This window comes from Microbispora rosea (assembly GCF_900156315.1).
GTDB lineage: Bacteria > Actinomycetota > Actinomycetes > Streptosporangiales > Streptosporangiaceae > Microbispora > Microbispora rosea.
In genome coordinates this window covers 1-55,133 of record NZ_FTNI01000031.1, presented here as the reverse complement: position 1 = coordinate 55,133, position 55,133 = coordinate 1, and the positions used below count along the sequence as shown (strand labels likewise).

55 protein-coding genes (1 of these 55 running past the window's edge) are annotated in these 55,133 nt (G+C 71.5%); 32 read left to right on the top strand and 23 right to left on the bottom strand.

Annotated features, from left to right (window positions below; all coding sequences use genetic code 11):
- On the top strand, positions 1-269 hold the 3' portion of the coding sequence (locus BXA11_RS45530) for a ClpX C4-type zinc finger protein (RefSeq protein WP_076440961.1). It extends 97 nt beyond the left edge of the window; only the last 269 of its 366 coding nucleotides appear in the window; the start codon falls outside the window, past its left edge; it ends in the stop codon at positions 267-269.
- A complete protein-coding gene (locus BXA11_RS45525; RefSeq protein WP_275409693.1) occupies positions 266-400 on the top strand; it encodes a hypothetical protein in 135 nt (44 codons plus the stop codon). Before BXA11_RS45530 ends, BXA11_RS45525 begins: the two co-directional genes overlap by 4 nt.
- Before the next feature lie 312 nt (positions 401-712).
- On the opposite strand, the gene BXA11_RS33290 is transcribed toward BXA11_RS45525, so the two are convergent.
- On the bottom strand, positions 713-1,687 hold the full coding sequence (locus BXA11_RS33290; protein ID WP_076440959.1) for a quinone oxidoreductase family protein: 975 nt from the start codon (positions 1,685-1,687) through the stop codon (positions 713-715).
- Between the two features lie 70 nt (positions 1,688-1,757).
- Here BXA11_RS33290 and BXA11_RS33285 point away from each other — a divergent pair, with 70 nt between their 5' ends.
- Positions 1,758-2,390 (top strand): TetR/AcrR family transcriptional regulator, encoded by a 633-nt coding sequence (locus tag BXA11_RS33285; RefSeq protein WP_239104945.1) that lies wholly within the window; start codon positions 1,758-1,760, stop codon positions 2,388-2,390.
- A 53-nt stretch (positions 2,391-2,443) separates the two neighbouring features.
- On the opposite strand, the gene BXA11_RS33280 is transcribed toward BXA11_RS33285, so the two are convergent.
- Positions 2,444-2,878, bottom strand: a complete 435-nt coding sequence (locus BXA11_RS33280; RefSeq protein ID WP_076441073.1) for an ester cyclase — start codon at positions 2,876-2,878, stop codon at positions 2,444-2,446.
- Positions 2,879-3,054: 176 nt separating this feature from the next.
- On the opposite strand from BXA11_RS33280, the gene BXA11_RS33275 reads away from it, so the two are divergent.
- On the top strand, positions 3,055-4,029 hold the full coding sequence (locus tag BXA11_RS33275) for a GlxA family transcriptional regulator (protein ID WP_076441071.1): 975 nt from the start codon (positions 3,055-3,057) through the stop codon (positions 4,027-4,029).
- Positions 4,026-4,649 carry a DJ-1/PfpI family protein gene (locus BXA11_RS33270; RefSeq protein ID WP_076440955.1) on the top strand — a complete coding sequence of 208 codons (624 nt, stop codon included), beginning with the start codon at positions 4,026-4,028 and terminating at the stop codon, positions 4,647-4,649. The genes BXA11_RS33275 and BXA11_RS33270 overlap by 4 nt, the downstream gene beginning before the upstream one ends.
- Here BXA11_RS33270 and BXA11_RS33265 read toward each other — a convergent pair.
- The 6 genes from BXA11_RS33265 to BXA11_RS33240 all read right to left on the bottom strand — a co-directional run bounded on the left by BXA11_RS33265 (position 4,639) and on the right by BXA11_RS33240 (position 8,407).
- The gene (locus BXA11_RS33265; RefSeq protein ID WP_076440953.1) at positions 4,639-5,289 is read right to left on the bottom strand and encodes a DUF2306 domain-containing protein; all 651 of its coding nucleotides are present in this window, start codon (positions 5,287-5,289) and stop codon (positions 4,639-4,641) included. The genes BXA11_RS33270 and BXA11_RS33265 overlap by 11 nt on opposite strands.
- A gap of 182 nt (positions 5,290-5,471) precedes the next feature.
- Positions 5,472-5,954 (bottom strand): hypothetical protein, encoded by a 483-nt coding sequence (locus tag BXA11_RS43470; RefSeq protein ID WP_159454887.1) that lies wholly within the window; start codon positions 5,952-5,954, stop codon positions 5,472-5,474.
- Between the two features lie 104 nt (positions 5,955-6,058).
- Positions 6,059-6,226, bottom strand: coding sequence for an RlpA-like double-psi beta-barrel domain-containing protein (locus tag BXA11_RS33255; protein ID WP_159454886.1), 168 nt, complete (start codon positions 6,224-6,226; stop codon positions 6,059-6,061).
- Between the two features lie 139 nt (positions 6,227-6,365).
- A complete protein-coding gene (locus BXA11_RS33250; RefSeq protein ID WP_076440951.1) occupies positions 6,366-6,845 on the bottom strand; it encodes a GntR family transcriptional regulator in 480 nt (159 codons plus the stop codon).
- 94 nt (positions 6,846-6,939) lie between these two features.
- Entirely contained in the window at positions 6,940-7,617 is a 678-nt protein-coding gene (locus tag BXA11_RS33245; protein WP_030510689.1) for a JAB domain-containing protein, read from the bottom strand.
- A gap of 52 nt (positions 7,618-7,669) precedes the next feature.
- Entirely contained in the window at positions 7,670-8,407 is a 738-nt protein-coding gene (locus tag BXA11_RS33240) for a GntR family transcriptional regulator (RefSeq protein ID WP_030510688.1), read from the bottom strand.
- Between the two features lie 221 nt (positions 8,408-8,628).
- On the opposite strand from BXA11_RS33240, the gene BXA11_RS33235 reads away from it, so the two are divergent.
- The 4 genes from BXA11_RS33235 to BXA11_RS33220 all read left to right on the top strand — a co-directional run bounded on the left by BXA11_RS33235 (position 8,629) and on the right by BXA11_RS33220 (position 12,361).
- Positions 8,629-8,841, top strand: coding sequence for a hypothetical protein (locus BXA11_RS33235; protein ID WP_231514081.1), 213 nt, complete (start codon positions 8,629-8,631; stop codon positions 8,839-8,841).
- Positions 8,842-9,112: 271 nt separating this feature from the next.
- Positions 9,113-10,027 carry a 4-hydroxy-tetrahydrodipicolinate synthase gene (gene dapA / locus BXA11_RS33230; protein ID WP_030510686.1) on the top strand — a complete coding sequence of 305 codons (915 nt, stop codon included), beginning with the start codon at positions 9,113-9,115 and terminating at the stop codon, positions 10,025-10,027.
- A 101-nt stretch (positions 10,028-10,128) separates the two neighbouring features.
- The gene (locus tag BXA11_RS33225) at positions 10,129-11,814 is read left to right on the top strand and encodes a ribonuclease J (protein WP_076440947.1); all 1,686 of its coding nucleotides are present in this window, start codon (positions 10,129-10,131) and stop codon (positions 11,812-11,814) included.
- A gap of 49 nt (positions 11,815-11,863) precedes the next feature.
- The gene (locus BXA11_RS33220; protein WP_204053604.1) at positions 11,864-12,361 is read left to right on the top strand and encodes a DUF402 domain-containing protein; all 498 of its coding nucleotides are present in this window, start codon (positions 11,864-11,866) and stop codon (positions 12,359-12,361) included.
- Positions 12,362-12,405: 44 nt separating this feature from the next.
- Here the strand turns inward: BXA11_RS33220 and BXA11_RS33215 are convergent, their stop codons facing one another.
- From BXA11_RS33215 to BXA11_RS33195, 5 genes are all read right to left on the bottom strand, one after another.
- Entirely contained in the window at positions 12,406-13,983 is a 1,578-nt protein-coding gene (locus BXA11_RS33215; RefSeq protein WP_076440945.1) for a DHA2 family efflux MFS transporter permease subunit, read from the bottom strand.
- 31 nt (positions 13,984-14,014) lie between these two features.
- Complete coding sequence (locus BXA11_RS33210; RefSeq protein WP_076441065.1) at positions 14,015-17,302, bottom strand: ATP-binding protein; 3,288 nt, start codon at positions 17,300-17,302, stop codon at positions 14,015-14,017.
- A gap of 90 nt (positions 17,303-17,392) precedes the next feature.
- On the bottom strand, positions 17,393-18,514 hold the full coding sequence (locus BXA11_RS33205; RefSeq protein ID WP_076440943.1) for a hypothetical protein: 1,122 nt from the start codon (positions 18,512-18,514) through the stop codon (positions 17,393-17,395).
- The gene (locus BXA11_RS33200) at positions 18,511-19,785 is read right to left on the bottom strand and encodes a glucarate dehydratase family protein (RefSeq protein ID WP_076440942.1); all 1,275 of its coding nucleotides are present in this window, start codon (positions 19,783-19,785) and stop codon (positions 18,511-18,513) included. Before BXA11_RS33200 ends, BXA11_RS33205 begins: the two co-directional genes overlap by 4 nt.
- Entirely contained in the window at positions 19,782-20,684 is a 903-nt protein-coding gene (locus BXA11_RS33195; protein ID WP_076440940.1) for a 5-dehydro-4-deoxyglucarate dehydratase, read from the bottom strand. The genes BXA11_RS33200 and BXA11_RS33195 overlap by 4 nt, the downstream gene beginning before the upstream one ends.
- A 454-nt stretch (positions 20,685-21,138) precedes the next feature.
- Here BXA11_RS33195 and BXA11_RS33190 point away from each other — a divergent pair, with 454 nt between their 5' ends.
- The 3 genes from BXA11_RS33190 (at position 21,139) to BXA11_RS33180 (ending at position 23,977) form a co-directional block, all read left to right on the top strand.
- Positions 21,139-21,942: an NAD-dependent epimerase/dehydratase family protein gene (locus BXA11_RS33190; protein ID WP_076440938.1), complete on the top strand. Its 804-nt coding sequence runs from the start codon at positions 21,139-21,141 to the stop codon at positions 21,940-21,942.
- Between the two features lie 13 nt (positions 21,943-21,955).
- Positions 21,956-23,359, top strand: a complete 1,404-nt coding sequence (locus BXA11_RS33185) for an aldehyde dehydrogenase (NADP(+)) (RefSeq protein ID WP_076441064.1) — start codon at positions 21,956-21,958, stop codon at positions 23,357-23,359.
- Positions 23,360-23,548: 189 nt separating this feature from the next.
- Positions 23,549-23,977, top strand: a complete 429-nt coding sequence (locus BXA11_RS33180) for an ester cyclase (RefSeq protein WP_159454885.1) — start codon at positions 23,549-23,551, stop codon at positions 23,975-23,977.
- A gap of 59 nt (positions 23,978-24,036) precedes the next feature.
- Here BXA11_RS33180 and BXA11_RS33175 read toward each other — a convergent pair whose 3' ends face one another.
- Together BXA11_RS33175 and BXA11_RS33170 are read right to left on the bottom strand one after the other, a co-directional pair.
- Positions 24,037-25,338 (bottom strand): pectate lyase family protein, encoded by a 1,302-nt coding sequence (locus BXA11_RS33175; RefSeq protein WP_076440934.1) that lies wholly within the window; start codon positions 25,336-25,338, stop codon positions 24,037-24,039.
- A 48-nt stretch (positions 25,339-25,386) separates the two neighbouring features.
- Positions 25,387-26,304, bottom strand: a complete 918-nt coding sequence (locus BXA11_RS33170; protein WP_076440932.1) for a 5-dehydro-4-deoxyglucarate dehydratase — start codon at positions 26,302-26,304, stop codon at positions 25,387-25,389.
- 247 nt (positions 26,305-26,551) lie between these two features.
- Here BXA11_RS33170 and BXA11_RS33165 point away from each other — a divergent pair, with 247 nt between their 5' ends.
- The 9 genes from BXA11_RS33165 to BXA11_RS33130 all read left to right on the top strand — a co-directional run bounded on the left by BXA11_RS33165 (position 26,552) and on the right by BXA11_RS33130 (position 35,143).
- The gene (locus BXA11_RS33165; RefSeq protein ID WP_030510673.1) at positions 26,552-27,409 is read left to right on the top strand and encodes a carbohydrate ABC transporter permease; all 858 of its coding nucleotides are present in this window, start codon (positions 26,552-26,554) and stop codon (positions 27,407-27,409) included.
- A 19-nt stretch (positions 27,410-27,428) separates the two neighbouring features.
- On the top strand, positions 27,429-28,307 hold the full coding sequence (locus BXA11_RS33160; RefSeq protein WP_076440930.1) for a carbohydrate ABC transporter permease: 879 nt from the start codon (positions 27,429-27,431) through the stop codon (positions 28,305-28,307).
- Between the two features lie 49 nt (positions 28,308-28,356).
- Entirely contained in the window at positions 28,357-29,646 is a 1,290-nt protein-coding gene (locus BXA11_RS33155) for an ABC transporter substrate-binding protein (protein ID WP_076440928.1), read from the top strand.
- Positions 29,647-29,737: 91 nt separating this feature from the next.
- Positions 29,738-30,901, top strand: coding sequence for an enolase C-terminal domain-like protein (locus BXA11_RS33150; protein WP_076440926.1), 1,164 nt, complete (start codon positions 29,738-29,740; stop codon positions 30,899-30,901).
- Positions 30,902-30,931: 30 nt separating this feature from the next.
- Complete coding sequence (locus BXA11_RS33145) at positions 30,932-31,705, top strand: IclR family transcriptional regulator (protein WP_030510669.1); 774 nt, start codon at positions 30,932-30,934, stop codon at positions 31,703-31,705.
- A gap of 72 nt (positions 31,706-31,777) precedes the next feature.
- Positions 31,778-33,046 carry a HesA/MoeB/ThiF family protein gene (locus BXA11_RS33140; RefSeq protein WP_204053605.1) on the top strand — a complete coding sequence of 423 codons (1,269 nt, stop codon included), beginning with the start codon at positions 31,778-31,780 and terminating at the stop codon, positions 33,044-33,046.
- 48 nt (positions 33,047-33,094) lie between these two features.
- Positions 33,095-33,220, top strand: coding sequence for a hypothetical protein (locus BXA11_RS45520; RefSeq protein ID WP_260617399.1), 126 nt, complete (start codon positions 33,095-33,097; stop codon positions 33,218-33,220).
- A gap of 76 nt (positions 33,221-33,296) precedes the next feature.
- Complete coding sequence (locus BXA11_RS33135; RefSeq protein WP_076440924.1) at positions 33,297-33,908, top strand: DUF6879 family protein; 612 nt, start codon at positions 33,297-33,299, stop codon at positions 33,906-33,908.
- Positions 33,905-35,143, top strand: a complete 1,239-nt coding sequence (locus BXA11_RS33130) for a hypothetical protein (RefSeq protein ID WP_076440922.1) — start codon at positions 33,905-33,907, stop codon at positions 35,141-35,143. Before BXA11_RS33135 ends, BXA11_RS33130 begins: the two co-directional genes overlap by 4 nt.
- 57 nt (positions 35,144-35,200) lie before the next feature.
- On the opposite strand, the gene BXA11_RS33125 is transcribed toward BXA11_RS33130, so the two are convergent.
- Together BXA11_RS33125 and BXA11_RS33120 are read right to left on the bottom strand one after the other, a co-directional pair.
- Entirely contained in the window at positions 35,201-35,701 is a 501-nt protein-coding gene (locus tag BXA11_RS33125; protein ID WP_030510665.1) for a cupin domain-containing protein, read from the bottom strand.
- Positions 35,702-35,712: 11 nt separating this feature from the next.
- Positions 35,713-36,588 carry an NmrA/HSCARG family protein gene (locus tag BXA11_RS33120; RefSeq protein WP_076440920.1) on the bottom strand — a complete coding sequence of 292 codons (876 nt, stop codon included), beginning with the start codon at positions 36,586-36,588 and terminating at the stop codon, positions 35,713-35,715.
- A 29-nt stretch (positions 36,589-36,617) separates the two neighbouring features.
- Here BXA11_RS33120 and BXA11_RS33115 point away from each other — a divergent pair, with 29 nt between their 5' ends.
- Both BXA11_RS33115 and BXA11_RS33110 read left to right on the top strand, forming a co-directional pair.
- On the top strand, positions 36,618-37,556 hold the full coding sequence (locus BXA11_RS33115) for a helix-turn-helix transcriptional regulator (protein ID WP_083744760.1): 939 nt from the start codon (positions 36,618-36,620) through the stop codon (positions 37,554-37,556).
- Positions 37,557-37,629: 73 nt separating this feature from the next.
- Positions 37,630-40,167 (top strand): DNA translocase FtsK, encoded by a 2,538-nt coding sequence (locus BXA11_RS33110; protein WP_076440918.1) that lies wholly within the window; start codon positions 37,630-37,632, stop codon positions 40,165-40,167.
- An 88-nt stretch (positions 40,168-40,255) separates the two neighbouring features.
- Here BXA11_RS33110 and BXA11_RS33105 read toward each other — a convergent pair whose 3' ends face one another.
- The gene (locus BXA11_RS33105; protein WP_076440916.1) at positions 40,256-41,761 is read right to left on the bottom strand and encodes a PucR family transcriptional regulator; all 1,506 of its coding nucleotides are present in this window, start codon (positions 41,759-41,761) and stop codon (positions 40,256-40,258) included.
- Between the two features lie 94 nt (positions 41,762-41,855).
- Between BXA11_RS33105 and BXA11_RS33100 the strand changes: the two genes are divergently transcribed.
- From BXA11_RS33100 to BXA11_RS33065, 8 genes are all read left to right on the top strand, one after another.
- Positions 41,856-42,305 (top strand): nucleoside deaminase, encoded by a 450-nt coding sequence (locus BXA11_RS33100; protein ID WP_030510660.1) that lies wholly within the window; start codon positions 41,856-41,858, stop codon positions 42,303-42,305.
- Positions 42,302-43,258 (top strand): isopenicillin N synthase family dioxygenase, encoded by a 957-nt coding sequence (locus tag BXA11_RS33095; RefSeq protein WP_076440914.1) that lies wholly within the window; start codon positions 42,302-42,304, stop codon positions 43,256-43,258. The genes BXA11_RS33100 and BXA11_RS33095 overlap by 4 nt, the downstream gene beginning before the upstream one ends.
- Positions 43,255-44,643, top strand: a complete 1,389-nt coding sequence (locus BXA11_RS33090) for a purine-cytosine permease family protein (RefSeq protein ID WP_030510658.1) — start codon at positions 43,255-43,257, stop codon at positions 44,641-44,643. Before BXA11_RS33095 ends, BXA11_RS33090 begins: the two co-directional genes overlap by 4 nt.
- Positions 44,644-44,801: 158 nt before the next feature.
- Entirely contained in the window at positions 44,802-45,521 is a 720-nt protein-coding gene (locus tag BXA11_RS33085) for a helix-turn-helix domain-containing protein (protein WP_159454884.1), read from the top strand.
- Between the two features lie 30 nt (positions 45,522-45,551).
- Positions 45,552-46,964: a 30S ribosomal protein S12 methylthiotransferase RimO gene (gene rimO / locus BXA11_RS33080; RefSeq protein ID WP_030510656.1), complete on the top strand. Its 1,413-nt coding sequence runs from the start codon at positions 45,552-45,554 to the stop codon at positions 46,962-46,964.
- A complete protein-coding gene (gene pgsA, locus BXA11_RS33075) occupies positions 46,961-47,791 on the top strand; it encodes a CDP-diacylglycerol--glycerol-3-phosphate 3-phosphatidyltransferase (RefSeq protein WP_083744759.1) in 831 nt (276 codons plus the stop codon). The genes rimO and pgsA overlap by 4 nt, the downstream gene beginning before the upstream one ends.
- Complete coding sequence (locus BXA11_RS33070) at positions 47,791-48,285, top strand: CinA family protein (protein ID WP_030510654.1); 495 nt, start codon at positions 47,791-47,793, stop codon at positions 48,283-48,285. Before pgsA ends, BXA11_RS33070 begins: the two co-directional genes overlap by 1 nt.
- Before the next feature lie 253 nt (positions 48,286-48,538).
- Positions 48,539-48,895 (top strand): helix-turn-helix domain-containing protein, encoded by a 357-nt coding sequence (locus BXA11_RS33065; RefSeq protein ID WP_030510653.1) that lies wholly within the window; start codon positions 48,539-48,541, stop codon positions 48,893-48,895.
- Positions 48,896-49,389: 494 nt separating this feature from the next.
- On the opposite strand, the gene BXA11_RS33060 is transcribed toward BXA11_RS33065, so the two are convergent.
- The 4 genes from BXA11_RS33060 to BXA11_RS33045 all read right to left on the bottom strand — a co-directional run bounded on the left by BXA11_RS33060 (position 49,390) and on the right by BXA11_RS33045 (position 53,090).
- Positions 49,390-49,677, bottom strand: coding sequence for a VOC family protein (locus BXA11_RS33060; protein ID WP_204053610.1), 288 nt, complete (start codon positions 49,675-49,677; stop codon positions 49,390-49,392).
- A 65-nt stretch (positions 49,678-49,742) separates the two neighbouring features.
- On the bottom strand, positions 49,743-50,528 hold the full coding sequence (locus BXA11_RS33055; protein ID WP_076440908.1) for a DNA-formamidopyrimidine glycosylase family protein: 786 nt from the start codon (positions 50,526-50,528) through the stop codon (positions 49,743-49,745).
- Positions 50,529-50,562: 34 nt separating this feature from the next.
- The gene (locus BXA11_RS33050) at positions 50,563-51,027 is read right to left on the bottom strand and encodes an RrF2 family transcriptional regulator (protein WP_030510650.1); all 465 of its coding nucleotides are present in this window, start codon (positions 51,025-51,027) and stop codon (positions 50,563-50,565) included.
- A gap of 86 nt (positions 51,028-51,113) precedes the next feature.
- Positions 51,114-53,090, bottom strand: coding sequence for an endonuclease/exonuclease/phosphatase family protein (locus BXA11_RS33045; RefSeq protein WP_083744758.1), 1,977 nt, complete (start codon positions 53,088-53,090; stop codon positions 51,114-51,116).
- 231 nt (positions 53,091-53,321) lie between these two features.
- Here BXA11_RS33045 and BXA11_RS33040 point away from each other — a divergent pair, with 231 nt between their 5' ends.
- Entirely contained in the window at positions 53,322-54,500 is a 1,179-nt protein-coding gene (locus tag BXA11_RS33040; RefSeq protein WP_076440906.1) for an ROK family transcriptional regulator, read from the top strand.
- A 49-nt stretch (positions 54,501-54,549) separates the two neighbouring features.
- On the opposite strand, the gene BXA11_RS33035 is transcribed toward BXA11_RS33040, so the two are convergent.
- Positions 54,550-55,133, bottom strand: a 584-nt coding sequence (locus BXA11_RS33035) for a multicopper oxidase domain-containing protein (RefSeq protein WP_159454883.1), incomplete at its 5' end; no start/stop codon positions are given.

Here is a 55,133-nt window from a genome sequence, read left to right as displayed (position 1 = left end):
ACATCTGCAACGAGTGCGTCGGACTCTGCACCGAGATCCTGGCGGCCCAGTCCGTCGAGACGCCGGAGATCTCGTACACCGAGAGCATGACCGACGAGCAGATCCTGGAGCTCCTTCCCCGGATCGCCGAGGTCGGCGCGCAGGTCGAGGACAACCTGCGGGTCTGGGTCCAGCGGGCCCGCGACCGGGGCGTGACCTGGGCCAGGATCGGCGGCGCTCTCGGCATGACCCGGCAGTCCGCCTGGGAGCGGTTCTCCGGCGAGGAGTGAGGCGGGACCTCGTGCTGGCCGCCGGAGGGGAAGGCGAACGCCAGGTGCCGGCCGGGGGGTTGATCCGCGAACCGGTGATGGTGACGGCGATGGACGTGCTCATGCCGCCCGGCCAGGACGTGGAGGTGTAGTTCACGTGGCAGGAGGGCGGGATGGGCGGCGCCGACGGGGACGGCGAGATGGGCAGCACGTCGTTGTAGACCGTCACCGTGACCGGCTCCGACAAGGGGTCCGGGACGCCCTTGGCGTCGACGGCCCTCACGTAGAGGGTGTGCTTCTCGGATGCGACCCCGCACGGGGGGAACGGCAGGGTGACGGTCCACCTCGGTTGCCAGGGGGAACTAAAAGGTGGCCCGCAGTTTGAGCAGGCCGTCGACCTCCTCCATGACCTCCTAGCAGGCGATGCCGTCCCGCCCAGCGCGGCGGTTGCGTCGGACTCCCGGTCAGGGCACGAGCACGATCTTGCCCATGGCGGCCCTGTCCTCCATGCGCCGGTGTGCCTTCGCGGCGTCCGCGAGTGGGAGCAAGGTGTCGACCTGCGGGAGGAGACGGCCCTCGGCGACCATGCCCAGCACGTCCGCGCGGGCGGCCAGCACCTCCTGAGCCCAGGCGTCCATGCCGCCGCAGCCCACGAGGGTCAGCCCGCGCTGCAGGAGGTCCATGGGAGCGATGCCGGGCGCGCCGTTGAGGACGCCGTAGAACATGATCCGGCCGCTGCCGGGCGTGAGCGCGTCGAGCAGTCGCCCGGCGGAGGCGCCGCCGAGGGATTCGAAGACCACGTCCACGGTCTCGCCGTCGAGAGTGTCGCGCACCCGGCCGGGCCAGTCCGGGTCCGAGTGGTCGAGCACCTGGTCGGCGCCCAAGGACAGTGCCCTGCGCCGCTTGGCCTCGCTGCCGGCCGTCCCGATCACCCGGCCGGCGCCCGACTCCCTGGCGAGCAGGGTCAGGTAGCCGCCGGTGCCGCCTCCCGCCGCTTCGATCAGCACGTTCTCTGTTCCGTTCAGGTGCGCCGCCCGTAGCAGGGCCAGCGCCAACGCCCCCTGCACGGCCACGGCGACGGCGTCCGTCGCCGTCACCTCGTCGGGAATGAGGGTGAGAGCACGCGCGTCCGCCGCCACGTACTCGGCGTACGCGCCGCCCGCGGCGTTCAGGTTCATGACGTGTACGCGGGCGCCGGACAGGGACGGGTCCACCCCCTTCCCGACCTCGGTGACCGTCCCGGCGGCCTCGAAGCCGAACACCGCCGGAAGCGGCGAGGGGAAGGGGAACGCGCCCCCGCGCAGCAGGGTGTCGGCGTAGCCGACGCCCACCGCCTCCGTCCGTACGAGCACCTGCCCGGGACCCGCGGTGGGTGTGGGGACCTCTTCCAGCCGCAGGACCTCCGGTCCGCCGCTCTCGTGCAGCACGATCGCACGCATGTGTTTCCCCTCTTGTTTGTAGTTAACTGGACCAGAGGTCAAGTTGATGTGGGCGCTACTATATGGACCGTTGGTCAAGTTGTCTATCGAGAGGGCAGGAGTGGGCGAACAGCGGCGCGAGCGCGCTGACGCGGCGCGAAACCGGCGCGCGATCCTGGAGGCGGCGGAGGAACTGCTGCGGCGGCACCGGCCCGACGAGGTGTCGGTCGAGCAGGTCGCCACGGCCGCCGGCGTGGGCAAGGGCACGGTGTTCCACCGTTTCGGCAGCCGGGCCGGGCTGATGCTCGCCCTGATGGAGGAACGTGCACAGGAGCTGAGCGAGGCCATCGCCGCCGGCCCCCCTCCGCTGGGGCCGGGGGCGCCGCCGCACGAGAGGGTCCTGGCCTTCCTCGACGCCATGGTGGCTCTCGCCTCGCGAAACGTCGGCCTGATCACGGCCCACGAACACGCCGTGGCCACGCAGAGGAATGCGGCCGGCCCCCGGGAGGCCAACCCGGTCTACCGGCGGTGGCATGATCACGTCTCGGAGCTGATCGCGCAGGCGCGTCCGGATCTGGACGCCACGCTCGTCGCCCACCTCCTCATCGGCTCGCTGCACAACGAACCGGTGGCGCGGCTGCTGCTCGACGGTGAGTCCGGGCGGCTCGCCGCCGGACTGCGGTCGCTCGCGACGTCCCTGCTCAGCCCGGGTACGGCCCGGTAGTGGAGATCAACGGAGCGGGCCCGGTGCGAGGTCGTAGCCGAGCAGGCCAGGGGTCAGGAGTGTGGCGGCGGTTCGAGGTTGATGCCGAGCTGGGAGTAGAGCTCCAGCTGGTCGTAGTAGTCCCGATCCGTGATGATCTTTCCGTGCTCGACCGCGCAGGCACAACTGCCCCGCACCGTTATGCGACGGCCCGTCGGGGCCGCCACCCGGCCGCCCGGAAGCAGGAGCGGGCCCCTGTGCGTGCCGGTCATCGTGTACTCGGTGAAGGCGGGGTCCACACAGGGGGCCTTGTACCAGGGGGTGTAGCAGATGTCGGGGAAGACCTTGCAGAGGCCCTCATAGATCCAGGCGATCTGCTCACGGCCTTCCGCGACGCCCGCGGGGCTGACGTACACGGCGTCGGGCGCGTAGCAGTCCAGCACGTCGTAGAGGTCGTGGTGGTTGATCGCCGTGAAGAGTCTGTCCTTGAGTTCTCGAGCGCTCGGCATCGTCCAGGCCATCTCCTCGACGCTTCGGCATCAGGCGGGCGCCGGGGGGCTACCACCCAATCTAACAAGGGCTTCGTTACCGGGTCTTTCGGCTGCGTTGACGCTCGCGCTGATGGCGTAATCCGCAATGTCTGTGTCATTGACGCCACGAAGCCCTGGTCGCAAGCATGGAGGGCATGCAGCGGCGCGTGGTCATCGTCATCTTCGACGGCTTCCAGATGTTCGACCTCGCCGGACCGGCCGACGTCTTCAGCACGGCGAACCTGCTCGTGCCCGAGGCCGGCTACCGGCTTGAGGTGACGGCCGTGCGCGCCGGAGCCGTACCGGCGCACAACGGGATCGCGACCCTCGCGGAGACCGCGCTGGGCGAGGTCGAGGGGCCGATCGACACGCTGCTCGTCGTGGGCGGGCTGTCGGTGCCGGAGCACCTGCGCGATCGTGAGCTGGTCGCGGGCATCACCCGGCTGGCCGACGGGGCCCGGCGCGTCGCCTCCGTCTGCAACGGGAGCTTCCTCCTCGCCGAGGCCGGGCTGCTCGACGGCAGGCGCGCGACCACCCACTGGCTGGTCGCGGGCGAACTCGCCGACCGCTACCCGGACGTCGAGGTGGACGCCGATCCCATCTACATCCGCGACGGGAACGTCTGGACCTCGGCCGGAGTCAGCTCGGGAGTGGATCTCGCCCTGGCGCTCGTGGCCGACGACCACGGCCACACGGTCGCCCGGAACGTCGCCCGCGGGCTCGTGGTGTACCTGCACCGGCCGGGCGGGCAGAGCCAGTTCAGCGCCCCCATGCGGGCCGCCGTCCCGCGCGCCGAGCCGCTGCGCGAGATCCAGGCGTTCATCGACGCCAACCCGGCCGAGGACCTGAGCGTGCCCGCGCTCGCCCGGCGGGCCGGGATGAGCGAGCGGCACTTCTCCCGCGTCTTCACCGAGCAGACCGGGGTCTCACCCGGCAGGTATGTCGAACGCAGCAGGGCCGACGCCGCCCGGCGGCTGCTGGAGACCACCGGCCATCCCCTGGACCGGGTGGCCAGGGAGTCGGGGCTCGGCGTTCCCGAGACCCTCTATCGGGTCTTCCGCCGCCATTGGCGTGTCTCACCAGGCGACTACCGCCGCCGGTTCCGATCGAAGGAAGGCAGCAGATCATGAACATCGCGATCCCCCTCTATCCCCGGTTCACCGCGCTCGACGCCGTCGGGCCTTACACAGTGCTCGCCTTCGCGCCGGGCTGCACGGTCACGTTCGTCGCGGCCGAGCCCGGGCCCGTGCTCGACGACCGGGGGAGCCTGAGTCTCGCGGCCACCGCGTCGTACGGCGACCTGCCCGCGCCGGACGTGGTCGTCGTGCCGGGAGGACCCGGGACGATCGAGGCGCTGTCCGACACGGAGCTGCTCGGCTGGATCGCGCGGGCCCACGAGGGCACCCGGTGGACGACCTCGGTGTGCAGCGGCTCGTTCCTGCTGGGTGCGGCTGGGCTGCTGAAGGGCCGCAGGGCGACGACCCACTGGGGATGGCTCGACCGGCTCGCCGGATTCGGCGCCGAGCCGGTCAGCGAACGCGTGGTGATCGACGGCAAGGTCGTGACGGCGGCGGGTGTGTCCTCCGGCATCGATATGGCCCTGACCCTGCTGGCCGAGATGCGCGACGAGGAGACGGCGCAGGCCGTGCAGCTCGCGATCGAGTACGACCCGCGGCCGCCCTTCGCCGCCGGCAACCCGAAGACCGCTCCGGCGGGCCTGAGCGACAAGGCGATGGCCCTCATCGGCTGAGCCGTTCCATCCGGCGGGCTTCGGACAGGCGCCTCCTGATGATGGTCTCGACCACGACCAGGTTGACGATCCAGCCCAGCGTCTGGCCGATCGGGATCACCGAGGTCGCGAGCTCTCCCATCGATCCCGGGTCGGCTCCGCGGAAGGGGATCTGGACCAGCAGGAGCAGGGGCACGAGGACGCGCGCGGTGACGGCGAGGAACGTCAGGGCGTAGTTGCGCATCATCCAGTCGCGGTGGCTGTCGAAGTCGCGCCGGCGGGCGGCCCGATACGCGAGGCCACCGGTGATCAGCCACAGGACGGCCGCGGTCGTGAGGCCGATCTGCGTCATGAGTCGGCCCGACCACAGCGCGACCGGGATCGTGGCCGCCGCGGACGGCAGTACCCCGGCGAGGAGATAGACCCGGCCGAGGGTCCGGTGGATCCGCCCGCGCGCCCGCACCGCGGGCATGAACTGCAGGGAGCCGAGCACGAGCGCGACCGCGGCGGTCCCGATATGACCGACCAGAACGTAGTAGTGCAGGCTGTCACGCACATCGAGGCGGCTGTCGTCTGCGTTAAGGCTCAGGTAGGGATAGACGAGCACCGAGGTGGCGACAACCGCCACGATCAACAGCAGCCAAGCCGTACGTCTCCGCATGACCGCAGCCTGGCAATCACCGGCTGCTCCGGCATCCGCCCCCGGATGGCCGCTCGCGTACGAAAGTCGGCGTACGGGCTGCGTCGTTGAAAGGTGCCACCGTGTGATGGGCCTCGTCAGGCGACTCCCCTCATGCCCGAGGAAGCGCGGAGGGGGATTGGGGAGTCGCCCGACGTGCGTGGCTACGCGTCGAGGCCCTCGCTCTTGGCGATCACACGAGCGACCTTGTCGGAGAACTCCTCCCGCCAGGCCTTCTGCTGCCGGACCTCGTCGAGTACGACGGAGAAAGCGGAGCGGAACTCCTCCAACGTCTCGCGCATCTCCTCCTGTCCCTTCCGCAGCTCTTCCTGTCCGGCCCGGAGGTCGGCTGTGGTGGCGCGGAGCTCTTCCTGCCCGGCCCGGAGGTCGGCTGTGGTGGCGCGGAGCTCTTCCTGCCCCGCGCGGAGGTCGGCTGTGGTGGCGCGGAGCTCTTCCTGCCCCGCGCGCAGGTCGGTCGTGATGGTGAGGAGCTCTTCCTGCCCCTTCCGCAGCTCGTGCTGACCCGTGCGCAGATCGCTCATCTGCTCACCGCACTTGATCAGCATGGCGTTCTGCAGTCGGACATCGCTCCTGATGCCGGTGATTTCCCGCTCTATGGCGTCGATGCGTTCCTCGGTCTGTGGCATGCCCGACAGGATAGGGACGTCGGAGCGATCACGAACAGTGAAATCGCGATCTCTCTGTGTCCGAATCTTGCGGCTGTCCTTCCGATCGGTACGCGCCAGGACGTTCAGACGGATGTGAACTGCCATGAGACGGCGGTCGGGCGCGGTGCGGCATCCGGGTTCGCGAACTGCGCGAAGGCGGGACGGCTCAGGTCGAGGTGGTTGGCCGCGCGGCCCGGACAGAGGTCTCTGATCGGCACCTGGATGCTCTTGCCGCCGTAAGTGATCAGCACTCCCTGCTTACAGAGCGCCAGACACGCGCGCGGAGGACCTGAGCATCATCTATCGCTGCGACGGCGTCGGGGTAGCACGAGCTCACGGTAGACATCGCGGCGGTTCCGCGTTCGCCTCGGCGAGCAAGCTGTGGACAGGTCAGCTTCCCGGCCAGTCCTCTTGGGGGGATACATAAGTGCCGCGATGCGGGACGGTGAACACCCATCCCTGCTTACGAAGGAAATCCACGGCGTTGCGGGCGGTGGCCTTGGCGACGCCGTACTGCTTCATCAGTGCCTTCTCCGGCGGGATGCGCCGATTGGGCACGAGATCTCCGCTGCGGATCTGCTCCAGGATCTCGGCCGCTATGCGCTGGTAGACCGGCGTCCGTTCGGCTGACCGTGGAGTACCTGGCCGACCGACGAATGTCCCTTCGCCTTGCAGGGTGTAGACGAGCCCCTGCTCGCGAAGTTCCCGGGTGACGCGTCGTGCCGTGAGGCGGGCGATGCCGTACTCGGCCTCCAGCTCTGTCTCGCTCGGAACGGCGTCGCCCGGCTCCAACTCGCCATGGTCGATCTGCTCACGAATGATCTCGGCGATCTGTTTGTAGATCGGCACCGGACCGTCGCGATCAATCATGAAGGAATGATAGACGAAACCGGACGTCCATCTACAAAGCAGACAACATGTGCCGCAATGTATAGGAGCAGTAGACCGCTATAGCTGATATGGTCTACGGGCCGTCAAATGGGCCGTCAGGCGCGATCCGGCGCCAGGCGGTGTCGGTGACGATCACGTGGTCGAGGAAGCGGAGGCCGACGGTGTCGGCGGCCTCGTGGAGGCGGGCCGTGACCTCGACGTCGGCGGGGCTGGGGTCGAGCGATCCGCTCGGGTGGTTGTGGGCGAGGCCGAAGGCGGCCCCGCCGGAGAGGAGGACGGTCGTGACGATGTCGCGGACGGGCGCGGGGGTGTGGTCGCTGCCGCCCTCGGTGACCACGGTCCGGCGCAGCACGGCGCCGCGGCCGTCGCACACGACCACGACGAGCCGCTCGCGCGGCTGTCCGTGCAGCAGGGGAGCGGCAGCCGAAGCGATGTCGGCCGAGCAGGTGATCCGGCTTCGCTCCGGCTCCGCCTGGGCCCGCCGCACGAGGTGGAACGCGGCCGCCACGCGGGCGGCCTTGGCGGGGCCCACGCCGGGGACGGCGAGCAGCCGGTGGGCCTCGGAGCGGGCCAACTCCCCGAGATCGCCGCAGTGGGCGATGAGCTGGGAGGCGAGTTCGACGGCGCTCACGCCCCTGCTGCCCGAGCCCAGCAGCAGGGCGAGCAACTCCCTGTCGGCGAGTGCGGCGGCTCCCGACGCCAGCAGCCGCTCACGCGGCTGGTCGGCCAGGGGCATGTCCTTGACGCGCATCGGCACCTCCGGATGGGGGATCCGGATCGGTTGTACCAGTGGGCACCGACAGTCAGAGGAGGCTGGGAATGCCGTAGACCAGCCGGAATCTGTCGCCGGGCACCACGGCGTCGCTGGTCTCGACCGGCCGCTCGCCGGCCCAGTAGGTGCGCTCGATCTGGAGCACCTGGACGCCGGCGGGCAGCTCGAGCAGGTCGCTCTCGGTCGGCTGGGGAACACGGATGAGCACGGTCTCGCTGATCTCGGTGACCGGCAGGCCGCTCGCCGCGAGCCGGAAGGCCGCGCTCCTGCGTTCGTACGTGCCCTCCTCGGGCGCCTGGCTCTGCCCGGGCTCGACCGGTTCGTACGAGGTGAGCAACTGCACCGGGCGGCCGTCCCCGCGGAAGACGTAGCGGGTTCTGATCACCGGGCTGCATTCCCCGACGCGCAGGCGGCGGGCGATGTCGGGAGGGGCGTCGGCGAGCTCGCTGCGCCAGCTCCAGCTGGGTTGTCGCCCGCCCGCCTGCATGTCGCTCGCGAAGGCGGCGTGCGGTTCGGGAAGGCGGCTGCGGTGGAGCGGGAGCAGGATCGGCTTCTCCCGCACCCGGTGCCCGGAGCCCACCCGGCCGATGATGAGGCCCTCCTGGGCGAGCACGCGCAGCGCGTGGCGGGCGGCCGTCTCTCCGACGCTGTACTTCCGGGTGATCTGGTGCCGCGAGGGGATCGGTGCGCCTGGGGGGAGCGTGCCGTCGACGATCTGGCGGCGAATGTCCTCGACTACGCGCAGGTAGACCGGATCAGAGTTTGCCATCAATCCATCCCTGAGGGGGTGACGGGTCCTCCAAATCTTGGCGTATCCGTCGGGCGACCGAGAGTGACGGGGATGGCCTGTGACTCCAACTTTACCTGGTGAAAGGGCTGCTAGTGGGTGATTGTGCCGCTAAGCGGCCAGGTGCTGATATTCCCCTCCCGGCGCCCTATCACGGTATCCATGCCAGCCCTCCGCGGGACGGGCACAGGAGGCTCAACTGGATGAAGCCCACCAACCGCAGCGATCGCGTACGGGTACGCCGCCACACGTGTGAGTGCAAGGCGACGATCTACGAGCTGTGCGCGGCGGGCGGGCTGTTGTTCATCCGGCGGACGACACGGGGCAAGGAGGTGGAGATCCGCGAGACCGAGCGGCTCGTCGCCACGCGCATGGAGGAGCTGTGGGTGAGGCTCCTCTCGGGCGAGGTCCACTGATTCACCGGCTTTTCCGTCGAGTCCCGCCATCTCCCCCGAAGACCACCGAGGGGGTGCAGGCACCGCCGTTCGCGGCCTTCCGGAAAAAGTTCGCAGTGGTGTGTAACGTCCGCGTAAGACGCGGCGATTCTCGGTTAGAGGTCGCTGATGTGTGTACCCCCGAGCACATATCGGCGGCCTCTTCCGCTGTCGGCACCGCCTGTGGGGCGGTACTGGACATAACGGGGTGGCGAGGTCCATCACTCCTGCGGATCCGGGTACCGTTCGGTCTATGGCATCGCCTACTGGAACCTCCGACGCCCCCTTCGGCCGCACGCTGACCGCGATGGTCACACCGTTCACTTCTGACGGCGCCGTCGACTACGAGGGCGTCCAGCGGCTCGCGGCCTATCTCGTGGACGAGCAGCGCAACGACGGCCTGATCGTCAGCGGCACCACAGGGGAGTCCCCCACCACCTCCGACGAGGAGAAGGACCGGATCCTCCGCGCGGTCGTCGAGGCCGTGGGCGACCGGGCCACCGTCGTGGCAGGCGCCGGCACCAACGACACGCGGCACAGCGTCGAGCTGGCCGAGGCCGCCGAGCGCGCCGGTGCGCACGGTCTCCTGGTGGTGACCCCTTACTACAACAAACCGCCGCAGGAGGGCCTGCTCCGGCACTTCACGGCCGTCGCCGACGCGACCGGCCTGCCGGTGATGCTGTACGACATCCCGGGCCGCGCCGGGGTTCCGATCGCGATCGAGACCCTGTTCCGGCTGGCCGAGCACCCGCGCATCGCCGCCGTTAAGGACGCCAAGGGCGACCTGTTCGCGGGCTCGCAGGTGATGGCCTCCACCGACCTCGTGTTCTACTCGGGCGACGACCTGCTGAACCTGCCGTGGCTCTCCGTCGGCGCGGCCGGGTACGTCAGCGTGGTGGGCCACGTGGTGGGCGCCGAGCTGGCCTCGATGGTCGACTCCTACCGGTCCGGTGATGTCGAGAACGCACTGGCCGTCCACCGGCAGCTCCTTCCGGTGGTCTCGGCGATCATGACGCGCACCCAGGGGGCGATCATGGTCAAGGCGGCGTTGAAGCTGGTGGGCCAGGACGCGGGATACGTCCGGCCGCCGCTCGTGGACGCCACGGAGGGGCAGATCGCAGCGCTTCGGGAGGACCTCATCACGGGGGGCCTCAAGCTTGTGGATTAGATCAACAGATGGAGCCGAATGAGCGACTTGACCAGAAGGAACGAAGATAGGGAACGGTGCGTGAGCGCGCACGGCGAGCGGCTCGGGGCGGAGGGCGCGGAATGAGTCATCCGCATCCCGAACTCGGGCCCCCTCCCGCGCTGCCGGAAAACGGCCTGCGCATCGTCGCGCTGGGCGGCCTCGGCGAGATCGGCCGCAACATGGCGGTGTTCGAGTACGACGGCCGTCTGCTCGTGGTGGACTGCGGCGTGCTGTTCCCCGAGCCCGACCAGCCGGGCGTCGATCTCATCCTGCCCGACTTCGACTACATACGAGGGCGGCTCGACGACATCGAGGCGCTCGTGCTCACGCACGCCCACGAGGACCACATCGGTGCCGTGCCGTACCTGCTGCGGGAGCGGCGCGACATCCCGGTCGTCGGCTCGCGGCTGACGCTCGGGCTCATCGAGAGCAAGCTGACCGAGCACCGGATGCAGCCGGTCAAGGTCGAGGTGATCGAGGGCGAGCGGCGCACGTTCGGACCGTTCGAGTGCGAGTTCGTCTCGGTCAACCACTCGATCCCCGACGCGCTGGCCGTGGCGATCCGCACCCCGGCGGGCCTCGTCCTGCACACCGGCGACTTCAAGATGGACCAGCTCCCGCTGGACGGGCGGCTGACCGACCTCGGGGCGTTCGCCCGCCTCGGGGCCGAGGGCGTCGACCTGCTGATGTCCGACTCCACCAACTCGGAGGTGCCGGGCTTCGTCACCAGCGAGCGGGAGATCGCGCCGGTCATCGACGACGTCTTCCGCAGCGCGACCAAGCGGATCATCGTGGCGAGCTTCGCCTCGCACATCCACCGCGTCCAGCAGATCATGGACGCGGCCGAGAAGCACGGCCGCAAGGTCGCGCTCATCGGCAGGTCGATGGTGCGCAATATGGGCGTGGCGCGCGAACTGGGCTACCTGAAGGTGCCCGGCGGCCTGCTCGTGGACTCCCGGGAGATCGAGGAGTGGCCGCCGGAGGACGTGGTGCTGATCTGCACCGGCTCCCAGGGCGAGCCGATGGCGGCGCTGTCGCGCATGGCCAACCGCGACCACCCGATCAGGATCGCCGAGGGCGACACCGTCCTGCTCGCCTCGTCGCTCGTGCCGGGCAACGAGACGGCGGTCAGCAAGGTCATCAACGGGCTCAACCGCTGGGGCGCGCGGGTGATCCACAAGGGCAACGCGCGGGTGCACGTCTCCGGCCACGCCGCCGCGGGCGAGCTGCTGTACGTGCTCAACCTCACCAAGCCGTCCAACTTCATGCCCGTGCACGGGGAGTGGCGGCACCTGCGGGCGCACGCCGGGCTCGCCGAGCTGACCGGCGTCCCCCGGGAGAACATCGTGATCGCCGAGGACGGCGTGGTCGTGGACCTCGTCGACGGCCAGGCGAGGATCACCGGCGCGGTCCCGTGCGGGTACGTCTTCGTCGACGGCACCTCGGTGGGCGACATCACCGATGTGGCGCTCAAGGACCGGCGGATCCTGGGCGACGAGGGGTTCATCTCCATCGTCGTCGTGGTGGACTCCACCACCGGGAAGCTCGCCGGCGGACCGGAGATCACCGCGCGCGGCTCGGGTATCGACCCCGACGCGTTCGACGCGGTCGTCCCGCAGATCGAGGCCGCGCTGCAGGAGGTCGCCGCGTCCGGAGTGGCCGACGAGATGCAGATCCGCCGGACCATCAGACGCACGGTGGGGCGCTGGGTGAGCGACACCTACCGCCGCCGCCCGATGATCATCCCGGTGGTCGTCGAGGTCTGACCGGTAATCCCGTTGTACTCGGAGACGGGCGTGGCGTAGCGTCCCGCCCGTGTCCGAGGTGAGGATCATCTACCGCAAGTACGGCGGGTCGCTGCACTGGCACCAGTACGCGCGGGTGCTGGGCGAGGACGAGCACGGCGTCTGGACCGGCTGCCCCGCGGGCACCGCCGGCCGCCGGGGGAGCGAGCCGCCTGTGGTCTGGCCGGACCCTTTCGTGATGCTGTTCCCCCGGAACGCGTGGTGGACGGCCACGTTCAACGCCCGGCCGAACAGGTGCGCGATCTACTGCGACGTCACCACGGTGCCCGTCTGCGGCGACGGCCGGATCACGATGGCCGACCTCGACCTCGACGTGCTGCGGATGCGCGACGGCCGGCTGATCCTGGACGACGAGGACGAGTTCGCCGTCCACCAGGTGCGGTACGCGTACCCGGAGGAGATCGTCCGCCAGGCGGAGCGGTCCGCCGCCTGGCTGATGGAGGCCGTCGGCGGCCGGACCGGCCCCTTCGGTGGTGCCCACGACCGCTGGATGTCCCTCGTGACGTGATCGGCCTCGTCCGGCGGGCGCCCCCGGCGTGAGCGGCCTGCGTCTCAGCGGGCCGTGACCACGCCCTCGGCGGGCTCCTGCCCGCCGGTCTCCTCTTCCCCGGCCTCCTCTTCTCCGGTCTCGGGGATCACCTTGGGCACGCCGCGCAGCGCGAACGGCACGGCGACCGCGAGCACGAGCAGGATGGCCGCGCCGGTCAGCACGGTGACGTGGATGCCCTCGACGAACGCCTGACGGGCGGCCCGGACGACGGCCCCCGCGGCGTCGCCCGGGAGCGTGGCGGCGACCTTGAGTGCGCCCGCGAGCGTGTCGCGGGCCTCGGCCGCGGGTCCGCCGGGCAGGCCGGGCGGAAGCACCAGGCCGTTCCGGTAGACGCTGGTCAGCACGGTGCCGAGCACGGCGATGCCGAGCGCGCCGCCCATCTCGTGGGCCGTCTCCGAGATCGCGCTCGCCGCGCCGGCCCGCTCCTTGGGCACCGAGGCGAGCAGCGTGTCGCCGGTCACCGCGAACATGAAGCCCATCCCGACGCCCTGGATGATCATGGCGACCAGCATGTAGAGATAGGGCGTCTCCATATCGATCCGGCTGAACAGGATGAACCCGATCGCGGTCAGCGCCAGCCCGAGGCTGACGACCGGCCCGCGGCCCCACCGGTGCACGAGCACTCCGGACAGCGCGCCGCCGACGCCCCCGGCGAGGCCGCCCGGCATGCCGGCGAGCCCGGCGGTCAACGGCGACCAGCCCATGACGAGCTGGAAGTACTGCGCGAAGACCACCGACATGGCGAGCATCGCGAAGACCGCGACCAGCTCGGCGCCGACCGTGGCCGCGAACGCGCGCCGCCGGAACAGCGCCACGTCGATCAGCGGTTCGGCCAGCCGGGTCTGCCTGCGGACGAACACGACCAGCGCGGCGACCGCGATCACCGCCGCGGCGATCACAGACGGCTGGGTGACGCCTCCGCTCGTGGCCTCCTTCATCGCGTAGATCAGGCCGAGCACGCCCACGGCGGACAGCGGGACGCTGAGGAGGTCTAGCCTGCCGGGGCGGGGGTTGCGCGACTCGGGCAGCACGACGAACCCGGCGACCAGGACGGCCGCGACGACGGGCACATTGATCAGGAAGACCGAGCCCCACCAGAAGTGGTCGAGCAGCAGGCCGCCGACGATGGGCCCGAGAGCGAACCCGACCGCGCCCACGCTGCTCCAGATGCCGACCGCGGTGGTCCGCTCCTTCGGGTCGGGGAACACGTTGCGGACCAGCGACAGCGTCGAGGGCATGATCGTCGCGCCGGCCACGCCGAGGAGCGCGCGGGCGGCGATCAGCAGCGGGGCGTTCGGCGCGTACGCCGTCAGCACCGAGGTCGCGCCGAAGGCGGCCAGGCCGACGAGCAGCAGCCGCCTGCGCCCGATCCGGTCGCCGAGGTTGCCCATGGTCACGAGCAGCGCGGCCAGCGCGAAGCCGTAGATGTCGGCGATCCACAGCAGCTGGGTAGCCGAGGGAGCCAGGTCCTCGCCGAGCTTCGGCAGGGCGAGGTGCAGCACGGTGAGGTCGAGGGACAGCAGGAGCATGGCCAGGCAGGCGACGACCAGCGTGCCCCACTTGCGGGAGGTGTCGTTCATGGCCCTCAGCGTGCGCCGGGGCGCTGACGGATCACCCACCGAGCGCTGACAGGTGCCCTTCGATGACGGTCAGCGCCGCCGTCTCCGTGCCCTCCGCGATGCCCCCTGCGAGACCCCCCGCGAGACCCTGCGTGACCGGCACCCGCTGCCGGGTGAACGCCTCGGCCTCGGCGTACGCCCGGTCGAAGGCGTCGTCGCCGAGGGCGGTCCGGCAGCGCGCCTCGATCCGGGCGACGTCCGGGTCGCGGGCGGCGGGAGCCCCGCGCAGCGCGGCGCCGACGCCCAGCAGCCAGGCGGCCCGCTCGGGGGCCTCCTCCAGCACCGCGACGCCGGCGACGCCCTCCGCGACCGCGGCGCTCATGGTGAGGCTGCGGGTGCCGAGGCCGGTGGTGAGGGCACGGCGGTGCCACGCCAGTGCCTCGGCGGCCTCGCCCGACATCTGCGCGGCCCAGCCGAGCGCGAGGTAGACGTGCGAGCGCGTCTCCTCGGCGTTGAACCACTCGGCCGTGCATTCCGCCAGGGCCGTCTCGTACCACCGCCGGGCCTCGGGCAGGTCACCGCCGAGCCGGGCGAGCTCGCCGAGCCCGAGGAGCGCCGTCGCGAGGGTCTCCGGGGCGCCCGTACGCCGGGACAGCTCGGCGGCCCGCTCGAAGTCGGCCCTCGCGGAGTCCGTGTCTCCGGAACGCATCCGGGCCCAGGCGCGCCGGCAGAGGGTCTCGGCGAGGTCCGCCGTAGCGCCCAGCCGCTCGGCCAGGTCGAGCGCCTCGTTGGTCAGCGCCTCGACCCGTTCGAGATGTCCCCGCCGGTCGGCGACGTCCGCCATCGCGGACAACACCATCACCCGGAGCCACACGTCCCCGGTGGCGCGGGCGTCCCGGAGCGCGCCGGTGAGCTCCTGCTCGGCCTCGTCGAGCCGGCCGTCGAACGTCTTGAGATAGGAGAGGCTGAACCGGCTGAGTATCCGCGTCCACGAGTCGCGGTCGAGCGCCCGGAACAGGTCCTCCAGCCGGTGAAGCTCCTCCCTGGCGGGAGGACCGCTGATCATCGCGTGCAGCACGAGGAGGAACGGCTGGCGGGGCGGCATGGGCAGCGTGTAGGTCCGGCGGGCGGCCGCGGCCACCAGCGCGTCGACGACGGGGCCGCTCGTCCCGCCCCAGGCGACGAGGCAGGCGCACACGACGTGCTCCTCCTCCAGCCCCTCCGGTGGTGTGGCGCCGGCTCCGACCAGCAGTTCGGCGGCCAGCCGGGCGGCCTCGCCGCGCAGCCCGCGCAGCAGCCAGTAGCCGGCCGTGGCCGACAGCAGCCGCAGCGCGGGCGGCACGTCACCCGCGCGTACGGCGCGGCGCAGCGCGGCCTGCAGGTTGTCGCGCTCGCCGTCCAGCCGGCGCAGCCACTCGATCTGGCCGGGCCCGCGCAGGTGCGGGTCGGCCGTCACGGCCAGGTCGAGCAGGTGCGCGAGGTGGGCCTGCCGCGTGGCCTCGCTCTCGCCGGCCTCGGCGAGCCGTTCGGCGCAGAACGCCCGGATCGTCGCCAGCATCCGGTAGCGGTCGTCCACCACCTCGACGAGGGACTTGTCCACCAGGGAGGCGAGCACGCCGTCGGTGTCGGGCAGGCCGCACACCCGTTCGGCCGCCTCCAGCGTCGCGCCGCCCGCGAAGACCGTCAGGCGTCGCGCGAGCGCGCGCTCCGGCTCGTCGAGCAGGTCCCAGCTCCACTCGACGACCGCGCGCAGCGTCCGGTGGCGCGGCTGCGCCGTACGGCTGCCGCGCGACAGCAGCGCGAAGCGCGGGGCGTCGCCCTCCGCCGCGGGGTCGCCGTCGTCGCTGCCCAGCCGGGCCGCGATCTGAGCCAGAGGCAGCGAGCGCAGCCGCGCGGCGGCCAGCTCGACGGCGAGCGGCAGCCCGTCCAGCGCCCGGCAGATCCGCAGCACGTGCTCGATGTCGCCGGGGCCGAAGACGATGCCGGGCCGTACGGCGGCCGCCCGTTCGGCGAACAGCCGTACGGCCGGATAGGCGAGCGCGTCCTCGACGGCGGGCTCACTGCCGGGCGGTGGGACCCGCAGCGGGGGGACCGGGCACAGGCGCTCGCCGGTGATCCCGAGCGCCTCCCGGCCCGTGGCCAGCACGCGCAGGGCGGGGCACGCCGCGAGCAGCCGGTCGGCGAGCCGGGCGGCCTCGTCCACGACGTGCTCGCAGTTGTCGAGCACGAGCAGCACCGGCCGCAGCGTGAGGGCGGACACCAGGCGGGCGACGGGATCGGCGGCGCCCTGCCGCGTCCCGGGAACGGGGATGGCCACGGCGGTCTCGCGCAGCCCGAGCGCGCCGAGCACGGCCTGCGGCACGTCGGCGCCGTCGGTGAGCGGGGCCAGTTCCACGAGGCAGACCTCGCCCGGCCACCGGGCGGCCGCCTCGACCGCCAGCCGGGTCTTCCCGGTGCCGCCCGGGCCGGTGAGCGTCACCAGCCGCGCCTCGGCGAGCAGCGCGCCGATGCGCTCCAGCTCGTCGTCGCGGCCCACGAGGGAGGTGAGCGGGACGGGCCGTCCGCCGGGCGCGGCGGAGGCGGGAGCGAGGGACGGATCGGAGCGCAGCACCGCGAGGTGGATCGCAGCCAGCTCGGCCGACGGGTCGGCGCCCAGTTCGTCGGCGAGGACCCGCCGGGCGTCGTCGTAGACGGCCAGTGCCTCAGCGGGGCGGCCCGCCGCGTACAGCGCGCGCATGAGCTGCCCGCGCGAGCGCTCCCGCAGCGGGTGCGCCGCGACCCGTTCCTGCAGCTCGGGCAGCAGGTCGCGGTGCCGCCCGAGGGAGAGGCACGCCTCGGCGAGGTCCTCGGCCGCCGACAGGCGCAGCTCCTCCAGCCGGGCCGTCTGGGCGGGCGCGAACGGCGCGTCGGGCACGTCCGCGAGCGCCGGGCCGCGCCACAGCGCGAGGGCCTGGTCGAGCAGGCCGGCGGCCCGGGCGGGGTCGCCCGCGTCGAGCGCGCGCCGTCCCTCGGCCGCCAGCCGTTCGAAGCGCGGCGCGTCCACGTCCTCCGGGTCCACCGCGAGCCGGTAGCCGGCCGGTTCCCGTACGATCAGGTCGCCCAGGTCGCCAAGGCTGGCGAGGTGCTGGCGCAGCCGCGACACCTGGGCCTGCAGGGCGTTGGTCGCCCCGGCGGGCGGCTCGGCGCCGTAGAGGCCGTCGATCAGGCGGTCGATGGTGACGACCCGCCCCGCGTTGAGGAGCAGCAGGCCGAGCAGCGCCCGCAGGCCCGGCCCGCCGACCGGGACCGTACGGTCGCCGCCGGGCCGCGCCTCCGTCGGGCCGAGGATGCCGAACCGCATGCCCATGATTGTCCCGCATCGTGCGGCGCTGTGTGGAGCGGTGTGTGGTGTGAGTGGCGTGTGGTGTGAAGCCGGTGCGGAGCGGTGTGCTCAGCGGCGGACGGCCTCCGTGACGGCCCTCAGCCGGGCGGCTGAGGCGAGGCCGCCGTGATACCAGTGGATCTCGGCGGCGCCGGCGGCCGTGTAGGCCTCGGCCAGGAACGACAACGCCGCGCCGTCCGCCGGGCGCGGGGGCAGGGCCAGCACGTACGCGCCCACCCGGGGACCGAGCCGGCTCAGGGCGCGCAGCCCGGCCTCGTCCACCTCGGGGGAGTTCCAGCAGTTGCCGACGAGCAGGTCGACGTCCACCCCCTCGGGCACGGTCGCGAACGGGCCGGTCGCCCACGGGTCGGCGCTGGCGTGCAGGGCGATCCTCAGGCCGGGCCGCACCGCCCTGGCCTCGGCCAGCAGCAGGTCGCGCAGTTCGCCCGCGAGCCCGGTGCGCAGGTCGCGCAGCGCTCCGGCCAGGTCGCCGAGCGCGTCCTCGACCGAGCCCGGCGCGCCGTCGACGCCCGCCCGCACCCGGGCGCGGACCTCGGCGACGTCGAGCCCGGCCGCCTCGTAGCGGCGTGCGCAGGCCGCGCAGAAGCACAGGGACAGCAGCGCGATCTGCGCGGGCGACCAGTCCGCGCCGTCGGTCTTCTCGTGGTGGCCGCCGTGCCGGAAGCCGAGCGCGCCGCACGCCTCCAGGATCAGCGCGTCGGGGTCGCCCGCCTCGACGACCTCGTGGACCAGCGTGCGGCAGTAGTCGCGCACGTCGGCCGCCGCCGGGCACAGCGCGTACGGGTAGAGCTCGCCGAAGGCGTTGGTGACGACCAGGTCGGGGTTGGCCGAGCCGAGCCTCGTGTTGTGGGTCAGCACGGTCCACGCCTGGACCGGCAGGCCGGCGGCGCGCAGGGCGTCCCTCGCCTCCCCGAACGGGTCGGGGGAGTCCATCCACGACGGCGTGCCGGGCACGAGCCGTGAGCCCTTCCACGCCTCCTCGCGTACGGGCACGTAGCAGGCCGCGTGCCGTGCGTCGACCAGCCGGTGCGCCGGATGAAAAGGGGTCGCGGCGCGGGTGGTGTGGTAGGAGGCGGCGAGCGCCACCGCGTCGACGCCGAGCGCCTTGAGGCGTGCGGCGGCGCCGGGATCGCCGACGATGTCCCAGGGGTAGGCGTAGATGACGTTCACCAGCGTGGCCTCCGAGCGGAGAAGGACGGGTCGACGGACCGCATGTACGTCGTGTCGTCGCGGGAGCGGACCCCGCACTTCTCATACTGCTCGTTCATGATTGCGAGGGCGTCGCGGTCGAGTTCCACTCCGAGCCCCGGGCCGTCCGGCACCGGGACCGCCCCGTCCACGAACCGCAGGGCGCCTTCACCGCCCGACGATGGGACGACCACGTCCTGGCCGTCCTGCCAGGGCGTGTGGGTGTCGCAGGCGTGGGTGACCGACGGGGTGGCGGCGGCCAGGTGGGTCATCGCGGCGAGGCTGATCCCGAGGTGGGAGTTGCTGTGCATGGACAGCTCGATGCCGAAGGTCTCGCACAGCGTGGCGATGTGCGCCGAGCGGACCAGACCGCCCCAATAGTGGTGATCGGTCAGCAGCACCCCGATGGCGTTGCGCCGGACGGCCTCGGGCAGGTGCTCGGGGGTCACCACGCACATGTTCGTGGCGAGCGGCATGGGCACCTCGGCGGCGACCCGCGCCATGGCCTCGATGCCCTCGGCCGGGTCCTCCAGGTATTCCAGCACGCCGTCGAGCTCGCGGCCCACCCGGATCGAGGTCTCCACGCTCCAGACGGCGTTGGGGTCGAGGCGCAGCGGGTGCTCGGGGAACGCCTCACGCAGCGCATGGATCGCCTCGACCTCCTGCTCGGGCGGGAACACCCCGCCCTTGAGCTTGATCGAGCGGAAGCCGTACCGGCCGATCAGCAGCCGGGCCTGCTCGACCACCCCCTCGGGGTCGAGTGCGGCGCCGAACCCGTCCTCCGGCGCGCCCGGGTGGCCCGCCCACTTGTAGAACAGGTAGGCGCTGTACGGCACGGCGTCGCGCACCCTGCCGCCGAGCAGGTCCACGACGGGCCGGCCCACCGCCTTTCCGCGGATGTCCAGGCACGCCACCTCGAAGGGGGAGAAGATCCGGTCGACGGTCTTGGCCCGGGAGGAGGTGCCGGTCAGGCCGTGCAGGTCGGTGACGACGTCGGCCCCGACGAGGCCGGCCACGGTGGCGTACATCGCGTTGTGGCCGTAGACGTCGTGGCCGATCAGGGCCTCGGCGGCGGCACGCACCCGCACGAGGTGGTCGAGGTCGCCGTAGGTCTCCCCGAGGCCGGTCAGTCCCTCGTCGGTGACGACCTCGACGACCGTGCGCAGCGCCCACGGCTCGTGGACGCCGGCGGCGTTGAGCAGCGGCGGGTCGCGGAAGGCGACCGGCGTGACGTTGATCTCGCGAATCCTCATCCCACGATCTCCAGACCGGCCGCGATCAGCCGCTCCAGCCGGGCCACGTGCTCGGGGGCCGCGTCGACCAGCGGCGGGCGCACCCGGCCCACGTCGAGGCCGCGCAGCGTGACGCCCGCCTTGACGAGCGAGACGGCGTAGCCGGGCACGAGGTCGCGCAGCTCGACCAGGGGGCGGTAGAAGCCGGCGAGCAGGCGCCGCACGAGGTCGTCGTCCCCCGCGGTCACGGCCTTGTGGAAGGCCAGCGCCACCTCGGGGAGGAAGCAGAACACGGCGGAGGAGTACAGGCTCACGCCGATCCCCCGGTAGGCGGGCACGGTCATCTCGGCCGTCGGCAGCCCGTTGAAGAAGGTGAAGTCACGGTCGGTCGCCTCCCTGACGGCGAGCACGATCCGCTGCATGGCGTCGATGTCGCCCAGGCCGTCCTTGAACCCCACGACGTTGGGGATCTCGGTCAGCGCCACCGCGGCGGCGGGGGTGAAGCGGGCGTTGGCCCGCTGGTAGACGATGATCGGCAGGTCGGAGGACGCCGCGACCTCGCGGACGTAGCGGACCAGCCCCTCGGCGGGGGCGCTGACCAGGTAGGGCGGCAGCAGCAGCAGGCCGTCGGCGCCCGCGTCGGCGGCCCTGCGCGCGCACTCGCGGGCGAACGGGAGCGGACCGCCGGCGCCGGACAGGACGGGAACCCGCCCGCCCGCCGACTCGACCGCGATCCGCACCACCCGCGCGTACTCGTCGATGCCCAGGGCGTTGAACTCGCCGGTGCCGCAGGCGGCGAACACCCCGCCCGCGCCCTCGGTCACCCCTCGGTTCACGTGCTTGGCCAGCACGTCCTCGGCCAGCTCACCGTCCGCGCCGAACGGTGTGACCGGAAAGAAGAGAACGCCGTCGAGATGCATCCGCCCACCCCCTCGCTGTCCATATATATGGACAAAGTTCTTCAATATGTTCACGAAGCTAGCCGGGTGATCCGACGAAAGTCAACTTCGTCCGCCCGTGGCCGCACCGCTGGTCAGCCCCCGCATGAGCTGCCGCCGGAAGGCCGGGAGTGTCATGGTCGAGGGCCGCCGGCGGGGCGAGTGCCGAGGGTGAGTGTGGGGCCCGCAATTGTGTGTCCTTGCTAGCAAGACCGTAGAAATTGACATCAGTTGCGTCAAGAAGAGATCTCGGGTCAGATTTGTGAACTATGCCCGTACTTGTGAACGATTGGGGTTGCTGCGAGACTGGCGCCGTTCGGCATTGACACGGTCCGTACGTCGCTTGGACGCTCACGGAGCGCCGCGCACCGGCGCGGGCACCCGATTCCCCACCCCGGGGTCGCGCTCCATGCAGGGCCGACCCGACAGGAGGCACATGCGAATTCTCATGACCGGCGCGGCGGGCGGCGTCGGCACCCTGCTGCGACCACGGCTGGCCAGGGAGGGGCGCGTGCTGCGCCTGCTCGACGTCGTCCCACTGGAGGCCGGGCCAGGCGAGGAGGCGGTGACCGCCGACATCACCGACCCCGAGGCGATGGAGGCGGCGATGGACGGCGTCGACGCGGTGCTGCACCTGGGCGGCCACAGCGTCGAACAGCCGTGGGCGGACATTCTTCAGATCAACATCAACGGCACCTACGTGGTGCTGGAGGCCGCGAGGCGGACCGGCGTGCGCCACGTCGTGCTGGCCAGCAGCAACCACGCGGTCGGGTTCTTCCCGCGCGGCGAGGACGAGGCACCCGACTACCTGTTCCCGCGCCCGGACACCTTCTACGGCGTGAGCAAGGTGACCAAGGAGGCGCTCGGCTCGCTCTACCACGACCGCTACGGCATGCACGTGACCTGCCTGCGCATCGGCTCGTGCTTCGAGCGGCCCAGGGACGTGCGCATGCTGTCGACCTGGCTGTCCCCGGACGACTGCGCGCGGCTGGTCGAGGCGTCGCTGGCGGCCGGCGGCTTCCACGTGGTGTGGGGCGTGTCCGCCAACACGCGCCGCTGGTGGTCGCTGGAGGAGGGCCGGGCCATCGGCTACGAGCCCAAGGACGACGCGGAAATGTACGCCGATAAGCTGATCGCCGAGTACGGCGAGCCCGATCCCCGGGAGTCGCCGCACTCGCTGGTCGGCGGGGCCTTCTGCGGTCCCCGCTACGACGTCGAGAACCTAACGACGGGGGGATGAGGTGACCGGCCAGATGAACGATTCCGTCCAGGCGGCGGTCGAGCGGGCCGCGGCGGCGGGCGAGGCGTGGCGGGCGACGCCCCCGGCCGAGCGTGCCACCGTGCTCGAAGGCGTCTCCGACGCCCTGCTCAAGCACGCCGAGGAGCTGTGGCCGGCCGCCGCGGAGGAGACCCGGCTGCCGGAGGCGCGGCTGCGCGGCGAGATCGCCCGCACGGCCGCCCAGTTCCGGCTGTTCGCCGACGTCCTGCGGGACGGCGGCTGGGTCGAGGCGGTGATCGACCACCCCGACCCCGGAGCCATCCCGCCGCGGCCCGATCTGCGCCGGATGAACCACCCGCTCGGCGTCGTGGCCGTCTTCGCGGCCAGCAACTTCCCCTTCGCGTTCTCGGTGGCCGGCGGCGACACGGTGTCGGCGCTCGCGGCCGGCTGCCCGGTCGTGGTCAAGGCCCACGAGGGGCATCCCCGCACCTCCGACCTGACCGCCTCCGTCGTACGGCAGGCCCTGCCCGACCCCGACCTGCTCGGGCTCGTGCACGGGTTCGAGGCGGGGGCTCCGCTGGTGAAGCACCCGCTCGTCACGGCGGTCGGCTTCACCGGCTCGCTCGCGGGCGGCACGGCCATCCAGAAGCTGATCGACGAGCGGCCCGACCCCATCCCGTTCTACGGCGAGCTGGGCAGCGTCAATCCGGTCGTCGTGCTGCCCTCGGCCGACCCCGCCGAGGTGGCCTCCGGGTTCGCGGCCTCGCTGACGCTCGGCGTGGGGCAGTTCTGCACCAACCCCGGCCTCGTGTTCGTCCCGGCGGAGGGCGGGTTCGAGCAGGCCGTCGCCGAGGCGGTCGGCGCGACCAGCGGCGGGCCCATGCTGACCGACAAGATCCGTGAGGGCTACCTGCGGGCGTCCGGCCGGCTGGCCGAGCGGCTCACCCTGCTGGCCGGCGGGAGCGCGGTGGACGGCATCACCCCGCAGGTCTTCGCCGCCGATCTGGAGGCGTTCGCGGACGGGCTGCCCGAGCTGGGGGAGGAGTGCTTCGGTCCGTCGGCGATCGTCGTGCGCTACCGCGATGCCGCCGACCTGCCCGCCGTGCTGCGCCGGCTGCCCGGGTCGCTGACCGCGACCGTCCACGCGGCCGGGCCGGAGGAGGCCCGCGATCTCGTGCCGGTCCTGCGCCGCCTGGCGGGGCGGCTCATCTGGAACGGCTGGCCCACGGGCGTCGCCGTCTGCTGGGCGATGCACCACGGCGGCCCCTGGCCCGCCTCCACCGCCCCGGCGCACACCTCGGTCGGCGCGGCCGCGATCGGCCGCTGGACCACCCCCGTGGCCTACCAGGACTGGCCGGCGGACCTGCTGCCGCCGGAGCTGCGCGACGACAACCCCCTCGGCGTGCCGCAACGTGTGGACGGCAGCCTGCGCGTCTGACACCACCGCGCCCGTTTCCTGCGGCGCCCGTTTCCGCGCCGCTCCCGTTCCCGGGGAGCGGCGCGGGCCTGAGTGATCCCGAGGGCCGGTTCACGTGCTCGCCCGCCTGCTCGCCCGGACGCCCGCCCGAGGTGAAGGGCCGACGCCCCGATAGCCTGGATTTTCGGTGCGAGAATGGGGGGTCTCGCCGTGGCCGACGTAGTGGACCGATATACCAGCGCGTTCAACGCCCACGATCTGGGCGCGATCATGGACTGCTACTGCTCCAAGCCCGCCATGGTGGGGCCGGGCGGCCCGGTGGAGGGACGCTCGGAGATAGCGTCCTATTACACCCGGACCTGGCAGGCGTTCCCCGACATGCACGTCACGGTGCTGCGGAAGGCCGTGGACGGCGAGGCCACGGCGGTCACCGCGGTGGCGACCGGCAGGCACACCGGGCCGTTCGCGCTCACCACGGGTGACGTGCTCCAGAGCAGCGGGCGGTACATCAGCGTGCGGTGCTGCTGGTTCTTCGCCCTGCAGGACGGCCTGATCGTCGACCAGCAGATCTTCTACGACCAGCTGGAGCTGTACCTCCAGCTCGGGCTTCCGCTGTCCCGCCTCGGCCCGCCGCCATAGGGTGCGCGCGGCCCCTGTGCGCGGAGGGGCCGCGCACGGGGGCCGCGCGTCGCCGGCCGTCAGTGGATCTCGCCGGCCCCGGCGTGCCGGGAGACCTCCCTGCGCACGGTCTCGGCGGGGTCGATCCCCGTGTGCAGTGTGGGGGTCCAGCCCGCGTCGGCGCCGAGGTCGGGGTCGTTCTTCGCGTTGTAGGCGGCGACCAGGTCGATGGGCCGCTCCTTGCCGCCGACCCGCAGCAGGTTGCCCTTGCCCGTCAGCGTCGTGCCGCCCCAGTTGTAGAGCAGGTCGGCCGGGTCCACGCTCCGGCTCAGCCGGAAGTAGTTGTTCTCGGCGTAGATCTGGGACTCCACGCCCACACCCAGCGCGTACTCGAAGGGCCCGGCGTCGGGCACCTGGTAGTAGTTGTTGTAGACGTGCACCTTGCCGAACCGCACGCGGGGCAGCCGCTGCAGGTTGCCGGAGAATGCGTTGTGGTGCACGGTGACGCTGAGCTTGCCCCGGTCGGCCGCGGGGTTGTTGGTCGAGCCGATCAGCATGGTCTTGTCGTGGTCGGAGAACGCGTTCCACGACACGGTCGCGAAGTCGGAGCCGTTGGTGATGTCCGCCTGCCCGTCGTGCACCTGGTAGGGCCGGCCGAAGTAGACCGGCTGGTTCGCGTCGGGGTTGTCCCCGTCGGTGAACGTGTTGTGGTCGATCCAGACGTGGGTCGAGCCGGTGACCGAGATGTTGTCGTAGAGGGAGTTCCAGTTGCCCTCGTCGCCGTCGGTGGGGTCCCATTGGGGGAAGCAGTCGGCCGCGTCCTCGAAGCGGATGTTGCGGATGATGACGTTGTCGGCCTTGTCCACGTGCAGGTTGATGTGCCGGATCGTCGCTCCCGGCAGGCCCACGATGGTGGTGCCGGACGGCACCTTCAGCTTGATGTAGGCCGTCTGCGCCGCGGCGGAGGCGGCCCGCGCGTCCTCCATGGGCCCGGACGGCTCGGTGTCGCGTCCCCACACCGCCGGGTCGTACGCCGCGAGGTAGCCGGTCAGGGTGTAGCCGTCGGCGGCGAAGTCCGCGCAGGTCTTGTCGACGTCGATGACGCCCTTGACGTAGATGATGCGGGGGCCGGGGGAGGCGAGCGCCGCGGCCAGGCCGGCGCGGTCGGCGACCACGTGGACGTTCGACGCGGGGGCCGCCGCGCCGCCGGTGGTTCCCGTGCCGGCCGAGGCCCAGCCGTCGCCCGCGGGCAGCGTCTGCCGCCCGAGATCGACCGGCTTCCCGGCGGGCGGGGTGACCGCTCCCGCGGGGGCCGCTCCGAGCACGGGGACGGCGGCCGTGATCGCGAGGGCGGCCGACAGGAGTAGGGATCTTCCGGGCATGACTGTCTCCGTTCCGCGGTCGCTCCCCCGAGACGAGTCCGTACGCGTTCAGGCCGGATCGGGCGACCGCTCCAGTTCTTCGAGAAGGGCGAGACCGCGGTCGATCAGCGCGGCGAGCCTGTCGAGGTGCTCGGGGCTGGGATCGGACAGCGGCCGGCGGACGGGTCCCACGTCCAGACCACGCAGGCGAACGCCCGCCTTGACGAGCGAGACGGCATACCCCGGGCCCTCGCTGCGGAGGCCGGCCAGGGGACGGTAGAAGCCCTCGATCAGACGGTTCGCGACGTCGTCGCGGCCGTCCCGCAGCGCCCAGTAGCAGGCGAGCGCGAGGCCGGGGAGGAAACAGAAGACGGCGGAGGAGTAGCGGACCACCCCGAGGTCCCGGTAGCCGGGCTGGGACAGCTCCGCCGTCGGCAAGCCGTTGAAGTAGAGCATTTCCGACGGGGCGGCCTCGATGATCCGGCGCATGAGACCGAGGTCGCCGTAGCCGTCCTTGAGCCCGATGACGCCCGGGTGCCGCGCGAGCGCCGCGACCGTCTCCGGCTCGAAGACGGCGTTGTCCCGCTGGTAGAGGATGATCGGCAGCCGGGCGCCGTCCGCGATCGCCTCGTAGTGGCGGCGCAGGCCGTCCTGACCGGCCTGCACGAGGTACGGCGGCAGCGCGAGCAGGGCCGAGGCCCCGCCGTCCTCGGCCGCCCTGGCGAACTCCACGGCCATCGCGGTGCCGTAGCCGGTCCCGGCGACCACCGGGACGCGCCCGGCCGCCTCCTCGACCGCCGCGGCGACGCAGGCGGCGTAGTCGCGCAGGCTGAGCGCGGGGAACTCACCGGTGCCGCAGCAGGCGAACACCGCGCCGCACCCCGCCTCGACGCCCTGGCGCACATGCCGGCGGAACACCTCGAGGCCGAGCCGTTCCTCCTCGTCGCAGGGCGTGACCGGGAAGAACAGCAGGCCGTCGAACGTCACCGGCTTCCTCCGTCATCCATCTGAACACAATTCATATTCATGAACACCGGGACCGTACGGCGCGCGGCGGCGTGCGGTCAAGACACGCACCCCGAGAGAGCGAATGTTTCGAATGTGACACGGGTCCTTGACAGGACCACGGCCCGAATATCACCGTTGATCCGTCCACGTTTGTGAACTACGTTCAGGAATATGTCTTGAACTCGGTTCAGGGAAAAGTCGCAGAGGAGATGCGCCGGTGACGACGATGCGCCGCAGGGCCGTGCCGTACCTGCTGATCTCACCGACGGTCGCGCTCATCGCCGCGTTTCTCGTCTACCCGATCGCCAGCGTCGCGTACTACAGCCTGCAGCACCGCAACCTCACCCGGCCATGGGCGGACGGATTCGCCGGGCTCGACAACTTCCGGCAGATGCTGTTCGAGGACGAGGTCTTCTGGCACAGCCTGGGATTCACCGCCAAATGGGTGGTCGCCGAGATCGGCCTCCAGCTGATCCTCGGGCTGGGTCTGGCCCTCATCGTCAATGAAAGTTTCATCGGCAGGGGGCTTGCCCGGTCGCTCGTCTTCTCGCCCTGGGCCGTCTCCGGGGTGCTGACGACGGGCATCTGGATCCTGCTCTACACGCCGAGCACCGGGGTGCTGCGCTTCCTCGGGCAGCCCGAGGCGGCGGTCCTCGGCAACCCCGACACGGTCTTCCCGGCCGTGGTGGTGACCGAGTTGTGGCGCGGCGTGCCGTTCTTCGCGATCCTCCTGCTCGCCGGCCTGCAGGGCATCCCCGGCGAGCTCTACGAGGCGGCGGCGGTGGACGGCGCCGGACGGATCAGGCGTTTCCTCCACGTCACGCTGCCGCACCTGCGGGACGCGATCGTGCTGGCCACGCTGCTGCGCGGGGTCTGGGAGTTCAACAACGTCGACCTGCTCTACACGCTCACCGGCGGCGGCCCGGCGCAGGTCACGACCACGCTGCCGCTGTACGTCGCGCAGCGGGCCGTCGACTCCAAGGACTTCGGGTACGGCTCGGCGCTGACGATGGCGGGCTTCGTGATCCTGCTGTTCTGCTCCATCCTCTACCTCCGGCTCAGCCGGTTCGGGGAGGAACGATGAAGAGGCGAGGGGTTTCGCAATGAGCGCCGACGTCATGATCCGCCCGGGCACGCGAGTGGTGCCCGACGGGGCCCGCCGGCGGAAGAGACGCGATCCCGGCCGCGTTCTGCGGCTCTACGTCCCCCTCGGGATGTACCTGGTCTTCACCCTCGTGCCGTTCTACTGGATGCTCGTGTTCGCCCTGCGGCCGGCCGGATCGACCGACCCGGTGCCGTGGCCGATCACGTTCGAGCACTTCGAGACCGTCTGGAACGACATCGGCTACGCGGTGTTCTTCAAGAACAGCGTGATCGTCGGGGTCTGGTCGCTGCTGGTCACCACGGTCATCGCGGTCATGGGCGGGTACGCGCTGTCGCGCTACCGGTTCCGCGGCCGGGGCCTGTTCATGGTCGTGCTGCTGTGCACCCAGTTCATCCCCGGCGCGATGATGCTGATCCCGCTGTTCTCGATCTTCAAGTCGCTCGGCCTGATCAACAGCCTGGCCGGCCTCGTCGTCGCCGACACCGTCTTCAACCTGCCCCTGTCGATCATCCTGATGAGCGGGTTCATCTCGGCCGTGCCCTTCACGGTCGAGGAGGCCGCGATGGTCGACGGCTGCACCCGGTTCCGCGGCTTCCTCGCGATCGTGCTGCCGCAGCTGCGGCCCGGTCTGATCGCCGTGGGGTCGTTCGCCTTCATCCACACGTGGAACAACTTCCTGTTCGCGCTGATGTTCGTCAGCAAACAGGACAGCTTCACGATCCCCGTCGGGCTCAGCTACACGATCGGGGAGTACAGCGCCGACTTCGAGGCCCTGGCGGCCGGGGGCGTCGTCGCCGCCCTGCCGGTGGTCTGCGTGTTCGCAGTGGTCCAGCGCTATCTCGTGCACGGCATCAGCGCCGGCGCGGTCAAGGGATAGCACCCCCCAGAGAACTGTCGAGAGCAGCCTGTCCTAAGCAGGAGGAACCATGAAGATGAAAGTGGCCTGGGCGGCGCTCGCCGTTCTCGCCGTCACCGCTACCGGGTGTGGGTCGGACTCGGGTTCCGGCGAGGGCTCCGGCAAGACGACCATCACGTTCTGGGACAACAACGGAGGCGCCCGCACCCCGATCTACCAGGAGCTGATCAAGCGGTTCGAGGCGGCCAACCCCTCGATCCACGTCGAATACGTCGGCGTCCCGATCGCCTCCGTCCAGCAGAAGTACGACACCGCCATCGCGGGCGGGGACACCCCCGACGTCGGCGGCGTCACCACGTCGTACCTGGCCAACCTGACCGGCCAGCAGGCGCTGGAGCCGGCGGACGAGTGGCTCGCCAAGAGCTCGGTGAACGGCAAGCTGGCCACCTCGATGCTCGACTCGGTCCGCAAGACCGTGCCCGACGGCAAGCTCTACCTGGTGCCGGGCACCTCCAACATGGACGTGGTGTGGTACCTGAAGGACAAGCTCCAGCAGGCGCCGGACACCTGGGACGAGTTCTTCACGCACGCCGACGAGCTGACCAAGAAGCCCGACGAGTACGGCTACACCATCCGCGGCGGCGCCGGCTCGATCTTCCAGATCCTGGCCGAGATGTACTCCTACTCGGGAGTGACCGAATTCTTCGACGCATCGGGCAGGAGCACGGTCAACGACCCGAAGAACGTCGAGTTCCTCACCAAGATGGCCGGGCTGTACAAGAAGGACACCCCCGAGGCCGACGTCACCAACGACTTCCCGAAGATGGTCGCCGCGTTCGGCACCGGGAAGATCGCGATGATGCACCACAACCTGGGCTCCTACAACGACCACGTCAAGGCGCACGGCAAGGACAAGATCGGCGCCTTCGCGCTGCCGACCGGTCCCGGCGGCAAGCGGACCATCGTCGCCAACCCCGTGGACGGCTTCGCGGTGTTCAAGAGCAGCGAGCACAAGGACGCCGCCTGGAAGTTCGTGGAGTTCCTGGTCTCCCACGACAGCAACAGCTACTGGAACCAGCAGACGGGCCAGATCCCGGCCAACACCGAGGCGCAGGGCGACTCCTGGGTGCAGGGCCTGGAGCACCTGAAGACGGCCGTCGACACGCTGAACGACCCGAACACGCAGGTCGTGTCGCCGCCCTACTACCTGCCCCAGTTCTCCTCCATCACCAAGGCCGACACCGAGCCCCTCTTCCAGAAGGTGCTGCTCGGCCAGATGAAGCCCCAGGAGTTCCTCGACACCCTGGCGCAGAAGCTGACCGACGCCCAGGCCGAATGGAAGAAGGCGACCGGCGGCTGACGATCGCCGCCGCGTCCCGGGACCGGGCCGGTGCGTCCCTGACCGCGCACCGGCCCTCCGGCCCCTCCCCACCGAGAGAGAGGAAGAGCCCATGGCGGTCGTCGAACGCGTCATCGTCACGGTCTTCACCACGGTCACCCGGTCCGTGGTGGACGGGCACGGTCACCGGCATCCCGGCCCGCCCCGGGAGGTGCGGGAGGCGCTGCTGGCCATCACCGACAGCGACGGCGCGACCGGATACTGCCTGGCGGCGCCGGACACCGTCAGGGAGGCGGTGATCACGGGCCACATCGGGCCGGCGCTGATCGGTCAGGACAGCCTCGACCGGGAGCGGTTGTGGCACCGCGTCGCCCGCCGGCAGCGGGGCGCCCAGGGCAACCTGTCCGACCGGGCGCTCAGCGCTGCCGACCAGGCTCTATGGGACCTCGCCGGGCGCAAGCTCGGCCTTCCCGTCTGGAAGCTCCTCGGCGGCGCCCGCTCCGAGGTGCCCGCCTACGCGAGCACGATGTGCGGCGATGACATCCCCGGCGGCCTGGCCACCCCCGACGACTACGCCGCCTTCGCCAAGGAACTCGTCTCCCGCGGCTACCGCGGGATCAAGCTGCACACCTGGATGCCGCCCATGCCGTACGGCGTGGACCGCGACATCGAGGCGTGCGCCGCGGTGCGGGAGGCGGTCGGCCCGGACGTCGCCCTCATGCTCGACAGCAACCACTGGTACTCCCGCTCCGAGGCCCTGGCCCTCGGCCGGGCCCTCGACGAGCTGAACTTCGCGTGGTACGAGGAGCCGATGGAGGAGGCGTCGGTGCAGTCGTACCGATGGCTCGCCGACCAGCTCAGGACGCCGATCCTCGGGCCGGAGACCTCCTGGGGCAAGCACATGGCACGGGCGGAGTGGGTGGCCGCGGGGGCCTGCGACATCCTCAGGGTCGGCGTGGTCGGCTCCGGGGGGATCATCCCGGCGATCAAGGCGGTCCACCTGGCCGAGTCGTTCGGCATGGACTGCGAGATCCACGGCAACGGCTCCGGCGCCCTGGCCGTGATCGGCGCCACCCTCTGCGGGCGGTGGTACGAGCGGGGGCTGCTGCACCCGCACTCGGACTACGACACGCCCGCCCCGCACCTGCGGTCGATCGTCGACCCGCTCGCCGACGGGAAGGTGCGGATGCCGGACACTCCTGGACTGGGGGATGATCTGGATATGGACTACATCGCCTCCCGGACGGTCGCCTCCTGGGGAACCGGCTCACAATAGGAGGCGGACAGGCGGGTCAGGGAGGTACACATGGCGGAACCCGTGCCGCACGTGAAGTCGGCACTCCGGACGGTCGAGCTGCTCGACTTCTTCGCGCAGTATCCCGGGCTGCACAGCCTCACCGACCTACAGGGCAAGCTGGGCTACCCCAAGAGCAGCCTGCACGCGCTGCTGCGCACGCTGGTCGACCTCGGCTGGATCGAGACCGACGTCACCGGCACGCTCTACCGGATCGGGATGCGGGCTCTGCTGGTCGGGGCGACTTACATCGACGGCGACCCGGTGGTCCAGCTCGCGCACGACGCGCTGGACTGGCTGGCCGAGGTCACGGGCGAGACGGTGCACCTCGCCCGTCTCGATCATTTCGACATCGTGTATCTCGCCACGCGCGCGTCGCGGCACTACCTGCGGCCGTTCTCGCGGGTGGGCCGCCGCCTGCCGGCGAGCACCACGTCGCTCGGCAAGGCGATCCTGGCGAGCAGGGACGACGACGAGGTGCGCGCGATACTGCCCGCCGAGCTGCCCTCGCTGACGGCCCACACGATCGTGGACGCCGAGGAGCTGCTGGTCGACCTGCACCGGGTGCGCAAGCAGGGCTACGCGGTGGACCGCGAGGAGAACACCGAGGGGCTGCGATGCTTCGGCGTCGCGCTGCACATCAGCGACCCGCCGCGCGACGCCATCAGCTGCTCGGTGCCGATCCCGCGCCTCACACCCGAGCGGGAGAAGGAAATCGCCTCCTGCCTTCTGGAGGCGCGCGAGCGCATCGAGCGCTCGGCCATGCGGCAGCGCCGCGCTTACTGACGCGCCCGCGGCGCCCCGCACGCACGTGCGTGCGGGGCGCCCGCATATAGAACAAATCTAGAATTCGTCCGGGTGTGGCGATTCTTTGTGGCCGACCGGCTCGGCGGACCGTCCCGTACGTACTCTTCCCGGTTTTCGGCGTATTCGCCAAAAGACATTGACCGACGGCAATTCGCATTGATAAGTTCCCGGTATCGTGATGGTCTCCTCCGGCCGATGGAGGTCGGCTTGCGATTGCCGAGGGTGAAGGCCGAGCATCGGCCCTACAGAATCGGGCGGGACAGGATTCGCATCGGCGGATCCATCTATGGAATCGCCGCGGAGATATCGGATCCGCATGGTCACGCGTGGGCCGCGCTGTCGGCGATGGACGGAACCCGCGCGCCCGCCGACGTCGCCGCTCATCTGTGCGGTCTGTTTCCCGGCCTGACGAGAGTGGACGCGGCCGGCGTGGTGGACCTGCTGCTGGGATCGGGTTATCTGGAGGACGCGGCGGCCCCGCCGCCGAGCGATCTCAGCGCGGCGGAGACGGAGCGGTATTCGCGCAACAGGGCGTTCTTCCGCTGGGTGGATCTCGTTCCCCGGGCACACGGATGGGAGGCGCAGGTCGCGCTGAAGCGCGCCCGTGTGCTGATCCTGGGGCTCGGCGGCACCGGCAGCCACGCCGCCTGGGCGCTGGCCGCCGCGGGGGTCGGCAGGATCCATTGCGTCGACCGCGACGTGGTCGAGTTGTCGAATCTCACCAGGCAGGCGCTGTTCACCGAGGCGGACATCGGGAAACCGAAGGCCGACGTGGTGGCGGGCCGCCTCAGGGAGATCAATTCGGACCTTGACGCGACAGGGGAGACCCGCGCCGTCGAGAGCAGGGCGGACCTGTCCGCGCTGCTGACCGGTTTCGACGCGCTCGCCCTGTGCGCCGACGAACCTCGCGGCCGGGACAGCATCCGGATCTGGGCCAACCGGGCATGCCTGATGGCCGGGGTGCCCTGGGCGGTCGGCGGCTACCGCGGTCCCCTCGTCAGCGTGGGGGTCTTCACCGCCGACGGGCCCTGTTACGAATGCCTCACCGCCGCGATCGAGGCGACGCTGACGCCGGGGGTCCGCGTCGACCTCGGCGGGCCGGGGGTGCTGGCGCCGTCCGCCGGTATTTCCGGTCACCTCACCGCGCAGGCCGTCATCTCGATGGTGGCCGGAATTCCGGTGACCCTGCGCAGTCACGTCACCGGAATAAATCTGATCGCGCCAGAACAGCATGTGTACACGCTCCATGAGGCTTCGCCGGAATGCGCCGGCTGCGCGTTGCGGCGAAAAGGAGGGCAAGAATCCGCTATTGACGCCTGATATGTCGCGGCCTACTGTCGTGAGTTATCGCGACGAAAGGGGGTGGAAATGGAGCGACAGGAGCCGGCGGTGCAGGATTCCGCCGAGACCGAGGACGCGGCCGGGAAGATTTCGTTCCGGCTGCTTGACAAGATCGAGACCACGCAGTCGTACAGCGGAAACTCGAATAGTTGACCGGCGATGGTCCGGATGGGTGATTTCCGAGTCGCCGTCCGGGCCATTGTCTTGCGAGAACGAATGACGGTGAGGAATGAAAATACCCCGACCGGAGGCCGTGCCGGGCACGATGCTGCCCATGCGGGAGTACGCGGCGGACTTCCTGGAGGTCTTCCACCACGTCGACGGTGTGATCTGGAAGCTGGAGCGCGCCCAGACGTTCGACGAGGGGGAGAACCCGAGCTGGAACGCCATGCGTGCGGGAGACTGGCGGCGGTCGCTCGAGTTGCTGGAGGCGGCACGGGAGACGATCGCCGCGGATCTTCCCGCCCGGGGGGAGCTGCGCCGCCTGCGGGTCGTCGAGACACCGCTCACCGCGTACCTGCAATGGGAGCTGCACCTTCTCGCCCTGCGCATGCGCCTGGGAGAGCGCGGCAGGGTTCTGGACGCCGGTGAACTGACGGGCATCGAGAGGGACGGCCCCCTTCCGGAACTGGTCATCTTTCCCGGAAGGCACATGTACCACGTGCACTACGACGACGGCGGCGCGTGTGCCGGCGCGCGCCGGATAGACGACGCCGACGTGGTGGCCGCGTGGGGTTCGGTCGTCTCCTCGCTGTACGAGCGAGGTGAGGACCTGCTGACCTACGTGGACAAGCGGGTCGTCCCGCTTCCGCCGCCCCGGATGGGCACAGAAGCGCGATGACGGACGTCCGGCTGCGCCCTCTCGGCTTCCGCGAGGACGAGGACGGATGGATCGTCGGCCGCGTCGAGACGGGTGTCTGCATCGCGGTTCCCCACGCGGGGAAACGGGCGATCGAACTGCTCGGCAGCGGGCGGACGATCCTCGCGACACGCGAAGAGCTCAAGGTCGAGCTCGGAGTCGAGCTCGACGTGTCCGGATTCGTGCACGACCTGGCGGCCGTGGGGATGGTGGCCTCGATCGGTGATCGGGTCTTCGCCGACACCGGCACTCCCGCACCTTCGCTTCCCTGGATCACGAAGGGGATGGTGCGATGGACCCTGAGCCGCCTGCTGCACTGCCTGATGGGCCTGCTCGTGCTCGGCGGAGTCGTCGCCGCGGCGCTGCGCCCCGACGTCGTTCCCCGGTGGCGTTCCCTGCTCTGGAGCGACCACGGAACGGTGGTTCTGCTGAGTGAGATCGCCCTGGTGGCCGTGCTGGTCTCACTCCACGAGTTCGCCCACCTCCTCACCGCGCGGGCCGCGGGCGTCCCCGGCCGCATCCGGGTGGACACGCGCCTCCAGTTCCTGGCCGCGCAGACCGACGTCTCCGGCATCTGGCTCGCCGAGCGGCGGATCCGCCTGACCGTCTATCTCGCGGGGATGGCGGTGGACGCGAGCGTTCTCGCCGGCTGCCTGCTGACGATGGCGCTGTCCGGCGGCAACACGCTGCTGTCCGTCATCGCTCTCACCGAGATGACGGGGCTGGCGTTGCAGTTCTTCATCTTCATGCGCACCGACCTGTACTTCCTGGTGCAGGACCTGGCCCGCTGCCGCAACCTCTACGCCGACGCGACCGCCTTCCTCCTGCATCTGCTTCGCCGGGCCGCCCGAATGCCCACCGCGGAACCGCTCGCCGGGATGGAGCCCCGGCAGCGCCGGTTCGTCCGGATCTACAGCGTGCTCCTCGTCGCCGGAACGGGGCTCTGCCTCGGGGTCTTCCTCCTGATCTCCGTCCCGTTCACGGTCGCGCTGGTCGCCCGGTCCCTCGGCGTGCTCCTGCGCCACGACAACCACCACGACGGCCTGGTCGACGCCGTCGACGCTCTGCTGACGCTGGGGGTCGTCGTCGCCTACCAGGGTGTCTGGGTGAGGGCGTGGGTCCGCCGGCACGGGCCACGCGTGCGGAGTTTCATCGCGAGGCTGGCGCGCCCGGCCCGTTCCGCCGGCCTTCCGGGTTTCTCCCCGCCTCGCGACTGACTCCGGCGTCCCGCCACCCGTACGGCTGCCGGACCCACCGATCGAAAGCGGGGGTCGTCAGGCTCGGTTCGTGAGCGGGGTCAGCTGGTGGATGTCGTGCCGGGCGCGCAGCGCCGCGATCTCGGCCTGGTCCGGCGGCCCCGAGGTAAGCATCCGGGTGAGCTCCCGCAGGTATGTCTCGTGACCCGCCGGGGTCACGACGAACAGCATCCGGGCCGGCTCACTGCCGGGGTTGAAGAACGCGTGGGGGCATCCGGCCGGCACGTGCATGAAGCTCCCAGGCCCGCCCCGCAGCACCTCGGCGCCGGTCTCCGACCGCCAGGAACGCCAGTCGGGGCCGGCCTCGGCGGCCGGATGGAAGGCGAGGAGGTCGAGCTCGCCGTCGATGACGTAGAACATCTCCTCCGCCTCGTGATGCAGATGCGCCCCGACGTCGAAACCGGGGGCGACCACGGCCTCGAAGACCGACCACCCCGCCGTCTGCTCCGCGCCGACCTTCAGCGTCATCGCCTGAATCGTGTCGCCGCCTCCCGGCGGCAGCAGCCGTCCATCGGTCATGTCCGTGAACCTCACGCTTTCCAGCCGGTGGCACGCAGCCACGTCTCCAAGGTCATCAGGCCCGGGTGCTCGGCGCGAAGGGCCCGCGGATCGACCTGCGCGGGCGGCTGCTCCTCGAAGAACTCGAACATCCGGGCCACCCACTCGTCGAATGCGCGCACCTGCTCGATGGGCGTCTGTTCGAAGCGGGCCGGCAGGCCGCACACCCGGCCGAACGTGGCGGCGATCTCGAGCGGGGTGAGCTCGTCGGCGCCCAGGTCGACGGTGCGGCCGAGGAACCGGCCGGGGCGCTCGAAGGCGAGGGCGGCGAACACCCCGATGTCGTCGACGCCGATCAGCTGCATCGGCGTGCCGGGCTGCGAGGGGAGCCGCACGACCAGCGTGCCGTCCTCCAGGACCGGCCGGTTGTAGGTGCTGAAGTTCTCCATGAAGGAGACCGGGCGCAGGATCGTCGCCGGCAGCCCGAGCGCGTGGATCTCGCGCTCGATCCGTGCCTTGCTCTCGATGTGGGGGATTCCGGAAGGGTGGTCCGTGCCGGGGACCGAGCTGTACACGAGGTGTCCCGTGCCGATCTCGGCCGCCAGCCGGGCCACCGTCAGGCCCCGCCGCTCCTCGGCGGCGGCGCCCTCGACCGTGATCTTCGGGCCCTGCATCATGGTCAGCGCCAGGAAGACCCCGTCCACGCCCCGCATCGCGCGGCGCAGCGACCCCTCGTCGTCGAGGTCGCCCACGACGAGTTCCGCCCCCGACTCCTCCAGAGCCCGCGCGGCGGAACCGCCCGGGTCGCGCACCAGGGCGCGTACGCTCCGGCCCCGGGCGAGCAACCGGCGCGCGGTGGCGCCGCCCTGCCGGCCCGTGGCGCCGACCACCAGTACGGGATCGCTCATGGCGCCTACCTCCGTGGCACACTCGCGGTGTGAAGGATCATGGACGTCACGATAACGAGACGGCGTCCGGCGGTCCTGGCACTCGTGCTGCCAGTCACGGGCCCGGCCGCCGCGCCAGGGCGTCGAGCCGCAGGGCCGAGCTCGGCGCGTTCCTCCGCGCCCGGCGGGCCCGCCTGCGTCCGGCCGACGTCGGCCTGCCGGAAGGCGATCCGGCCCTGCGCCGCACCCCCGGCCTGCGCCGTGAGGAGATCGCCGAGCTCTCGGGTGTCGGCGTCACCTGGTACACCTACCTGGAACAGGGACGGGACATCTCGGCGTCGGCGCAGGTGATCGACGCGCTGGCCCGTGCGCTGCTGCTCGATCCCGACGAACATCGCCACCTGCGGGACCTGGCCGGACTGGCCCCTCCGGACACGCCGTCCGGGGAGGGGGAACCCCGGGACCGGTTGCGGCGCCTGGTGGACGCCGCCGCCCCGAACGCCGCCTCCGTGTACGACGCGCGCTTGGACTATCTGGCCTGGAACACCCCCTACGCCCTGCTCCGCCACGATCCGCTGACGCTCCCGCCGGGCAGGCGGAACCTGCTGTGGATGATGTTCACCGACGCCGGCAACCGCGCCCGGATGGTCCATTGGGAACCCGCCGCCCGCGCTCTGATCAGCCAGTTCCGCGCCGCGATGGGACACCGGCAGGGGGACCCCGCCTTCACGACGCTGGTGACGGAGCTGAGCGAGGTCAGCCCGGAGTTCCGGGAGTGGTGGGCGGACTACCCGGTCCGCCGGTTCAGGCCCGCGACGGTCGCGATCGACCACCCCGAGATCGGGCGGGTGGACCTGGAGATGTTCCAGCTGCGCCCGGCGGAGCACCCCGATCTCCTGCTGGTGCTGCAGGTGCCGGCGGGCGAAGACGGTCGCAGGCGGGTGAGCGCGCTCCTCGACGGACAGGGGAACCCCGGCGGCGCCCCGTAGACCGGTGTCTCGTCGGGCGGGCTCCCGGCGCGCCGCCCCGGTAATCGCCCGCATCCGGGGTAACTTCGGCATCATGGCCACCCGTACGTCCGGACAGGGGTCCGGCAAGCGCCCCGCGTCGCGCTCCGGATCCCGTACGGCTTCATCGAAGCGATCCCCGGCCGGTTCCCGAGGCAGGGCGGCGCCCAGGCCCGCGCCCAAGCGGCCGGTCGCCACCGGCCAGGACCCGATCAGCTGGTTCTTCCTTGTGATCGGCAAGCTCGTCATCGGCATGTGGATGCTGCTGGCGAACGGCGTGGGAGCGGCCGCCCGGGCACTCGGGCAGGGAGCCCGCGACCTCGACCCCATGCACCGCCGCGACGGCCAGGGGCTGTCGGTGCTCGCGGGCGCCATCGTGCTCGCCGCCCTGACGTGGCGGGACACCAAGACGGGGTTCGCCGCGTTCGTCGACGCCGTGGTGCGCGGCACGGTGGGATCGCTCGCCTGGGCGGTGCCCGTGCTGCTCGCGCTGCTCGCCTGGCGGCTGCTGCGCCACCCCGACCAGAACGCCGAGACCGGCAGGATGGGCATCGGCTGGACCGCGATGCTGGCCGGGATCCTCGGGATCGTGCACGTCGCCCACGGCACGCCGTACCCCTCCGGAGGGCCCAACGACGGCATGGACAACGTGTCGGCGGCGGGCGGCATGATCGGCTTCATCGTCTCGGCTCCGCCGTCGAGCATCCTCCCGGCGTTCATCACGATCCCGCTGCTGCTGATGCTGTCCGGCTTCGGCCTGCTGGTGATCACCGCGACCCCGGTCCACCGCATCCCCGAGCGTCTCGCCGAGATCCAGCACATGCTCTTCCAGCGGCCGGACGAGACCGGGGAGCCCCGCAGGGCCCCCGGGCCGGCCAAGAAGCGCACGCGCAAGCAGCAGGGCGGCGGGCGCGGGGCGCCCGAGGGCGGCGACACCGTCAAGCCGTACGACACGCCCGTGCTGTCGGAGAAGGACCACTCGCCGGAGATCGTCCCCGGCCTCATGGACGACCTCGTGGAGTCCGCCGAGCCGACCGAGCCGGAGATACCCAAGCCGGCGCCCCAGCCTCCGCTGCCGACGCCCGCGCCGCGGAAGGTGGAGCAGCTCGTCCTGTCCAGCCAGGAGGGGCCGTACACGCTGCCGGACCTCACGATGCTGCGGCCGGGCAGCGCGCCCAAGCAGGAGACCAAGGGCAACCGGACGGTCGTGAACGCGCTGACCAGCGTGCTGGAGCAGTTCGCCATCGACGCGCAGGTCGTCGGCTTCACCCGGGGTCCGACGGTGACCAGGTACGAGATCGAGCTGGGCCCGGCCGTCAAGGTCGAGAAGGTCACCGCGCTCACCAAGAACATCGCCTACGCCGTCAAGTCCGCGGACGTCCGGATCCTGTCTCCCATCCCGGGCAAGTCGGCGATCGGCGTCGAGATCCCCAACGTCGACAAGGACCTCGTGTCGCTCGGCGACGTGCTGCGCTCGCAGGTGGCCCAGGCCGACCCCCACCCGATGATCGTCGGGCTCGGCAAGGACGTCGAGGGCCGCACCATCGTGGCCAACCTGGCCAAGATGCCGCACATCCTCATCGCCGGCGCCACCGGCGCGGGCAAGTCGACCTGCATCAACGGCCTGATCTCCTCGATCCTCATGCGGGCCACGCCCGACGAGGTCCGCATGGTGCTCGTCGACCCCAAGCGGGTCGAGCTCAGCGCGTACGAGGGGATCCCGCACCTCATCACGCCCATCATCACCAACCCGAAGAAGGCCGCCGAGGCCCTCGAATGGGTGGTGGGCGAGATGGACCGGCGGTACGACGACCTGGCGGCCAGCGGCTTCCGGCACGTGGACGACTTCAACAAGGCCGTGCGCGCGGGCAAGCTGGTGCCGCCCCCGGGCAGCGAGCGCGTCTACCAGCCGTACCCCTACCTGCTGGTGATCGTGGACGAGCTGGCCGACCTGATGATGGTCGCGCCGCGCGACGTGGAGGACTCGATCGTCCGCATCACGCAGCTCGCCCGGGCCGCCGGCATCCACCTGGTCATCGCCACCCAGCGGCCGTCCGTGGACGTCGTGACCGGCCTGATCAAGGCGAACGTGCCCTCGCGGCTGGCGTTCGCGACCTCCTCGCTCGCCGACTCGCGGGTCATCCTCGACCAGCCCGGAGCCGAGAAGCTGGTCGGCCAGGGCGACGCGCTGTTCCTGCCGATGGGCGCGAGCAAGCCGATGCGGCTGCAGAACGCCTTCATCTCCGAGAAGGAGATCGCGGAGGTCGTCGGCCACTGCAAGGTCCAGATGCAGGCCGAGTATCGGGAGGACGTCGCCGCGCCCGCCGCCGCGAAGCGGGAGATCGACGAGGAGATCGGCGACGACCTCGACCTGCTGATCCAGGCCGCCGAGCTGATCGTGTCGACCCAGTTCGGCTCCACGTCGATGCTCCAGCGCAAGCTGCGGGTGGGCTTCGCCAAGGCCGGACGGCTGATGGACCTGCTGGAGAGCCGCAACGTGGTCGGCCCGAGCGAGGGGTCCAAGGCCCGGGAGGTGCTGGTCAAGCCCGACGACCTGCCCGGCCTGCTCGCCGACCTGCGCGGCGGCGAGTAGCCGCCGAGCGTCCGCACGGCCTGGATCGCCTGACCTCCGCGGCGGCGAGTAGCCGCCGGGCCTCGCCGAGCGTCCGCACGGCCTGACCTCAGCGGCTTGCGACCCGGTGGGCGGCGGTGGCGAGCAGCAGGGCCGCGTGCGCGCCGGGGTCGGTCACCGGGTGGCCCAGCAGCGTCTCGATGCGCTGCAGCCGCTGGTAGAACGTCTGCCGGCCGAGGTGCAGCGCGGCGGCCGCCCGGGTCGCGCTGCACCCGTGCAGCAGGAAGACCTCCAGCGTGCCGACGAGGTCGGTCCGGTGGGCCGTGTCCCAGTCCACCAGCGGGCCGATGGTGCGCCGTACGAGCTCGGCGGCGTGCCGGGCGTCGGCGTGGCGGGTGAGCTCCAGTTCGAGGGCGAGCGCGCGGGTGGTGACGAGCCGGGCGTCCCGCCGCAGCCCGAGCGCGGCCCGCGCGTCCCGCAGCGAACCGCCCAGCTCGGCCAGGCCGGTAGCGGCGTGCCCCACGGCGACTCTGAGCTGGGGGGTGTGCAGCCGCCGCAGCGCCTCCTCCAGCGCCTGGGCGGCCGCACCGGCGGCGTCGGCCACGGCCACCGGCACCGCGAGGGTGCCGAGCACCAGCCGGCCCACCCGCCCGCGCAGGGCGGTCGTGTGCAGGATGTGCGCGGCCCGGTCGAGCACGGCGAGCGCGGCCGCCGTCTCCAGGGCGTCCACGGCCACGCCCACCAGCAGGTGGCCGGGCCCGGTGGGCAGGCCCGCCATGACCGCCCGTACGCCGGGGTCGGCCTCGGCCGTGCCCTCGATGAGGTCCCGCAGCAGCGCGGACGTCTGGCGGTCGCGCTCGCTCGGCGGACTGCCCGTCCTGAGCATGGCGAGGGCGAGGGCGACGGCCGTCCGCTCCAGCGCGATCGCCAGGTCGTCGGCGGGCAGCGCCGAACCGGGGCCGGCCACCAGCCGCCCCCAGGGATGGCCGTGGAGGGTGACCGGTGACTCGCAGACCGCACGCTCAGCCGCGCGCCAGGCGTCCCGGTCGCTGCCCACGCCGTGGGCGGCGACCAGCGCGCCGCTGGCGGACAGCAGCATCAGCGGGGCCCCCACGACCTCGGCTCCGGTCGCCAGCACCCCGGCGACCCCGGCGCCGGCGATGAGCGCCTCGTTGAGGGCGCGGGTGGCCGAGTCGCCCACCCGCAGCCGCCGGCTCGCGTAGTCGACGATCAGCGTGTTGACGTGCTCGGTGATCCGGATGAACGGGACGACCGCGTGCAGGGCGATGAACGGCAGCTCCTGCCTGCGGGCCTCCTCCACCAGCTCGCGAGGCGTCTCGGGGAACGTGCGGCCGAGTTCGAGGGCGACCCCGGCCACGCCCCTGGCGGCGATCTCCCGCAGGTAGTGCCGCCGCGCCCCCGCGTCGGTGCCGGCCAGGCCGAGCCCGGTCGTCAGCAGCAGCTCGCCGCCGGTGAGCAGTGGGCCGATCTCGTAGATCTCGCTGGAGTGCACCCATCGGACCACCCGGTCGAGCGCGGTCTCCCCGGCGAGGACCTCCGGCCGGGCCTCTCGCAGCACCTCGAAGGACAGCAGCTCGCGCAGGGTCAGAGGCATCGGTGCACCCCTATACGGATCGTCCGTTAAGGGTCGTCATAGTACGGACGTTTCGTCCGTTCCCGAAGGCCCGGCGTGGAGGGATAGTGAGCGCATGACAAGCGACGCCGCCATGCTCAGCGTGGCCCTGGAAGAGGCCAGGAAGGGGTTCGCCGAAGGCGGCGTGCCCGTCGGCGCGGCCCTGTTCGGCCCGGACGGTCGCCTGCTGGGGCGCGGGCGCAACCGCCGGGTCCAGGACGGCGACCCCTCGGTGCACGGGGAGACCGCCGCCTTCCGCGACGCGGGCCGCCAGCCCTCCTACCGCGGGACCACCATGGTGACCACCCTGTCGCCCTGCTGGTACTGCAGCGGCCTGATCCGGCAGTTCCGCATCCCGCGCCTGGTCGTCGGCGAGTGCCGCACGTTCATGGGCGCGCACGAGTGGCTCGCCGAGGCCGGGGTGGAGGTCGTCGTGCTCGACGATCCCGAGTGCGCCGGGCTCATGACGGCCTTCATCGCGGCCAACCCGGCCGTCTGGAACGAGGACATCGGAGATGAGGCATGAATTCGGTTCCCGTCGTCGACCTGACTCCCTGGTTCTCCGGTGAGGCGGACGGCCGGGCGCGGGTGGCCGCCCAGGTCGACGCCGCGCTGCGCGAGATCGGCTTCCTGCTGGTCACCGGGCACGGCGTGCCGGCCGCGCTGCGCGAGGACGTGCGCGCCGCGGCCCGGCGGTTCTTCGCCCTGCCCGCCGAGGTGAAGCAGCGGTACGCGGCCGTCGTGGGGGAGCGGGGCTGGCTGCCGCCGGGCGTCGAGGCCAACGGCTACGCCGAGGGCACGCCCACCCCGCCCGACCTCAAGGAGACCTTCGCCGTGGGCGCCGACCAGCCGATCGGCGTCCCGGAGATCGACGCCGAGTGGTTCCTCGCCAACGTCTGGCCGTCCGAGGTGCCCGAACTCCAGGTGCTGCTCACCCGCTACCTGGCGGAGATGCGCTCGCTGGCCGGCGAACTCCTGGTGGTCTGCGCGGCCGCTCTGGGGATCGAGGAGGACTTCTTCGCCTCCCGGGCCGACCACCCGTCGTACACGATGAACATCAACCGCTACCCGCCGCTGTCGCAGGTGGGCGAGCCGGAGGCGGGGCAGTTCCGGATCGGGCCGCACACCGACTTCGGCACCGTGACCGTGCTCGACCGGCAACGGGGCGTCGGCGGCCTGCAGGTCTACACGCTCGACGGCGAGTGGATCGACGCGCCGTTCGTGCCGGACTCGTTCACGATCAACATCGGCGATCTGCTGGCCCGCTGGACGGGCGACCGCTGGCGCTCCACCCGGCACCGGGTGCTCCCGCCCGACCCGTCGGCGCCGGACGAGGAGCTGATCTCGCTCATCTACTTCTACGAGTGCAATCCCCTGGCCGAGGTGGAGTCGCTCGGCCCCCCGATCGGCCGGGTCTCCTACGAGCCCATGCGCGCGTCCGACTACCTCCTCGAGAAGCTGAGGGCGATCTCCGTATGACAGTTCTGGAACCCCCCGAAGTCGCCGTACGCGAGGGCCGGTACGGCGACAAGGTCGCCGCGATCGAGCCTGGCGGCATCGAGTTCATCCCCCTCTCCGAGCGCCACGGCAGGCCCCGGCAGCTCTTCTGGACGTGGACCTCGCCCAACCTGGAGTTCGCCACGATCTTCCTCGGGGTCCTCGCCGTGGCGGCGTTCGGGCTCGGCTTCTGGCAGGCCGTGCTCGCCGTCGTCGTGGGCAGCGGCCTCGGGGCCCTCACCCACGGCGTGCTGTCGGCCAGGGGCGTGAGCGCGGGGCTGCCGCAGATGGTGCTCGGCAGGCTGCCGTTCGGCTATTGGGGCAACGTCATCCCTTCGGCGTTCAACTCCGTCGCCGCCGGAATCGGCTGGTTCGCGGTCAACAGCGTGAGCGGCGCGCTCGCGCTGAACACGCTGACCGGTCTGCCGGGCTGGGCCTGCCTGCTGATCGTCGTCGCGGTCATGGTGGCGCTCGGTTTCTTCGGCCACAACCTCGTGCAGGCCTTCGAGAAGTACGCGTTCCCGGTCCTCGCGGTGATCTTCGCGGTCACCTCCGTGATCATCCTGTCGAAGGCCCAGCCGGGCTACGCGGGCAGCGGGGGAGGGCTGGGCGGCTTCCTGCTCACCGTGGGCGCCACGTTCGGCTACGCGGCCGGCTGGAACCCGTACGCCGCCGACTACACGCGGTACCTGCCGCAGGACGCGAGCAGGCGGGCCACCGGTCTGTCGGCGGGCCTCGGCGTGTTCGTGTCGTGCGTGCTGCTGGAGGTCGTCGGCGCGGCATCCGTGACGATCGGGGGCGGCGACGCCCTCGGGCAGCCCACCTCGGCGTTCACCGGCCACCTGCCCGCGCTCGTGGCGAACCTGACGCTGCTCGCGATCGCCCTCGGGGCCGTGTCGGCCAACGCGCTCAACGTCTACTCGGGCGCGATGTCGCTGCTCGCCCTCGGCGTACGGCTGCCGCTGACGATGCGGCGTGCCATCGTCGCGCTGGCCTGCGGCGTGATCGGCTTCGTGGTGGCGCTGTCGGGCCTGGAGGACGCCGGGCACAAGTATGAGGCGTTCCTGCTGGTCATCGCGTACTGGATCGGCCCCTGGCTGGGCGTGGTGCTGACGGACATGCTGCTGCGGCGCGGCCAGGACATCCGCGCGCTCGAACCGCTCATGTTCGACCGGCGGCACGCCAACTGGGCCGGGCCCGTCGCGATGGTCGCGGGGGTCGTCCTGTCGGTCTGGCTGTTCTCCAACCAGGAGCAGTACGTCGGCCTGGTGCCGCGGAGCGTGCCCCAGGTGGGGGACATCGCGTTCGAGGCCGGGTTCCTCATCTCCGCCGGGCTCTATCTCGCGCTGAAGCCCCTGCGGCGCTGACAGGCCCTGGCCGCTCCCATGTGCACTCTCCGTGCACATTTGGCACACCCCCGGGTACCCATCGTAGTCAGTTACTGATTGAATGTGACTAACTACGCATTGTGGGGCGAGCTGCAAGCTCGGACAGGGGGGCCTGACCAATGAGCGTTGGTGCTGTTTTGGCCGAAGCCCGTGAACGCGCCGGGCTGACCGTGCGTCAGCTCGGCGAGCGCACGCGGATCCGCGAGACCGTGATCGAACGCTTCGAGCGCGACGACTTCTCGGTGGGCGACTTCTACGCACGCGGGCACATCCGGACCATCGCCTCCGACCTCGGCCTGGACCCGGACGAGATCCTGCGGCAGTACGAGCAGGAGAACGCCGACATCGCGTCACCGGTCAAGGCCTCGGCGGTGTTCAGGGGCGACGTGGGCGAACGGGCCCGCAGGGCCCCGAGCTGGACGACGGCCGTCGCGGTCGCCCTGGCCATCGTCGCGGTCGTCGTCATCGCGCGGATGATCGGGAGCTCCGGTGAGAAGGCGGGCCCTACGGCCGCCCAGCTTCCGGTGACCGCGCCGCACGCGCACGCGCGTCACGAGAAGGGCCACGAGAAGAAGACCGTCGAGGAGGCCCTCGCGCCCGGCGTCGTGGTGGTGAAGGTCACCGCGCGCAAGCCGTCCTACCTCAACGTGAGGGACGCCAAGGGCAAGGAGATCTTCCAGGGGACGGTGCCCGAGGGGAAGACCACGACCTATTCGGCCAAGGACCGCATGCGGGTGACCATCGGCGACGCGGGGGCGGTGCGGCTGGAGGTCAACGGAAGGGACCTCGGCACGCCCGGCAAGGACGGTCAGATGATCCGGCGGACCTTCGAGGCGGGCGGCCCGAGTCCCCGTTAATCGCCGACTGCCGATACCGTAGTTCGCATCATGTCTTCTCGCCGAACCGTATCGCTGATCACGCTGGGCTGCGCCCGCAACGAGGTCGACTCCGAGGAGCTGGCCGCGCGGCTGGAGGCCGCCGGCTGGCACACCGATGACGACGATCCCGACGTCGTCGTCGTCAACACGTGCGGCTTCATCGATTCGGCGAAGAAGGACTCCATCGACACCCTCCTCGCCGCGGCCGACTCGGGCGCGAAGGTGGTGGCGGCGGGCTGCATGGCCGAGCGGTACGGCGCGCAGCTCGCCGACGCCCTGCCCGAGGCGACCGTCATCTCCTTCGACGACTACGCCGAGATCGGGGACCGTCTCGACGACGTCATCGCGGGCCGGTCGCTGGTCCCGCACTCGCCGCGGGACCGCCGCACGCTCCTGCCGATCACGCCGGTGGAGCGCTCTGCCGCGCGTGCCCACATTCCCGGTCACGCCCAGGAGGACCCGCTGCCGGAGGGCGTCGCCCCCGCCAGCGGCCCGCGCATGCTGCGCAAGCGGCTCGGCTCGGGACCGGTGGCCTCGTTGAAGCTCGCGTCGGGCTGCGACCGGCGCTGCACGTTCTGCGCCATCCCGGCCTTCCGCGGCTCGTACGTCTCGCGCCGCCCGGAGGACCTGCTCGCCGAGGCCGCCTGGCTGGCCGGGCAGGGGGTCAGGGAGCTCGTGCTGGTCAGCGAGAACTCCACGTCGTACGGCAAGGACCTGGGCGACCTGCGCGCGCTGGAGAAGCTGCTGCCGCCGCTGGCCGCGACCGAGGGCATCGAGCGCGTGCGGGTCAGCTACCTGCAGCCCGCCGAGCTGCGGCCCGGGCTGCTCGACGTGATCGCCTCCACGGAGGGGGTCGCACCCTACTTCGACCTGTCCTTCCAGCACGCCAGCGGAACCGTGCTGCGGCGGATGCGGCGCTTCGGCGACCCCAAGCGGTTCCTCGACCTGCTCGCGCAGATCCGCGACCGCGCGCCCGAGGCGGGCGTCAGGTCCAACTTCATCGTGGGGTTCCCGGGGGAGACCCAGGAGGAGTTCGACGAGCTGGTGGACTTCCTGGAGAAGGCCAGGCTGGACGTCATCGGCGTCTTCGGCTACTCCGACGAGGAGGGCACCGACGCGTACGGCTTCGACGGCAAGCTCGACCAGGACGTGATCGACGAGCGGGTCGCGACGCTGACCGAGCTCGCCGAGGAGCTCACCGCCCAGCGGGCCGAGGAGCGCATCGGCACCGAGCTGGAGGTCCTGATCGAGGAGGACCTCGGCGACGGCGGCTACGAGGGCCGGGCGGCGCACCAGGGCCCCGAGGTGGACGGCGCCGTAACGGTGCAGGGAATCGGCCTGGTCCCCGGCCAGATCGTCCAGGCGGTCGCCGTCGACTCCGAGGGGGTCGACCTCATCGCCCGGATCAAGGCAGGCACATGACGGAGCGCGGTGAGCCGCCGATGGACGTGGCGGGGCCGGGAGGGATGACTCCGGAGCCCGCGGCGCCGCCGGTCGCCGCCGTGCCCGCCGCACCGGTGGCGACTCCGGCGCCCGTCCCGCGTGTCCCGCAGACGGGGGCCGGCGTCTCCGGGGAGCCGGGCTCCGGGGCCGTATTCGATGGTCGTACGGCGCCCGAGCCGTCGCCCGCCGGCGTGACCGGAGAGGGCGTCAGCGCCGGAGAGGACGCCGGAGAAGGCGCCGGAGAGGGTGCGGTGCGCCGGGTCAGCACCTGGAACATCGCGAACGTCCTGACCATCGCCCGGCTGGCGATCGTCCCGGTCTTCACCGCCTTCCTGTTCGTCGAGGGAGAGGGCTGGCGCCTTGCGGCCCTCGGCGTCTTCCTGCTCGCCTCCCTCACCGACCAGCTCGACGGCTGGCTCGCCAGGAAGTACGCCCTGATCACCGACTTCGGGAAGATCGCCGACCCGATCGCGGACAAGGCGCTGATCGGCGCCGCGCTGCTCAGCCTGTCGTACCTCGGCGAGATCCCGTGGTGGATCACCGTGGTGATCATCGCCCGCGAGGCGGGGGTGACGCTGCTGCGCTTCCTCGTGATCCGGCACGGGGTTATCCCGGCCAGTTACGGCGGCAAGGTGAAGACCGTGTTGCAGATCGTGGCCATCGCGCTCTACATCGTGCCGGGGGTGCCCGGCGTCATCAGGTGGGTGGCCATGGGTCTCGCCCTGGTGGTCACGGTCGGGACCGGCGCCGACTACGTGGTGCGGGCGGTGCGGCTGCGGCAGGTGGCGAGGAGCGCGCGAAGCTGATGATGGGCGTGGCGAGCGAGGTGCTGTCCCTGCTGGTGCGCCAGGGTGCGACCGTCGCCGTGGCGGAGTCGCTCACGGGCGGCCTGATCGGCGCCGCGATGACCGGTCCGATGGGGGCCTCGGCCGCCTTCAGGGGCGGGGTGATCGCCTACGCCACGGACCTCAAGGCGAGCCTCCTCGACGTGCCGTCCGACCTCCTGGAACGGGAGGGAGCGGTGCATCCCGGCGTGGCCGCGGCCATGGCCGCCGGCGTGCGCAAGCTCGCGAACTCCGACTACGGCCTGGCGGTGACCGGGGTCGCCGGCCCCGATCCCCAGGACGGGAAGCCGGTCGGCACGGTCCACATCGCCCTGGCGGGACCGGGAGAGGGGCTCTGGCACCGCGACCTGCGCTTGACCGGAGACAGGGACGGGATCAGAACTGCCACCTGTCAGGAGGCGTTGAGGCTGCTGGAAGGTGTGCTGAAGGCAAATTTGGGGGAACATTCGTGGTGATTACCGCGTTACGTCCCCAGCGAACATGCTCGCCTCGGTCTGCCGCGGTGTCGCCCTCTACAGGTACGGTGGAGCTGTGAGTGAGGTCCGTGAGCCAACGGCGAGGAGCAAGACAGGCGCACGCCCGGCGAAGGGGCCGAGCGAACCCATGATGACGGCGAGGCGTATGTACGAAGGGCAGATGAAGAAGGGGCGACATGAGCCCACCGCGAGAGGCGTCGTGAAGGCGCCCCCCTTGGGGAGGGAGCGACAGATGATCCTGCTGCGTCAGCTGCTCGGTGACGTACTGCGGCGGCTGAGGGTGCGGCAGAATCGCACCCTTCGCGAGGTCTCCACTCTGGCGCGTGTCTCACTCGGCTATCTGTCCGAGGTCGAGCGCGGTCAGAAGGAAGCCTCCTCCGAGCTGCTCGCCTCGATCTGCGGCGCGCTCGGGGTGCCGTTGTCCCAGGTGCTGCGCGAAGTGTCCGATCAGTTCGCGCTGGCCGAGCTGCAGGCCGCCCCCGTGCTGGCAGATGTGCCCGAGCACGAGCGCCTGCCCATCCCTGAGACCGTCCCCTCGGGGCCGGATTTCGAGGGTTTCCCCGAAGTCAAGGACATGGTCGCCGCCTAGGCGGCGCCTCGACGCCCCGCCGCGCCGGCGGACGGCGTCTCCGTAACTTCGCCCGACCGTCCCCGCAGGCCCCATAAGACACGGCCCGACAGGACACGCCCGGCATGAAGGCCAGGCGTGGCCCCCGCGCCCGCAGTCCGGGTCGACCCGGACCCGGGTGCCCGTCCCGATCCCACGGGTGGGCGCCTGGCCCCCGCAGGCCCGTCTCCGATTTGTGCGGCTCGTTCCTGACGCGCCCGTCCGGCCCGTTTCCGTTTCGTGCGGCCCGTTCCCCGGTGTGCCCGTCCTGGCCCGCCCGTCTCCGATATGTGCGGCCCGTTCTCGACGCGCCCGTCCGGCCCGTTTTCGCCGGGGTCGCGTTCGCCCCTCCGGCTCTGCGGCGCCTTCCGCCGCGCTCCCGCGGCGTCCTCACGTTCCTCGGCCTCGCGGCCTCGTTCGCGGCCGGCGTCCGCGGCGCGCCGTCGCTTCAGGCCGCCGGGGTCACGAGGCTGGGATCACGACGCCTGGACCTCGACCACCCTGCCGTCCGGGTCGGTCATGAGGTGCCGGCCGGGCTCCAACGGCGGCTCGGCGGTGGCGCCGTCCACCTGGAGACCGAGCCGTACGGATCCGGTTCTGCGCTCGGCGGTCGCCGGGTACACCTCGAACACGGTGCCGTCGGCGAGGACGGCGGCGTAGTGCCGCGGGCCCTGGCCGTGCCGCTCCGGAGTGAACTCGACGCCGAGTGCGCCGTAGAAGTCGCGGCACTCCTCCAGCCGATCGGTGTACAGGACGAGCAGCATGACGCGGGCGGCGGTGGGCGGCACGGGATCCCCTTTGTGTGTGCGTACCGCCCTATTGTCGGTTCTCAGTCGCGCTGGCAGGCGGGGCACCAGTAGATCAGCCGCTCGGCGGGCTGCGGTCCCATCTCTCCGCCGCTGATCGGGCCGCCGCAGCGGCGGCACGGGCGGCGTGCCCTGCCGTAGACGAGCAGCGACCGCCCGGGGCGCGGATCGCCCGTCGTCACCGGGAGCGGCGCGTCCTTGCTCGCGTCCATCAGGCGATGGGCGACGGCCACGAGCGCCTCCAGTTCGTCCGGCGGAATCGACCCCACCGGACGCCACGGGGACATCCGCGCGGCATACAGCGTCTCGGCCCGCCAGATCGTGCCGATGCCCGCGAGGTCGCGCTGGTCGAGCAGCGCCTCCCCGATCGACCGCTGCGGCGCGCGCAACAGGTTTCGCACGGCGAGGGCGGGGTCCCAATCCGGCCCGAGCAGGTCCGGGCCGAGGTGTCCCACGACGCGCTCCTCGCGGTCGGTCGGCACGAGGTCGACCATCCCCAGCCGTGTGCCGACCGCCTGCCACTGGATGTTGGCGAGGATCAGCCGGACCACGTCGCCCCTCGGCGCCGGACGTCCCGCCGGGCCCAGGCGCCAGCTTCCCTCCATGCGCAGGTGGGTGTGGACCGTGAGCCCGCCCTCCACCCGGGTCAGGAGGTGCTTGCCGCGCGAGAGTGTCGTCAGCACGGTCCGGCCGCGCAGATCCGCGGTGGCGTACCGGGGCACCCGGAAGTCGCTGCGGGTCAGCCTTCGGCCGTCGAGGGCCTGCCTGAGCCGCTTGGCAGTCCGATAGACGGCGTCACCCTCCGGCACGGCTCTCCTCCCGCGAGGATCGGGTACGGGCGGCTCACACGGGCATGTGCGAGTCCCAGGCCGCCGGGTCGGCGGCGAGTTCGGTCACCCGGGGCGGCAGCTCGCCCTTGGCGATCTGCTCCAGGTTGACCGCTTCGAGGATGGCCCGCTCACTCGCCCGCAGCGCGATCCACACCTGCTGCAGCGCCTGGGCGGCGCCCTGGTATCCGACGTGCTCGGGCCGCTCGCCCCGCACGTTGGCTAGTGGCCCGTCCACCGCGCGGATCACATCGGCGAGCGAGATCTGACTGGCCGGCCGTGCCAGGACATAGCCTCCCTCTGGGCCCCGCTGCCCGCGCACCAGTCCGGCGCGGCGCATCTGCAGCAGGATGTTCTCCAGATATTTGGGGGGCATCTCCTGCTCCTTGGCCAGCTCGCCCACCGTGGTGGGTCCCTCACCCGCCGCGGCGAGTTCGGCGGCGGCACGGAGGGCGTAGTCGACACGGGCAGAAAGTCGCATGTAGTCGATTATCCCGCCTGGTTGGCATCGGTAGGACGCCCGCCCGCCATCACGGGCCGGCCGGGCCGTGATTTGCCAGATACGGCTCAATCCAGCCGGAGCCGTACGACGAGCGGGAGGTGGTCGGAGAACGGCACCCGGGGCGCGTCGGCCGCCACCGCGGTGAGCCCGTCCGAGATCAGCACGTGGTCGATGCGCCGCACGGGGGCATCGGCGGGGGAGGTCGGCGGGTCGCCGAGCGCCCGCAGCGGGTCGGACAGGCCCGCGGCCTCCAGCACGCGCATCTGGGGGTCGGACGGCGTCGTGTTGAGGTCTCCTGCCACGATCACCGGCCGCGGAGCGGCGACACCGGTGCCGGGCGGGCGGGAGGTCGCGGCGAGCCGCCGGGCGATCGCGGCCACCTCGGGCGCTTGCCCGCGCGGCTCCTGGAGGTGGGTGTTGACGATGCCCACTTCGTGGTCGCCGACCTTCAGCACGATCGACTGCGCCTGGGCGCCGGTCGGATATCCGTGCCGTCCCAGCCGGGTCGAACCGATTTCGGCGACGGGAAGGTTCGTGAGCAGCGCGTCGCCCCAGAGGCGGTCCGCGGCGGGGGCGAAGTAGTAGCGCATGCCCAGGCCGCGGGCGATCCTCGCCAGGTCGTCGTGCCCGCCGTTCAGCAGCCAGCCCCGGTCCACCTCGCTCATCAGCACCACGTCGGGACGCCGCGTCGCGGCCCAGGCGGCGATGCGGTCGAGGTCGAGCCGCCCGCCGAGCCCGAAGCCCATCCGGATGTTGTACGCCACGAGGGTGAACTCGTTTCCGGTGATCGCTTTCGTCGCGGGCGGCGACTGCCAGGTGAGGAGGCCGGTCAGAAGGGCGGGCGGCAACGCGATCAACACCCATCGGCGCGGCGCCCTCCGGGCAGCCTGTCCGTCGATCCCCGCGGCCCGGTGCCGCCGGCCCGCGCGCACGGCCACGACGGCGACCAGGACGGCCACCAGGACGGCCACGGCCACCGGGACCAGCGCGTTGGGGAAGCCCAGATCCGTGTCGAAGGCCGCGTAGTAGAGGAACGCCCCGACCAGGAACACGAGCATCCCGCCCAACGCCGCGACGCCCGCGCGCCCGCCTGTGCTCTCCGCGGCGGTGCCCGCCTGTCGTCCGGCGGCGCCGGCGCAGGCCCCGAGGGCGACCGTCGTCACGAGGGCCGGCAGGCCCTGCACGCCGATCTCGGCCGCCGCCACCCCGGCGACGAGGAAGAGCCCGGCCGCCAAGTCCCACGACGCCCACCGGCTCCGGGGCGTCCTCACGCCCAACGATGTCGTCCAGGCACAGACGACGGCGGCGCACAGCGCGGCGACCTGGAGCACGACCGCCAGGGCGGTGAAGGGTGCGCCGTGCTGCCCGCTGTGCTGCCCGGTGTCCTGCGCGAGCACGGCCGGAGCGCCGCAGTACATGCCCGCGAGCAGGAGCATCGGGCCGAAGGCGAACCACACGGCCGCCGGGGCGGGGACGGGCGACGCGGGCGAGAGCCGTACGGACCAGAGGAAGGCGGCGCAGAGCACGACGACGGCGATCCAGGGGAGCGGGCCGTCCCGCCAGACGAGGTCCATCCGGTCGAGGGCCAGATGGAGGATCGACGAACCGGCCAGGCCGCCGATCAGCCCGGCCGGGACCCACGTGCCGGCGGTCGTCCGCGCGCAGCCGTAGAGGAAGACCAGGCCCGCCGTGACCCCGGCGGAGGCGAGCAGGAGCTGGGGCGTGCCTCCGTCCGCCGCCTGAAGGCAGAGCCGGGCCGCGGCGAGCGCCACCGCGCCCACCGCCCCGACGATCCGGGGCGACGCGAGCCGCGCCGCGGGGACGGCGGCGAACGGCAGGACGAACCACAGCGCGGCGTACATCCCCATGCTCTCGGGGGCGGTCTCGCCCGCCCTGCCGTACAGGGTGATGAGGGACGGCAGGAACACCCGCACCACGTCGAACAGGAGCATGACGCCCGTCACGAGCATGACCAGCGGCCAGGAGGGAGCGGAAAGTCCGCGGGCCGGTGGGGTGTGCGGTTGCCTGGCCGTCTCGGTCATGGCGCTCCCTTCGGGCTCATATGAGCCATCCTCACGAAAGATGGGAGCGTTACCAATACGTTCGACCTGGGCCGTTCCCCGCACTTGTCGGCTCGCTAAGCTTGCTGGAAACCTTGTTGTTCATTCACGGGCGCAATGGCCGAAGCGCCGCCGGGGGCCGAGCGCACCGGAGGGGCGTGGGTGGGCGCACCGACGGCGAGCCGGAGACTTCAGACGATGGGAAGCAGGAGCATGGAGCGACGTCCTGGCGTGCCCCGGCTGCTCCGGGAGATCAACGACCGGGCCGCCCTGGAACTGCTGCTCGCTTCGGGTCCCCTGACCCGCGGCCAGATCGGGGAGCTCACCGGCCTGTCCAAGGTCACCGCGTCCCAGACGTTGGCGCGGCTGGAGGAGCGCGGCCTGGTGGAGGTCGTCGGGGAGCAGGCGGGCAACCGGGGGCCCAACGCCGCGTTGTACGGCGTGATCGCCTCCTGCGCGTACGTCGCGGGGCTCGAGGTCGGCCCCGACCGGGTGTCGGCGGCGATCGCCGACATCAACGGCGACGTGGTGGCCGAGGTGACGGCCTCCCCCGAGGGGCAGGACGACCCGGTGTCGCTGGTGCACGCGGCCGTGGTGAAGGCGTGCAGGAGCGCCAAGGTGGCGCTGTCGCGGCTGCGCGGCGTGGTCATCGGCACGCCCGGCGTCGTCGACCCCCGCACCGGGGACGTGCGGTTCTCCTTCGACCTGCCGCAATGGCACGAGGGCATCCACGAGGCGCTCGCACGCGACCTGCGCAGGGACGTCACGATCGAGAACGACGTGAACCTCGCCGCGATCGCCGAACGCGCGAAGGGGTCCGCCCAGGAGGTGGACGACTTCGTGCTCGTGTGGGTCGGCCGCGGCATCGGCCTGGCCGTCGTGCTGGGCGGACGGCTGCACCGGGGCCGGTCGGGCAGCGCGGGGGAGATCGGCTACCTCCCGGTGCCCGGGGTGCCGCTCGCCGACGACGTCAGGGCGGTGCCCGGGCGCCTGCCGTCCCTCGGTGGCGGCCTGCAGTCGCTGGTCAGCTCCGAGGCCGTCACCGAACTGGCCCGCGGGCACGGGTTCGCCGGGGACACCGCCGCCGACTGCGTGACCGCGGCCGTGGCGGCCGGGACCGCGGGCGAGCCGCTGCTCGACGAGGTCGCCTCGCGGCTCGCCCTCGGCGTGGCGTCCGTGTGCGTGGTGCTCGACCCCGGCCTCGTGGTCCTGGCCGGGGAGGTCTGCCGGGCCGGTGGGGCGGCGCTGACCACCCGGGTGGAAGAGGCGGTCGCCCGCATCTGCCCGGTCCCTCCGCAGGTCGTCACGGGCCGGGTGGAGGGCAACCCGGTGTTGCGCGGCGCCGTCCTCGCCGCGCTCGACCAGGCCCGCGAGGAGATCTTCACGGCATAGGGACTGCTCCCAGCCGAAGCCCTGATGCGGACGTGTGACGGTGTCGCCGTTACGAACCGTCCATGGAGTGGCCCGTCATCCCACTCATGCCCGACATCCCACCCATCGAGTGCTCCGACATGTCGGCCATGGAGGGGCTCGGCGTCCCACTCATCGAGTGCTCCGGCATGTCGTCCATGGAGTGGCCCGGCACGTTCCCGTTCGCGTCGGCCACCATGAACATCCCGGCCATTCCCATGTCGGAGTGGCTTTGTACGTGGCAGTGGTACATCCACATTCCGGGTCCGACGTGTTCGCCGGCGATTATTTGGAAGCCGAAGGATTCGGCGGGTCCTGTGGTTTTGGTGTCGATGATTCGGCTTTGGTCTTGTGGGTCTTTGAGCATGCCGGTGCGGTTGTCGGCCCAGCGGTGTCCGTGGATGTGGAAGGTGTGGAAGAGGTTGCCGTGGGCGATGACGATGAATTCGACGCGTTCGCCGAGTTTGGCGGTGTAGTCGGGGGCTTGGGTGAGGTTGTTGGTTTTCATGTCGTTGAAGACGACGGTGAAGGTTTTGTCGGGGAGTATGTCGCCGGTGCGGCGTACGACTAGTGGTCCGTAGAGTCCGAGGAGGATGCCGCCTGTGCCGTGGTCGG

Excerpts from the sequence above, each read along its gene's own strand:
- rimO (WP_030510656.1), top strand. The coding sequence starts at position 45,552 with ATGTCTTCTCGCCGAACCGTATCGCTGATCACGCTGGGCTGCGCCCGC.
- BXA11_RS33190 (WP_076440938.1), top strand. The coding sequence starts at position 21,139 with ATGCGAATTCTCATGACCGGCGCGGCGGGCGGCGTCGGCACCCTGCTG.
- BXA11_RS45520 (WP_260617399.1), top strand. The coding sequence starts at position 33,095 with ATGGAGCGACAGGAGCCGGCGGTGCAGGATTCCGCCGAGACCGAGGAC.
- BXA11_RS33175 (WP_076440934.1), bottom strand. The coding sequence starts at position 25,338 with ATGCCCGGAAGATCCCTACTCCTGTCGGCCGCCCTCGCGATCACGGCC.
- BXA11_RS33250 (WP_076440951.1), bottom strand. The coding sequence starts at position 6,845 with ATGATTGATCGCGACGGTCCGGTGCCGATCTACAAACAGATCGCCGAG.
- BXA11_RS33135 (WP_076440924.1), top strand. The coding sequence starts at position 33,297 with ATGAAAATACCCCGACCGGAGGCCGTGCCGGGCACGATGCTGCCCATG.
- pgsA (WP_083744759.1), top strand. The coding sequence starts at position 46,961 with ATGACGGAGCGCGGTGAGCCGCCGATGGACGTGGCGGGGCCGGGAGGG.
- BXA11_RS33290 (WP_076440959.1), bottom strand. The coding sequence starts at position 1,687 with ATGCGTGCGATCGTGCTGCACGAGAGCGGCGGACCGGAGGTCCTGCGG.
- dapA (WP_030510686.1), top strand. The coding sequence starts at position 9,113 with ATGGCATCGCCTACTGGAACCTCCGACGCCCCCTTCGGCCGCACGCTG.
- BXA11_RS33040 (WP_076440906.1), top strand. The coding sequence starts at position 53,322 with ATGGAGCGACGTCCTGGCGTGCCCCGGCTGCTCCGGGAGATCAACGAC.
- BXA11_RS33225 (WP_076440947.1), top strand. The coding sequence starts at position 10,129 with ATGAGTCATCCGCATCCCGAACTCGGGCCCCCTCCCGCGCTGCCGGAA.
- BXA11_RS33100 (WP_030510660.1), top strand. The coding sequence starts at position 41,856 with ATGACAAGCGACGCCGCCATGCTCAGCGTGGCCCTGGAAGAGGCCAGG.
- BXA11_RS33105 (WP_076440916.1), bottom strand. The coding sequence starts at position 41,761 with ATGCCTCTGACCCTGCGCGAGCTGCTGTCCTTCGAGGTGCTGCGAGAG.
- BXA11_RS33045 (WP_083744758.1), bottom strand. The coding sequence starts at position 53,090 with ATGACCGAGACGGCCAGGCAACCGCACACCCCACCGGCCCGCGGACTT.
- BXA11_RS33130 (WP_076440922.1), top strand. The coding sequence starts at position 33,905 with ATGACGGACGTCCGGCTGCGCCCTCTCGGCTTCCGCGAGGACGAGGAC.
- BXA11_RS33090 (WP_030510658.1), top strand. The coding sequence starts at position 43,255 with ATGACAGTTCTGGAACCCCCCGAAGTCGCCGTACGCGAGGGCCGGTAC.
- BXA11_RS33195 (WP_076440940.1), bottom strand. The coding sequence starts at position 20,684 with ATGCATCTCGACGGCGTTCTCTTCTTTCCGGTCACACCGTTCGGCGCG.
- BXA11_RS33150 (WP_076440926.1), top strand. The coding sequence starts at position 29,738 with ATGGCGGTCGTCGAACGCGTCATCGTCACGGTCTTCACCACGGTCACC.
- BXA11_RS33235 (WP_231514081.1), top strand. The coding sequence starts at position 8,629 with ATGAAGCCCACCAACCGCAGCGATCGCGTACGGGTACGCCGCCACACG.
- BXA11_RS33095 (WP_076440914.1), top strand. The coding sequence starts at position 42,302 with ATGAATTCGGTTCCCGTCGTCGACCTGACTCCCTGGTTCTCCGGTGAG.
- BXA11_RS33110 (WP_076440918.1), top strand. The coding sequence starts at position 37,630 with ATGGCCACCCGTACGTCCGGACAGGGGTCCGGCAAGCGCCCCGCGTCG.
- BXA11_RS33265 (WP_076440953.1), bottom strand. The coding sequence starts at position 5,289 with ATGCGGAGACGTACGGCTTGGCTGCTGTTGATCGTGGCGGTTGTCGCC.
- BXA11_RS33065 (WP_030510653.1), top strand. The coding sequence starts at position 48,539 with ATGATCCTGCTGCGTCAGCTGCTCGGTGACGTACTGCGGCGGCTGAGG.
- BXA11_RS33245 (WP_030510689.1), bottom strand. The coding sequence starts at position 7,617 with ATGCGCGTCAAGGACATGCCCCTGGCCGACCAGCCGCGTGAGCGGCTG.
- BXA11_RS33280 (WP_076441073.1), bottom strand. The coding sequence starts at position 2,878 with ATGCCGAGCGCTCGAGAACTCAAGGACAGACTCTTCACGGCGATCAAC.
- BXA11_RS33270 (WP_076440955.1), top strand. The coding sequence starts at position 4,026 with ATGAACATCGCGATCCCCCTCTATCCCCGGTTCACCGCGCTCGACGCC.
- BXA11_RS33215 (WP_076440945.1), bottom strand. The coding sequence starts at position 13,983 with ATGAACGACACCTCCCGCAAGTGGGGCACGCTGGTCGTCGCCTGCCTG.
- BXA11_RS33125 (WP_030510665.1), bottom strand. The coding sequence starts at position 35,701 with ATGACCGATGGACGGCTGCTGCCGCCGGGAGGCGGCGACACGATTCAG.
- BXA11_RS33240 (WP_030510688.1), bottom strand. The coding sequence starts at position 8,407 with ATGGCAAACTCTGATCCGGTCTACCTGCGCGTAGTCGAGGACATTCGC.
- BXA11_RS33070 (WP_030510654.1), top strand. The coding sequence starts at position 47,791 with ATGATGGGCGTGGCGAGCGAGGTGCTGTCCCTGCTGGTGCGCCAGGGT.
- BXA11_RS33145 (WP_030510669.1), top strand. The coding sequence starts at position 30,932 with ATGGCGGAACCCGTGCCGCACGTGAAGTCGGCACTCCGGACGGTCGAG.
- BXA11_RS33200 (WP_076440942.1), bottom strand. The coding sequence starts at position 19,785 with ATGAGGATTCGCGAGATCAACGTCACGCCGGTCGCCTTCCGCGACCCG.
- BXA11_RS33050 (WP_030510650.1), bottom strand. The coding sequence starts at position 51,027 with ATGCGACTTTCTGCCCGTGTCGACTACGCCCTCCGTGCCGCCGCCGAA.
- BXA11_RS33185 (WP_076441064.1), top strand. The coding sequence starts at position 21,956 with ATGAACGATTCCGTCCAGGCGGCGGTCGAGCGGGCCGCGGCGGCGGGC.
- BXA11_RS43470 (WP_159454887.1), bottom strand. The coding sequence starts at position 5,954 with ATGCCACAGACCGAGGAACGCATCGACGCCATAGAGCGGGAAATCACC.
- BXA11_RS33060 (WP_204053610.1), bottom strand. The coding sequence starts at position 49,677 with ATGCTGCTCGTCCTGTACACCGATCGGCTGGAGGAGTGCCGCGACTTC.
- BXA11_RS33210 (WP_076441065.1), bottom strand. The coding sequence starts at position 17,302 with ATGCGGTTCGGCATCCTCGGCCCGACGGAGGCGCGGCCCGGCGGCGAC.
- BXA11_RS33160 (WP_076440930.1), top strand. The coding sequence starts at position 27,429 with ATGAGCGCCGACGTCATGATCCGCCCGGGCACGCGAGTGGTGCCCGAC.
- BXA11_RS33120 (WP_076440920.1), bottom strand. The coding sequence starts at position 36,588 with ATGAGCGATCCCGTACTGGTGGTCGGCGCCACGGGCCGGCAGGGCGGC.
- BXA11_RS33155 (WP_076440928.1), top strand. The coding sequence starts at position 28,357 with ATGAAGATGAAAGTGGCCTGGGCGGCGCTCGCCGTTCTCGCCGTCACC.
- BXA11_RS33275 (WP_076441071.1), top strand. The coding sequence starts at position 3,055 with ATGCAGCGGCGCGTGGTCATCGTCATCTTCGACGGCTTCCAGATGTTC.
- BXA11_RS33165 (WP_030510673.1), top strand. The coding sequence starts at position 26,552 with ATGCGCCGCAGGGCCGTGCCGTACCTGCTGATCTCACCGACGGTCGCG.